We start from the raw sequence: 57,671 nt of genomic DNA on the forward strand, positions 1-57,671 counted from the left end.
ACATCCATTCTACGAGTCTCGCCAGTTTGAAAATGGAAGCTTACAGATCAATGGGATTACTTATCCACAGGTGCCTTTGCTGTATGATTGCTATCGGGATCAGGTACTGACTTTTCATCCGATCTATAGGCAGAAGCTACTGATCAACCCAGAAAAGGTGGATCAGTTTGAGCTGTCAAACGGAGAGCGGTTTCGTTTCTTTGAAGGAAATCGAAACTATGCCCATCATCTAAATGGACTGTACAAAGTGCTGAATACCGGTGAGGTTTTGGTTTTGGTCAAAGAGTATAAATCCACCAAGGATAAGAATGATGTCAGCAAGTATACTGATGTCTTTCTGGATAAAAGCGATTATTTTCTCTGGACGGCTGGTCATTTCTACCCCATCCAAAAGGCCCGGCAACTAGGAGATGTGCCAGATATGAATTATAAGGTGCTAAAAAAAGAATTGAAAAAAAGAGGGCTGAGATTTAAGTCTCAGCCAGAAACATATTTAACTCAGGCGGTAGAGATCTCCGCTCGGCAGACAAAATGATAAACCCAACGAATAAAGTCTGTTTACTAGTCTTGCTTTGGATCATGGGCGGGACGGTAGCTTTTGCGCAGACATCTACGGAGCCACGTATCAGTGGTTTTTTTCCGGGAGTATCTTTCCAGCGTTTTGTAGATAGAGTGGAAGAAGATACTCCGTATCAGTTTTATTTCAGATCAGAAGAAATTGCCGGTTTGACTGTCAATCTCCAAGCAGATCAGAGTCAATTATCAGATTTGCTGGATGCAATTTTCCAAAATACAGACATGAAATATTCCTTCGGTCCGGAGTATGCTGTATTTGTTTCCCGAGGACAAAAGCTCCAAACCCAACTTACGGATGGATTTTTTAGAAATATCAGCAGTGGAGCAGAAGAACTCGGGGAAGGAGTAGATGAAGCCTTTGTCCGAAACAATCGCTTTGTCATAGGTGAGCTTTCTCCGGGAAAAAACACGGCCACACTTCGTGGAAGCATCAGCAGTCTGGAGAGCGGAGAGCTTATTTCAGGAGCTATCGTTTTCGAGAAAATAGATTTTACCCGATCAGTGACTGATGTGGAAGGAAACTACGCGATCACCCTCCCTGTCGGAAAGCACACCCTGTATGTCCAAAATCTCGGTGGCTATGTGGAGCAGAGACTGATCGATCTGAGAGGAGATGGTCGTCTGGACATGGCTGTAGGCGAAAGCATCTATTCTCTCAGTGAAGTAGTGGTCAATTCCGGGGCAATTAGTCATATTACTCGGCCAGAGATGGGAGTTCAGAGTCTGTCTGTGAGCGAGATGAAAAAGCTTCCAGCAGTACTTGGTGAGGTAGATGTTCTGAAGGGGATTTTGATTTTGCCGGGTGTGAATACCGTAGGGGAAGCCAGTGTCGGATTCAATGTACGTGGAGGAGCTGCGGATCAGAACTTGGTATTGTATGAAAATTCGACTCTGTTTAATCCATCGCATTTGTTTGGTTTCTTTTCATCTATCAATGCCGATGCAGTCGAAGGAGTAGAGCTTCACAAAGCAGGGATTCCAGCCCGATATGGAGGGAGGCTTTCTTCTGTGTTGGAGATTCAGCCCAAATTTGGGAATTCAGAGAAAATCGGTGGCAGTGGAGGGATAGGCCCTTTAACGAGCAGGCTCAGTTTAGAGGGGCCTTTGGGGAAAAACACCACCTTTCTAATAGCTGGCCGGACTACCTATTCCAATTGGGTACTGGATTGGCTGGAAGATAGAGCAGATTTCAACGCCAGTCGAGCCAATTTCTATGACCTCAATCTCAACCTGAAGCAGCGCTTTGGTGAAAATGATGTCTTTGAGCTGACAGGATATTTCAGCAAGGACCAGTTCCAGTTTGACCCGGATACGGTTTACGGTTATCAAAATCAGAATTTTGCTGCCAAATGGACCCATTATTTCAACGAGCAGCTGGAAGCAAGTTTTTCAGGCGGTGTAGATGCTTATGACTTTGATATCACTGGAGAGGATAATCCGCTGAATTCGTATGAGTTTGGTTTTGGGATGAATCAGACCTTTGCCAAGGTAGATTTCTTGCAGGATTTCGATGAGCGTCATCGCTTTCAGTATGGTATTCATCTTAATTACATCGAGCTCAGACCAGGTAAAATTAGGCCTTATGGAGAAGAGTCCATTGTGGTTCCGGATGAGGTGGAGCAGGAGCAGGCTTTGGAGACCTCGCTCTATTTCTCAGATGAATTTGAGATCAATGATCTCTGGATGGTCAGTGGAGGCTTGAGGTATAATCTCTACAATTATCTAGGTCCTCAGACGACATTTACCTATCCGGATGGTTCATCACATGGAGAGTCAGATGTCACAGGGGAGACCACACATCCTTCGGGCGAGTTTATCAAGACCTATCACGGGCCTGAATTCAGGATCTCGGCCAGGTATACTTTGAATAATCAATCATCCCTCAAAGCAGGTGTGAATTCGATGCGTCAAAACATTCACCTTTTGAGCAATACGTCTGTGATATCACCGACAGATACCTGGAAGCTGAGTGACGAATTTATCCGGCCTCAGACGGGAATCCAATATGCGGTGGGTTATTTCAGAAACATGGCCATGAACACACTCGAGTTTTCTGCAGAGATGTATTATAAAAGCATGAAAAATCTGCTCGATTACCGTTCAGGTGCTTCCATTATTCTTAATGATGATGTGGAGCAAGACGTGCTCAACACAGATGGGAAAGCGTATGGGGTAGAATTGTTTTTGAAGAAAAGTACCGGACGTCTCAACGGCTCGGTTTCGTATACTTACTCTAGGTCCTTGCTCAGTACCAGCAATGAGGAGCAAAAAGAGAAAATCAACGATGGTGCGGAATATTCCAGTAACTATGATCAGCCACATCATGCTGTCTTGATACTCAACTACGAGGTAAGCAAGCGTTTCAATGCGACATTTTCCGGGAATTATAGTACAGGAAGACCAATCACATTGCCTGTTTCCAAATTTGTCTACGGAGGAAGCGAGCGAGTGTATTTTACGGACAGAAATGCGCAGCGAGTTCCGGATTATCTCAGATTGGATTTTTCAGTGAATCTGGAAGGAAATCATAAGGTCAACAAGTTGGCACATTCCTCCTGGTCCTTTGGCGTATATAATATTTTGGGACGCAGCAACCCTTATTCGGTTTATTTTGTGCCAGAGGGAGGCAAACTGCAAGGTTATAAATTGTCGATTTTCGCTGATCCTATTCCCTTCATTACCTACAATTTCAGATTCTGATGCGGGCTGCCAATACATATGGCTCCTATGTACTACTGGCTCTGATGGGGTTGGGAGTATTGGGTTGTCGTGAGATCTTTGATCCAGAAGTGGGAGAAGAGGCCTCTGGGATATTGGTAGTAGAGGGGTATTTGGACTCGGAAGGATTGGCCAGCGAGTTGACACTGAGCTGGACGAGTGAACTGAAAGAAAGTGGAGATGAGCTTTCTCCTGCTTTAGGTGCTACAGTTTATTTGCTTTCAGAGCAAGGGACTACCTACTCTCTGGAAGAGCGAGGAGAGGGAGTTTACCTTTTTCAAGAGGATATTTCGGAGCAGATGACTTATGAGTTGCATATAGAGTTGCCGGGCAAAGGGACCTATAAGAGCGACCCCATTCAACCCATTTTGACTCCAGAGATACTTGATGCCGGCTATGTCAGAGATGAATCAGGGATAGAGGTTTTTGTGAATACGCAAGGCAATGACAATGCAGATGATTTTCTCTGGACTTATGAGGAAACGTGGGTTTTTCTCCCGCGGATTATCACCAATTTCATTTACAAAGAAGATGTTGGAGTGGTGGAGCGCAAAGAAGAAGAGCGTATCAGTCGGTGCTATAAATCGGAAAGAAACTCCGGAGTACTCTTAGAGACGAGTTCTAGGTTTGAAGATCAGGTTGTTTTCAGACAGACCATCAAAGAATTTGAAGAAGGAGATCCCCGAATGCAAGAGCGCTATAGCGTATTGATATCTCAAAAAGCCATTCCGTCGGATGCAGTCGAATTTTGGGAGACTCTCAAAAAAAATACGGAAGACATTGGGACGATATTCAGCCCTCTCCCTTCGCTGATCGGAGGAAACATACACGCAGTAGAGGCCAGTTCTACTCAAAAAGCCATCGGATATGTCAGTATCGGTGTGGTGCAGCAAGAGCGAGTTTTTATCGATCGAGCGGATATTTTGCCATGGTCGATCAGTATGGATGAGTTTAATACCTGCTTCATTGGTACAGACACTATCCCAGAGTCCCAATATGCCACAGTCTTCGCTTCGGGCTCGACTCTACCGGCAAGGGTGGTGATGGGACCTATGGGGCCTATCGGATACTATACCGCTCCCCGATGGTGCGCGGACTGTACTTTATATGCAAATCGTGAAAAACCAGATTTCTGGATTGAATAATATGAAAGTAAAATTCTCAATCATTTTGATTTTATGCAGTATCTGCTCTTTTGCGACAGCTACTGCGCAATCAGACCAAGAGCTTATCGCATTTGATATTCCAAAGAGTCTGTTTTTTACGGATGAAAAGATCTGGATCAATGCCAGTTCTCTGGTAGCAGGCGGCGCTTCTGAGTCGCAGGTGATCTATGCTGAGCTCCTAGATTCGAAAAACCGCTCGTGGGCCCTGTCCAAAATGCCCTTGGAAAATGGACATACGCTTAATTTTCTCCAGCTCACAGAGAAAATCCCTTCAGGCAATTATCTGCTGCGGGTTTTCACTAGGATTTCTGCCAATCAACAGTTGGGTGATGGGGTACAGCAGCAGTTGATTACCGTATTGAACCCGAGCTTGCCTCCGCGATCGACCTCAGAAGGTAAGCCTGTTTTTGCTTTGCCAAGCCAGTCAAATTCTATCTTGGAAAATAACTATACGACTGAGGAAGAAGTGTCGGTCAATCTCAATGTGAGTGGAGAAACCAAGCTTAGTATAGCTGCATGGAATCCCTATTTGGAAGGTGTGAAAACGCAGTTTACATCTCAAGAAATCTATGACTCAAAAAAGGATGTCGTCTTGCTGCCTGAGCTCTTTGGCCATATAGTACATGCCAAAGTGGCGGAAGTGGATACGACAAGGACCTACTTTCTATCGGCTCATGGAGAAAAATCAGCTTTGTTCACAGATAGACCGGATGTGCAGGGCAATCTTTATTTTGATTTAGGAGGATTTAGGCATTGGGATCACCTATTGATTCAGGTGGAAGATGGAAGCACCATTCCGGACTTGGAAATGGTCAGTCCAGCACCCAAGACGACCTTCAAATCTTCGTTTCAAATTCCCGAACTTCAGATACATCCGGAGGATGCCGCTTTTTTGCGAGAGCTGAAGATCGCTTCTGCTTTGGAGCCATATTACAATCAGGAATATCGAAATGACTCAGTGCCTGTAGTGACTGGATTCGTAGCTGACCAGGTCTATCTGATGGATGACTATACTCGATTTGAGACAGTGGAGACTGTCGTCAAGGAATATGTGCCGGGTGTGGCTATTCGACGAAAGGAAAAAGAGAAAGAATTTCGGGTGCTGAATCAGCCACAGAATTTCATGTTTGAAGAAAATCCCCTTATGATGGTGGATGCTCTACCAGTTTTCGATTCTGATTTGTTGGCTGGCTTTAATCCCAAATATTTCAAAAAATTGGAAGTGCTGAACAGAGAGTTTTATCTCAATGATCGCAACTATGCCGGGGTGATCAGCTTTTCCTCCTATGAGAATAATTTTGGTCTATTTCCGGTCCCAGATCAGGTCTTGTATTTGGACTATTCAGGAGTCAATCCCTTTATTACTTTCCAACACGGTTTTGCAAAAGCAGCTGTTCAAAACGAGCGCATTCCTGACTTTAGGTCTGTATTGTTTTGGGATAAAGTGCCAAGTAGATCCAGTTTCACCTTTTCCACTTCCAAAATGAAGGGGCTCTATGAGGTGAGAATCCTGACTACAGATGATTCAGGGCAGAAAAAGCTAACCAAAGAATATTTCAGAGTAGATTAATTCTTTTTGCTCCGAAGTTCATTTTGAAGGAATTCTCCCAGCTTCTTTTGATAATGGGCCGACTCCTCAGGGTAGTTTGGGACCAGCGATTGCTTCTCAGGAAAAGATTCCATGTGCAGCGTCTGAGTAGGGAATGCAAAGCGTACTCCCAGTTTATTGGCTAGTTGGACGGTTTGGATCAGGATCTCATGACGTGCTTTCAATTCTTCAGGCCAAGTAGGTACGCTGAAGAAAATATAAAACATGATATCCTGACTGTATGCGGAGAGATTGTTGAAATAGACATGATAATAATCTTTGCGCGTATGCGGGTGATGCAGTACGATCTCGCGCAGACCAACCACAAACTCCTCGATCAATTGAGGCGGCGTATCGTAAGTTACCGTCAAAGTCGTGTAGAATCTCCGGTAGTTTCGCAAGCCATGATTGTCCAAAGTAGCATCGGCAATTTTTCCATTTGGCACATACATCACAGAATTGCGGAAAGTTCGAATCCGAGTTGATCGAAACCCCACTTCCTCCACCGTACCGTCTATATCTCCAGAGGTGATCCAATCTCCTACCTGAAATGGCTTGTCGATGAAAATCATCACCGAGCCGAAGAAGTTCTTAATGGTGTCCTGAGCAGCCAAAGCGATGGCAACACCACCAATGGAAAGACCTGTCAGGAACGGGATAATATCCAAGTTGAGCCCATCTCTCAAAATGAAAAGTGTCCCAATGATCACTACAAAAGCTTTCAGCGTTTTTCGTAATAGGGGCACTAGTTGGTCATCCAAAGTGGATTCGGTTTTGGTGGCCAGTCGGGCAAAGTAGATCGCAACCACATTGACCAACTTGTAAAAAATCACCGTGATCAAGAATGGTTTCAGGGTATTGAGGATGATGATAATCCAGGCCCATACTTCGGCAGGAAGCTGCAAGACTGGCATAAATAAAGCCAAGGTCAACACAATGAAATAGATACTGGTCACTCGGGCAACAGGCAGAAGGTAGTTTTCACCGATCTTTTGGTAGCCAAATCTTCTGAAAAAGTAAACCAATCCTTTGTCCACCAAAAAGGTGAAAAAGAAGTGGGCCAAAAAGACCATCAGTACCAAAAAGAAGATTCCGACCAATTGCCAGAAATGAAGTCCGAAATAGACGTCATTTCCTATTTTCGGAAGGAGGTTGAGGAGCTTTGCGGTACCAAAAGGGTAGGTTTCACGATGAAGCTCATCGATCTGGCTTACAGTAAAGGAGGAAAACTTCCACTGCTTTCCTTTCTTTTCCAGAAACACACCCGGTAGCTTTTGTTTGTCAAAGAAGTACAAGGGTTCCGCCGCACCTGAGGTAGAGTCTTGGTAGTTGGGCAAGTTGGGTACCGAGCTGGTACGGATGATGATGCCTTTTCCTTCAAATACCTGCTTGAGTTTGACGCTTAATTTCTCACCATTTGCATCCGTAGCATCTGATAGATCCAGTGCTTGTGCGGATCTCTCTGGTCGGTAGTCGGCTTCCTCCAGATTGTAGAAAAAAGTAAGTGTTGTATGATAGGGGGAACTTAAATTGACTCCCTTGCTGATGACCTCTGACTCCGGGCTGTCTGTAATCAACTGAGCCCAAGAAGTTGAGGTAAAAACAATCGTGAAAAGTGCGGAATAGAAGAATTTTTGAAGCATGGATTCTTTTGGAATGGATGCAATTTACTCATTTCCCAGACCAGGGACAATCTCTCCCTCAATCACTCAATTGATAGGTGGTCAGGTGCTGGCCAGCGATGGTCCGGATCAAATATTTGTTTTGGTTGGGGTAGTAGGAAATTTCGATTTCCCCTTTGCTTTCTGGAGGCAATTGTGTGAGGAGATTGCCCTGAAGATCATAGAGGTAGGCAAATTCCTGTACCCGGTCTGTGATGACGACAATTTGTCTATTGGACCCAAAGTCAAAGTACTGATAACTCAGGTCGCCATCTGAAACCCTTGCTGAAAACAATTCTTTTTCATCCCGATCCATGACTTTCACTTGATTGAAATGTCTAGAAATAATCAGGTAATCAAGGTCTTTTTGGTCTGGGATGACTAGGAACTCATTGTCCCGGTCTTCTTTGATCAATTGATTTCGGTAGCTGATCTCTCCTGCGAAATTCAAATGAATCACCTCTCCTTCTGAACTGATCCCAGAGAGTTGAAATGTTCTGGATTTGGAACTACGATTGAATACAAACCCGCTTCGCAATGCATCGGCCACCTGGATAGGTGAGCCGCTTTGAACTTCACCTCGACGGTTGAATAAGAATATCTTTCCATTTTCTCCGATGGCCACCATATAGTCTCCACGGCCTGGCACGCGATAGTGGGCTGGAGCTGCGATGGTTTTTTGTCCGATTTTCAGCGGATTCCATCCTTCTAGTCTTTCTCCTGTTTTGTCCAATAGGTATAGCTCACCGTCTGCTGTACTGACAAAGTATCGATATTCTTTATTATTGTCATAGTCTACCAGATTGAGATGAGTCATCGTCTTACCGGCGAAGCTAAAAGGATAGTTTGGAAGTGGATTGCCCAATCTATCTATGCCGTAGATTCTGTCAGCAGTAGCGACCAAAAGCTGAAGCTTGCCATTTTTATAATAATCTACCTGCAAAGCCTCAGAGATCACCGGACCGGATAATTGCTGTTGGTAGACTGTTTCGCCAGCAGAATTGACCAGATAAAGGATGTGATTGCTGTCCTGAATGACCAAGTCTTCGGTGTTATCTTGGTAGTTGGTGATAGCCTTAGGACCGTAAATCAGAGGATTGGGAAATGCCACTTGACTTTCTGCATTCAAGCTGACGGTAGATTCAGGCTTGATCTCTTCTATTTCTGCAGCTTTGAAAGGAAAAACCAGGCTGGCTTTCGTTTCTTCTCCAATTTGATTGATCCGAAAAGAGACGTAAGGGAAGGCTTGAAATACAGCCGCATATTTTTGGAGAAAAGTAGTCCAGGACGGATTGCTGTTTTGTGTCCAGGTCTTCCAGATCTCAGGGATCAGATAGACTCTACTAAATCCTGCAGATGGTGTCAATGCTATTTTGGCGCTGGGGGCTCGGTTTTCATTTGCCCAATTGTTTCCATTGGTATAATCATCCAATACCAGCTTCATGGCTTGCTGGGAATTGGTAAATAACAGCAATTCATCCAGTGCGGTCACGTAGGTCTGAGGAAAGCCGAAAAACTTGCCTTCGAATATATGACCGGGGAATTCTTCGTCTCCAATGAAAAGGATTTCTTGATCTCGATAATAGTCTGAAGTCTGGTTCCCCTGAGACGCGAGGAAGTTTTTCAGCATAGCAAAGGACCGATCAGCAGCTGTATTTCTGGCAATCAAAGCCAAGTTTTGATCAGACCCGCCGTAAGCGTCGAGCTCGATCAGGTACAATTCACCGGTGAAATTATCCAGAAAGCCCCTGTCAGTCAGGTTTCTTTGGATTTCCGCCTGCAAAGTGGACTTCAATGGGAACGCTCGGTTTTTGAGCTTTTGAGTTTCGTAGATACTCGGCAAGTTGAATTGTGTGACGGCCAGGGTGGAGGTGGAGATGGTTTTTTCTACCTCTAGAAGATTGGCAGAAAGCGCAGGGGTAAAATCTACATCGTCTGCCAGATGTAGATTGCCTTCGAAACGAATTTGGTTTTCATCCAAAAACATCTGAAGCCCTACTAATGCATCCAGAGACTGGAGGCTCTCTACCGCCAGCGATTCGCGGTTTTGATGGGTGCCTTTTAGGAGGCTTCCAAGTCCTTTTCCGCTAAGCCACAGAATACCTCGTCCCGACTCTAAAGTAGGATCGGTTGGGATCAAATCTGCAAATGATTGAAGCTCTGGGTTGAGATAGTTTCGGATAGCTTCCTCTATCAAAAAAGAAGATTGAGAGGCTACGATGACCGATCCGAGAGAGGTGAAGCTCCAGGTCCTGGTATTGGCCGCATCCATGATTTCTGTGATGGGCATAGATGAATAAAGTCGGCTAGAAATTCTGCTCCCTTCAGGTAGTTTTTGACTGATTTCTTCTTTGAGATCTTCGCCGGTGCTTTGGCTAGCTTCCAGTGTAAATAAAAGATCGAATGTCTCAGCTCCCGTGGGGTGGTAGCTAATAGTGAGTGTGTTTCCGTTGAAAAGTTTGGTGACTTGACCTGAATTGCCTGTCAGACTATCCAGAGCGATCAGGTGATCAGAAATCCGCTGGAAAGCGGGAAAGTTTTTGAGAATACCCCAAGAGGAGTGCTCGACGATTTCGTTCCAGATGAGTGCGGATTCGTCAGATTCCAGCACAAATACTGCATCTTGGCCGATGAGCTCTAGGTTGTGTACTTTGGAGGTAGAAAAGTAAGTGATATAGGTCCAGTAGCCTGCAGCAGCTAGCAAAAAAACAGAAATTAGGACCAGTAGACTTTTCCAGATTTTCACTTCAGGGGTTTTGATCTCTTGTGGTTGGTACAAAAATCAGACCCGGAATACAGTCTAAATGAAGAAGTATCCCGGGTCAGAATTTAGAAAGAATTACTTGGAAAGATTGTCCAAGACGTTCATTACTTCTTTGACATGACCTCTGGAAGTTTCAAGCAATGCTTTTTCATCTTCATTGAGATCCAGTTCGATCACTTTTTCGATACCGTTTTTGCCCAAGATCACAGGCACACCTAGGTAGCAGTCATCGATTCCATATTCGCCATCTAGCTTGATGCAGACAGGGAATACTCTTCTTTGGTTTTTCAAGATCGCTTCTACCATTTGTGCAGCAGCTGATCCTGGTGCGTACCATGCGGAGGTACCCATCAATTTCACCAATTCACCGCCGCCAAACTTGGTGCGCTCAATAATTGCATTCAGTTTGTCTTCGTCGATCAATTCAGTCACAGGGATACCCGCTACAGTGGTATAGCGAGGAAGAGGAACCATAGTGTCACCATGTCCACCCATCAAGATTGCCTGGATTTCTTTGGCAGATACGTTAAGTTCTTCTGCCAAAAATGCTCTATATCGAGCCGTATCCAAGATGCCAGCCATCCCCATTACTTTGGTGCGAGGAAGCTTGGAAGTCAGATGCGCTTGATAAGTCATTACGTCCAAAGGATTGGAAACTACAATGATGATGGCGTTTGGAGAATACTTGATGACGTTTTCTGTCACAGATTTGACGATACCGGCGTTGGTTTCGATCAAGTCGTCACGTGTCATACCTGGTTTTCTTGGAAGACCAGAAGTGATCACGACCACGTCAGAATTGGCAGTTTTGCTATAGTCATTGGTGCTACCTACAGTACGTGGGTCATACTGGTTGATAGGGGCTTTTTGCCAGATGTCAAGGGCTTTGCCTTCAGCTACACCTTCTTTGATGTCTACCAAAACAATTTCTTCTGCGATTTCGCGGTAAGCCAAGACGTCGGCACAGGTGGCACCTACGTTTCCAGCTCCTACTACGGTTACTTTGCTCATGATTTTATGATTTTTTTATTGAGATAGCCTTTAAAAAGCGGCGCTAAGTTATTAAACAATGAGAGGAATAGAAACCTTCCAGTCAATACTTTGTTGTTTGGTCTTTAAATAATGTGAAAAGGGCTTGGGAGGTGAAATCCAGTCTATTCAAACATCTGTCTCAGGCTGAAAAATCCAAATGACTCTCGGTAGGATTTGAAGAGTCTCTGGTTGTTTTCATTGTAGTATTCGGCGAGTGAAGTCATCATTTTTGCCTTGATTTTGGGGTTGGATTCAAAAATCTCCTGAATGGCAAAATGAGGGATCACCGTGAGGTCTGCTTCTTCGGATGTAACGATGGCAGTGTAGGTTCGCTTAGTGTTTTGCAAAAGTGAATTCTCTCCAAATGCTTCTCCTTGATTGATGATCAAGATGGTTTCAAAATTGTCCCTGACATCGATTGTCAATTTGACTTGACCTTTTCTTACCAGATACAATGCCTGACTGGGGTCTTTGCTGAAAAAGATCACTTCATCCCGATTGTATTTTCTCTGATGCATGGCAGGGATAAAGCGTGCCATCTCCTTGTTTCTCAGCCTTTCGAAAAACTTGATCACTCTCAAAAAGCTGAAGGTGCTTTGTTCTTCTTCCGTGTATGTTTTAGAAAATGGGTTGAGCATGCTTATTTCTTTTTGAGATAAAGTGTTTTGCGGGTGGAGGCGTCACATTTGGCCCAGTCAGCAATCCTATAGCCGATCACCCAAGCGATTTTGCCTTCTGAAATCAATACTTTGACGCGTTCCTTTTCGGCAAGAGATACTTTCAAATCTATCAAAAAGTCCGAAATCTTTTTGCTGTTTTTCATCCCTAGCGGGATAAATTTATCTCCCTGCTCCCATGACCGGATCTCCAGTGGGAAACTGATTTTTTCCAGATCCAGCATCGCATTTTCTTTGGATTTGTCCAGAGGGGTATCTCCTGCTACTTTGAGTAGTTCATAGCGAGTATTTCCCAGCAGGCATTCGATATCATCTTTTTGGAGTGTGATCGATGTGAATTTTTCAGCCTGCGGAGCTAAGATAAGTGTCTCTCGGTCTACAGTCAGTCGGTAGAGACTGTTTTCAAAAAACTTCCCTGATTCTGGATGTTGGATTGTTTGGAGGATTTCTTCTGCTTGATCCGAATTAAAACCATAAGGTTTTAGCCAGAAATACAAAAGAGAGGTGGCTCCTGATGTATGCTTGACAGCTGAAATGGGCAGAAACTGAAAGTCATCTTCCGTCCTGACTTGATTGGACAGCCAGTATTGCATGAGGGAGGAAAATGCTTTCGAAGCATCTTTGATGCGGGAAAAGCTATGTAGCAGGTTTTTGCGGGAGTCTGGAGCGGTTTGCAACAGCGCAGGCAATGACTCTAGCCTAAGCTTGTTCCTTTTATAATCTGTTTTGCTATTGGATGAATCTTCTCTCCAGATGATGTTGTGTTCTGAGGCAAAGTCTGCGATTTGAGTTCTTGAAAATGGAAGCAGTGGCCGGATCAAATGGCCGCGCCTTTCAGCCATACCGATCATACCGTCCAGTCCCGTTCCTCGTAATAGATTTAAAAAAACAGTTTCTATCTGGTCATCTTCCTGATGGGCTAGGATGATCCCTTTGAGGTTTCTGGAGCTTCTCACCTGCTCAAACCAATCGTAGCGGATTTCTCGCGCTGCCATTTGGATGGATATTTTTTGGTTTTCGGCTACCTCGTAAGCATCTGCTGCATGGATATGGCAGACCAAGTCATGGGAGGCGCACCAGTTTTTGACAAAAACTTCGTCTCCATCGCTTTCCTCTGCTCTCAGATGAAAATTAACATGGGCGACTTCAAAAGGAATGTGGCTTTCGATAAGTAGGCATCCCAAAACCATGCTGTCTATCCCTCCGCTACAGGCAAAAAGATAGGTGGATTTCGGATCGAGAAGAGACTTTTGGCGTATATGCTCTTGAAAAGCTGTGATCATTGACCAAAAATAGCTTTTTATACTAATTTTGCCCACTTGAAATCGCCGATGAAATTATCATATCCCTTTTCTATTTTGCTTTTCTTCTGGCTAGCAAGCGTAGAAATTGTCAATGCTCAAGATCAGAAGATCTTAAACTTTAATCAAGCAGACTCTCTTGTTGGGCAAAATGACTTTACCCGTTTTTTGGGAAATGTGGTGATGACCCATCAAAACACGCTGATCCATTGTGATTCTGCACATTTTTTCAAATCACAAAACATGGCGAAATTCTATGGGAGGGTTAAAATTGAGGATTTGGAAGATCCTGTCACGACTACCAGCGCTTACGCGGAGTACGATGGGGCCACCAAGCTTGCCAAGCTTCGGAATAATGTGGTCTTCAAAAATGAAGAAACTACGCTGTATACGGATTTTCTCAATTATGACCGGGCGGCCAATGTAGCTACTTACTTCAATGATGGAAAAGTAGTGGACTCGACCAATGTGCTGACCAGTGAGAGGGGGAGATATGATGTCAATCTGGAAAAAATCACTTTTCAAGAGGATGTAGTTTTGGTCAACCCGGACTACACTCTCAAGACAGGTCATCTCATTTATCTTACCATTCCTAAAACGGCCGAAACGATTGGCTTGACCAATCTGGTATCTAAGGACGGGAACACCCTAGATGCGCAGAAAGGGAGTTTTTATGATACCCAGAACAAAAAATTTCGATTTTATGATGGAGTCGTAGAGACAGAGACTAGTAGGGTCAAAGCCGAAGAGCTCCTCTACGATGAACTGGAAGCCTACTATGAGGGGAACGAAAATGTGCGGGTGTTCAACAAAGAGCGGGAAGTTGAGATTTTTGGTGATTCTGGTGAGTTTTGGGAAAACAGGGGCTATAGCCGGGTTCACGGAAATGCACTGGTGCGAAGATATTTTGAGCAAGACACGCTCTATTTGGCGGCGGATACCTTGATTTCTCAAGATCATGAGTCGGACACCGCACGCTATCTGACAGCCTTTCGGTCGATTCAATTGGTCAAAACATCGCTTTCGGGGATTGCAGATTCTTTGGTTTACAATTACAATGATTCCACGATTGAGCTGTTTCAAGACCCTGTCATCTGGAATGAAAAGAGTCAGATTTCGGCAGACTCCATGGTGTTTTTTATAGAAAATGAAGAGCTAAGGAGAGCGACGATGACAAAAAATGCGTTTGCTGTCATGACGGATACTTTGTTTAATTACAATCAAATGAAAGGTCGGAGATTGATGGCTTTCTTTGATGCAGGGCAAATCAGTAGGCTGGATATAGATGGTAATGGAGAGTCGCTTTACTATGCGCTAGAAGGTGACTCGCTCAATCAGGGGATCAATAGGACTCTGTCAGCGACGATCAGTATGAGATTTAAAGAGGGGGCGATCCAGCGAGTTAATTATGGAGTGAAGCCTGATGGGAAATTTATCCCAGTCCAGTTGGTCAATGATGAAACCTCCAAACTTGAAGGGTTTCAATGGAGGCTAGAGGAGAAACCTGATATGGAGGACATTGATGCTTGGAGAAAAGTAGTGGAAATAGACCTCAATGAAAAAAATCTGTTCAATGAGCCGGATGCGGAGATTCGAATGCCTACTGATGAGGAGATTCGAAAGTCCCTAGAAAAGAAAGGTTTGTCCACTGAAAAAAGTGGTTTGTCACCATTGAAGCGCATCAATAACCTCCCAAACGATCAAATGCCTGAAAAATTTTAAAAGGCTTAACAAGTATTAAGAGGATTTTTTCAGTAAACCGTTACCCAAGACGTATTTTTGTGCGTATATTAATTGCAGTTAAACAACTGAGTGGCGTATCGATTAAAACTTTACATGAAGACTTTTCTCAAATTTTTTACCTGGCTATTGCTTGCGTTTCCTTTATTTTCGGAAGCGCAACAAGTCCATGTATTGAGTGAAGGCTTGGATTTCGTCGGAGATATCGGTAGCAGTCACAGAAAAACGGTCATTCTCCAGAATGAATCCGAACAGACTAAAACATACTTTCTCAAGAATATTGCAGGCAATGTCGGGTCTTCCCAGCGCATGAAAATTTGTGTAGGGGAGCAGTGCTATGATGCCAAGAGAGATTTGGCCAAAGTCAAGTTGACATTGAAGCCAGGCGAAATTCTGACAGATATGTATTTGGACTTTGATATGGGGATCGCTGAGTCTCGTGGAAGCTTTGAGTTGGTGTTTGTCAATCAGGACAACTTGCGAGAAGCATTCGTCGTCGAGGCTGAATACAATGTCCGCAACCCGGATAAAAGAGCAGATGATTTTGATTATGAATCTATTTCTCTGTCTGATGTCTATCCCAATCCAAGTCATAGAATAGCTCAATTTGACTATCAGGTCAAAGACCAACAAGCAAAAGCAAAAATCTCCATCAATAGCTTCATCGGGAATCCCGTAGCTGAATATGAACTTGATCCGGAGAGAAATTCCTTGGTGATCAACGTGAGTGATTTCAACCCAGGCGTATATTTCTACACGCTTTTTGTCGACAATAAAAATATTGTGACCAAAAAACTCGTTGTGAAGAAGTAAAACGATCATCTCATTCTATCCATTTGAATACCAATTAATATCCCGTATATTTGCGGTCTTGAAAATGAACATGCGCATACAACCCCTATTTATTCTACTTCTTGTGCTGGTTTTCGGTGCTTGTGGACCTTTCAATAAGTTGGAAAAAAGCACCAACTGGGAAGAACTCTATGAGGGTGCCAATAAATACTACCAAGAAGGAGAGTATAATAAAGCCATCATTCTTTACGATAAAGTCCTTCCGGTGATCCGGGGAAGTGAAAAAGCGGAATTGGCGGATTATAACTACGCAAATTGTCATTTCAAGACAAAGCGATATATCGAGGCTGCCGGCTATTTCAGTAATTTCTATAGAACTTACAGCCGAAGTCCTTTGGCTGAGGAAGCATTGTTTATGAATGCGTATTCTCTCTATTTGGATGCGCCTGATTTCAATCTAGATCAGCAAAGTAGTCAAGAAGCGGTAGCAGCGATCCAAAATTTTGTAACAAGATTTCCTGGATCTGCCAGCTTTGAGAGAGCGATGGAAATGCTCGAGGATTTAGAAAGTAGATTTGAAGAAAAGGCCTACCATGAGGCTGCGATGTACTACAGATTGAAGGACGGACTCTATCCGGGGGATTTCTATCGTGCCTGCATTGTCAATTTCCAGAATTTTGCAAAAGACTATCCTGAAAGCAAATACAACGAAGAGCTGGCTTACAAATTAGTAGAAGTAGGCTACGTGTACGCTGAAAACAGTGTTTTCGTCAAGAAAGAAGAACGCTTGAATGACGCTTTGAAGTTTGCTACGAATTTTCAGAGAAGATATCCAGATAGTAAGTTTCTGGCAGAAGTAAAGGAATATGAGGCTGATACCAAGGAGGAACTTGAGTCTCATATGAAAACAAAACAGCAAATAGCAGAACGAACTGCAAAAGCTGAGGCTGAAGCTGCTGCGCAAGTGGCAGAGCAACCCAAAACAGATAATAAATAAACAACATATAGTATGGCTACAAATCCGTCTATTATCACTCGCGACTTGGACAAAGTTGCTGCTCGTACCGAGAACATCTACGAATCTCTACATGTAGTGGGTCAGAGAGCGAAGCAAATCTCCGGCAATTTGAAGGAAGAATTGAACAACAAACTTTCTGAATTTGCCTCTACAGTAGATAATTTGGAAGAAGTATTTGAAAACAAGGAGCAGATTGAAATCTCCAAGTTCTACGAAAGAATGCCAAAACCTTCTACGCTAGCGATGGAAGAGTTTCTAGAAGGAAAAGTATATCACAGATATCCGGAGCAGGAAGAAGAAGGCCAATAACATGAGCCTTCAAGGAAAGCGGATTATACTAGGAGTAAGTGGCAGTATTGCGGCTTACAAGTCCGCACACCTGACCCGATTATTAGTCAAAGAAGGAGCAGAAGTGCAAATTATTATGAGCACTTCTGCTCTTGATTTTATTACCCCTTTGACCCTTTCTACACTTTCCAAAAGACCAGTCTATCATCAATTTCAAAAAGATGAAACTGGTGAATGGAACAATCACGTGGAGTTAGGCCTTTGGGCAGATCTATTTTTAGTGGCACCAATGAGTGCCAATACCTTGGGTAAATTTGCCAATGGAATCTGTGACAATCTGCTGACGGCCACTTACCTCTCGGCCCGATGTCCGGTCATGCTAGCTCCTGCCATGGACTTGGATATGTATCAGCATCCCTCTGTCCGCAAAAACTTAGAAACGGTTCAATCCTTTGGAAACCATTTGCTGGATGCAGAATCCGGTGAATTGGCAAGCGGCCTCAGTGGAAAAGGCCGAATGATGGAGCCAGAGCATATAGTGGAGCAAGTCAAGAGGTTTTTTACGTCAAAGTTAGATTTTCAAGGAAAGAAGGTTCTGATTACACTTGGGCCTACTCAAGAAGCGATCGATCCGGTTCGCTATATCAGTAATCATTCAAGCGGTAAAATGGGCATGGCTCTCGCGGAGCAATTGAAAGAGCAGGGTGCAGAAGTGTATGTAGTAGCAGGTCCTATCCATATTTCTGTTGATAAAAGTAAATTTCACTGGCTGGACGTCATGTCTGCCCAGGAGATGTTTGATGCTAGTGCCGAGATTCACCCCAAGATGGATGTTGTGATTTTTGCGGCGGCAGTAGCAGACTATGGTCCTGCAGAGGTGGCGCCAGAGAAAATCAAAAAGAGTGAGGATACGATGCAGATTCGTTTGAAGAAGAATATCGATATAGCATTGACTCTGGGAAATCAGAAACATCCGAATCAGCTTCATGTCGGGTTTGCTTTGGAGACTGAAAATGAATCAGCTCACGCAAAGGCTAAACTCGCGAAGAAAAACTTTGATATGATCGTGCTCAATTCCATGAAGGAAAAGGGAGCCGGATTTCGTGGGGACACCAATAAGGTCCATATTTTCACCAAAAATGGAAAGCAAGTGGAATCTAGCCTGATGCAAAAATCAGAAATCGCTTCCATGATTCTGGATGAAATCAAAAAAATGTCCAGCTGGACAGAAGCCTGATAATTTCTTTTATTTTTAGGGGAATGAAAAAACTCTGCCTTACACTTTTTTTGCTTTTGCCAACCCTGTTAGCTTTTTCTCAGGAACTCAATTTCACTGTGATTATCAATAGTGATCGGGCTAGAATCCAGAATACGGATATTTTTGAGCAGATGAAAACAGCCTTTGAACAGTTTCTGAATGGTAGATCATGGACTTCGGATGAGTTTAGACCGGAGGAGAGAATCAAGGGGAATCTGCTTATCACGATCAATGATGTTCCGCAAGTGGGCGTCTATTCTGCTACAGTACAAGTACAGACGGTGCGGCCTGTCTATGGAACCGGTTATGAGAGTTTGGTTTTTAATTTTGCAGATCGTAACTGGAATTTCGAATTCATAGAATCTCAGCCTTTAGAGTTCAATCGCTTTACGTTCCTTAACAACATCAGTTCACTGCTGGCTTTTTATGCCAATATCACACTGGGGCTGGACTACGATACATTTGAGGACAATGGAGGGCAGCAGTTTTTTGCGGTAGCCAATGACATCGTCAACAATGCACAGCAATCCGGAAGAGCCGGATGGGTACAAAATGCCGGCGACAGAAGATCACGGTATTGGCTGATCAATGATATCTATACCTCATCTGTTTACTCCTCTATTCGAGAGGCCTATTATCTCTATCATCGCCAGGGATTGGATCTGCTTCAGGTAGAGCCGGATAAGGCATACGAGAATATTTTGGAATCTATCCGTTTGGTAGCTGAAGCCAATAAGACACAGCCAAATGGGATTTTTACGATTTCGTTTATGGATGCGAAAAGTGATGAAATCTCCCAAATCCTGAAGAATGCTCCGCTAGAAATCCGAACGGAAGCAGTGGAGTTGCTGTTGGAAGTAGATCCAAATAATGCCAGAAAGTACAACGAGCTGCTGAAAAGCTAAAACGGATTTTTTAGCTTTGTGAGAATCTAAATTCCCATGCTTAAAACTCTCAGTATTTCCAATTATGCCCTGATCGATGAGTTGCAGATGCAGCCAAGTCCAGCCCTGAGTATGATCACAGGTGAGACTGGAGCCGGCAAATCCATCATGTTGGGAGCTGTTGGTCTTTTGTTGGGAAATCGGGCAGATACCAAAGTACTGTTGACCGAGGAGAAAAAATGCATCATCGAAGGTGTGTTCGAGATAGGAGCCTATGGATTGCGTGATTTTTTTGAGACTCAAGAACTCGACTACGAAACACCCTGCATCATCCGAAGGGAAATCAGTCCCAGTGGCAAATCCAGATCTTTTGTCAATGATACGCCCGTTAGACTGGACGTATTAAAAGAATTGGGCACCAGACTGATGGATGTGCATTCGCAGCACGATACGCTTCAGCTGGCGGATGGAAAATATCAATTGGGTTTGATAGATGCTTTTGCACAAAGCCAAGAAGAAATCAAAACTTACAAAGCAGCATATTCGAGATTCAAACAAGCCAAAAAATCTTTTGAAATCCTCCAAAAGGATGCGCTTGATCTACAGAAAGAGGCGGATTTTAATCAGTTTCAGTTAGATGAATTAAGTTCCTTGACACTCCAGTCGGGAGAGCAGGAGGAAATGGAGTCCAGCCAGGAAGTGTTGGAAAATGCGGAGGAGATCAAGCAAAAAATTAATGAATTGCTGAATCTGTTTGAAGATGAGCAGTTCGGGTTGATTCAGGGCTTGTCTCAGGTACAGCAAGGCTTGCAGAATTTAGGGAGACTTGCGCATAAGTTTGAAGGATTGAAGGATCGGTTTCAGGAGACCTTTATAGAACTGAAAGATATAGCAGATACGCTTGGAGATGAAGAAGGAAAGGTCGAGATCGACTTTGAAAAACTGGATGAAATCAGAGATCGACTAAGCAAGATCTATCAATTGCAGAAAAAGCATGGCGTCAATTCTGTCGAGGAATTGATGAAAATCGAGTCTGAACTGGCTGAGAAGGTTTTTCAAGTACAAAACTTGGATGAAAATCTGAAGGAAGCCGCCGAAAAGCTGAAAACAGCTGAGCAACAGATGTTGGCTGCTGGAGAGCTATTGAGTGACAAGAGAAAGTCGTGTTTTGCGGTTTTTGAAAAGTCACTTCAGGAGCTTTTGTCAGGGTTGGGGATGGAAAACGCCAAAATTCACGTAGAGCATCAACAAGTTGCTCCAAGCAGCCTTGGCTTGGATGAAATCGAAATTCTTTTTTCTGCCAATAAAGGATCCTCTCCTCAAGCTTTGAAAAAAGTGGCTTCGGGAGGCGAGTTTTCCAGATTGCTTTTTGGAATCAAATACCTCATGGCCGACAAAATGGCCCTTCCGACTTTGATTTTTGATGAGATCGACACTGGGATCTCGGGAGAAGTTGCGTTGCAAATGGTGCGGATGATGCAGGAGATTTCCAAGGATCATCAGGTCATTTGCATTACTCATTTGCCTCAGGTGGCAGCCAAAGGTGATACACATTACTTTGTCTTCAAGGATAATCAAACTGACAGGACGATCAGTAAAATAAAACTTTTGAATGAGGACGAAAGGATCTCTGAGTTGGCAAAAATGATCGCTGGCTCCAATCCGTCCGCCTCTGCTGTAGAGAGCGCCAAAGAGCTCCTGCTTCAATAGGTCGCCAATTCGGGGAAAATCCCTATTTTTACGGCATATTTTTGACTTCAATCAAAAGCTATATGCCAGAAAATTTGCTAAAAGGTAAAGTAGGGATCATCACCGGGGCATTGGATGAAAATTCAATTGCTTGGAAAACAGCCCTTAAGGCCAAAGAACAAGGGGCAAAATTTGTCCTTACCAATGCTCCAATCGCCATGAGAATGGGAGCAATCAAAGAACTTGCTGAAGAATGTAATACCATCGTCATCCCTGCGGATGCCACTGTGGTAGAAGATATCGAAAAATTGTACACCGAAGCCAAGGAGTTTTTGGGAGCGGATTTCGATTTCTTGCTGCACTCCATCGGAATGTCTCCAAATATCAGAAAAGGCAAATCCTACGGAGAGCTGAACTACGACTGGATGAGCAAATCATTTGATGTGTCTGCAATCTCATTTCACAAGATGATGCATGTGGCTGAGAAAATGGACATCATGAAAGAATGGGGCTCTATCGTGGGGCTTTCATACATTGCCGCTCAGCGAGTGTTTCCTTTCTATACGGATATGGCTGATGCCAAAGCGCTTTTGGAAAGCATCGCTAGAGGGTATGGATACAGATTTGGAAAATTGAAAAAAGTACGTGTAAACACCATCTCCCAGTCTCCGACTAAAACTACTGCTGGATCCGGTATAGGTGGATTTGACTCTTTCTTCAATTTCGCTGAGTCTCTTTCTCCCCTAGGGAATGCCTCGGCAGATTCATGTGCAGATTACATCGTCACAATGTTCTCCGATTTGACTAGAATGGTCACCATGCAAAATCTTTTCCATGACGGGGGGTATTCATTTACCGGTATTTCTGAGGATATAATGGACAAGTTCCAGGATTTATAAGAAAATAGACCTTCATCTAAAGGCTCTGAGAAATCAGGGCCTTTTTTGTTTTCCCTCATCCAAAATGAGTTTTTTGGTTTCTCTTTTTACCCTATCTTATTCCATTAAACACCAACCACCATACCCTATGTTAAAAAAAATACTCTTTACGCTGGCGTTCGCAGTTTCTGCGGTATACGCTTTTGCTCAGATAGAGCCGGCGCCAGACAGAAATGAAGGCGAAGGGCCGTATTCTAAATTGATCATTCGTGGAGTGATTCTGATCGACGGGACGGGAGCACCCCCAACCGGTCCTGTGGATATTGTAGTAGAGAAAGATAAGATCACAAGAATCCAACAAGTAGGATATCCAGGCTTACCGATTAATGATGCTCGCAGACCCAAAGCTGATGAGAATACACAGGAATTGGATCTGGAGGGACATTATCTACTGCCGGGGTTTGTAGATGCACATGCGCACATTGGCGGACGAGGTCAGGGGACACCGGCTGAATATGTATACAAGCTATGGATGGCGCATGGGGTCACTACCATTCGGGACCCTTCTGCTGGAAATGGGCTTGATTGGGTGCTGAGTGAAAAGGAAAGGTCTGCTGCCAATGAGATTGTAGCTCCGAGAATATTGGCCTATACAGGTTTTGGACAAGGTGCCAAAGAACCAATCGTAACCGCAGAGCAAGCGAAGGCCTGGGTGAATGAAAACAAGAATAAGGGAGCTGACGGGATCAAATTTTTCGGGGCCAATCCAGAAGTGATGGAGGCTGCTATTTCTGAAAATAAAAAGGTCGGGTTGAGGTCGGCGATGCATCACCAGCAAATGGACGTGGCCAGATGGAACGTGCTTCATTCAGCTCGTGTGGGTTTGACATCCATGGAGCACTGGTATGGCCTGCCAGAAGCATTATTTGAGGATCGAACGGTTCAGGATTTCCGCTTGGACTATAATTATCAAAACGAGCAACATAGGTTTGCTGAAGCGGGAAAGCTTTGGAAGCAGGCGGCGGCTCCGTATTCAGAGCATTGGAATAATGTCATGAATGAATTGTTGGAACTTGACTTTACGCTGGATCCCACTTTTAACATCTATGAGGCAAATCGGGATTTGATGCGAGCTCGCACAGCAGAGTGGCATGATGTCTATACCTTGCCATCTCTTTGGAGATTTTATTCCCCGAGCCGGCAGTCTCATGGTTCTTATTGGTTTGATTGGACTACCGAGGAAGAGTTGCAGTGGAAAGAGAACTATAGGCTTTGGATGACTTTTGTCAATGAATATAAAAACAGAGGCGGTCGGGTGACAGCTGGATCTGATTCTGGTTTTATTTATCAGTTGTACGGCTTCGCTTACATCCGTGAGCTAGAACTTCTCCGTGAGGCAGGTTTTCATCCTTTGGAAGTGATTCGATCTGCGACGATGTATGGAGCGGAGGCTTTGGGAATGGAGAATTCAATCGGAACTGTGGAAGTAGGAAAGTTGGCTGATTTCGTGATTTTGGAAGAAAATCCCCTACAAAACCTGAAGGTTCTTTACGGGACTGGAGCGATTAGAATTGATGAAAATAACAAGCCGATCCGAGTCGGAGGAGTGAAATACACGGTGAAAGACGGAATCGTCTATGATGCTAAAAAGTTGCTGGAGGACGTAAAGCAAATCGTAGACGCTGCCAAAGCGGAAGAAAATACTACGATCACTCAGCCAGGATTGGACTGGTAGGAGCTATCAACTATTAAAGAGAAAGAGGCCTTGGCCTCTTTTTTTATTTTCTAGAGTCTTAAAATCGATTTTTCTGATTTATTTTTTCAAAAGTGAAACCTTTTTTTATATTTACATGTATATACATTAAATACATTTGAAATTAAAATGGGAAAGATAGAAGAAGCGATACAGCAAAGGGAATTTAAGGATCCATTCAATAAGTTAGTGGTCAACCTTTTGTACACCCATAGCTACCTTGTGGCAGCACAAGCGACTCTGTTTAAACCCAATGATATTTCTCCCGAGCAATACAATGTATTGCGCATATTGAGAGGGCAAAAAGGTGCTCCTATTACCGTTTCGTCCATTCAAGAGCGAATGCTTAATAAAATGTCCAATGCTTCTAGACTAGTGGAGAAGCTAAAAAATAAAGGACTGGTAGAGCGCAGTGAATGCTCCAAAGATCGTCGTCAGGTGGATATACTGATTACGGAAAAAGGAATGGAGCTGCTCTGTTTAGTAGAGAAAAGCGTGGAGGATTTTAATCAGAAAATAGTTCACCTCACTGAAGATGAGGCTATTCAGCTGAATGATCTATTGGACAAATTGAGAGGATAAAAAAAATTTGGACCTATATGTGTCTAGACATCTAATGTAAATACAAAATAAAATCAACTTAAAACAACAACATCATGACAAGTACAAAATGGATTATCGACCCAACACACTCTGAAGTTTCTTTCAAAGTAAAACACTTGGTGATTTCTACCGTGACAGGTTATTTCAGAGAGTTTGAAGGAGCCGCAGAATCATCATCTGATGATTTTGATGGGGCAAAAGTGTCTTTCTCTGCAGCAATTGATAGCATTGATACCAATCAAAAAGATAGAGATAACCACTTGAAATCTGCTGATTTCTTCGATGCTGCCAATCATCCAAAGCTTTCTTTCGAAGGAGCCATCAGCAATGACGGCGGAGATTACAAATTGATCGGTAACTTGACTATCCGTGAGACTACCAAAGAGGTCACTTTAGATGTGGACTTTGGTGGAGTCGCAGGTGATCCTTACGGTCAGACCAAAGCTGGATTTGAAATCGAAGGTAAAATCAACCGGAAGGACTTCGGTCTGGCATGGTCAGCAGTGACTGAGGCAGGAAGTGTCGTAGTCAGCGATCAAGTGAGACTTTTGCTCAGCGTGCAGCTAGTCAAACAAGCTTAAATACAAATCAACAAGTATTAAAAGCTCTCATTCGAGAGCTTTTTTTTCAAATCCAATATCATGAAAAAGCTCGTCACAGGAATTCATCATATCACTGCTATCGCAGGCAACCCCCAAGCGAATATAGATTTCTATACAGGTATCCTTGGTTTGAGATTGGTCAAAAAGACGATCAATTTCGATGCGCCTGATGTCTATCACTTCTATTTCGGGGATGAGTTGGGGCAGCCGGGTACGGTTTTTACCACATTTCCATTTACAGGAGCCAGAAAAGGCCGAAAGGGAGTCGGTGAGTTGACCTATACAGCTTTTTCTATTGGCAAAGATTCATTGGGTTTTTGGAGAGAGAGGTTGCGAAAGTTTGGGGTTGTGATTTCAGATACCCTGACCAGATTTGGTTCGGAGCTGATTCGTTTTGAGGATCATGACGGAATGGGAATCGAGCTGGTAGCTACAGATGAGGATCAAAGACCTGGTTGGACCTACGGACAGATACCTTTGGAACATAGCATTCGCGGATTCTATGGGGCTACCTTGAATCTTCGAGCCAAAGAACTGACCGAAAAGCTGCTTGTCAATCATATGAACTATAGCTTTATAGCTCAGGAAGGAAACAGGTTTCGCTATGGTACTGAGGGAAAGCCTGGAGATATTGTGGATATATTGGTTGACAGTGCCGTACCTCATGGTGTGCAAAGTGCGGGAACAGTGCATCATATTGCTTTCCGAACGGAGAATGAAGCGAGTCAATTGGAAATTCAGCAAATCTTACTTCAGCATGGCTATCATGTGACAGAAGTGAAAGACAGAAATTATTTCAAGTCGATCTATTTCCGCGAACCGGGAGGTGTGTTATTTGAAATCGCTACAGATGAGCCAGGTTTCGCAATTGACGAAGATGAAGCCCGTCTTGGTGAATTGATTAAGTTGCCAGACTGGGCGGAGCCTTCTCGTGAGAAAATAGAAAGCAGCCTAACTCCCGTCACACTTAATCCAATGAACTATGTCTAATATCCATCAAGCAGGCATCCCAATCGAAGAAGCAAGTAAAGCAGCAATACTTCTTCACGGAAGAGGTGCCAGTGCTTCTAGTATTCTGTCGTTGCGGCAATACCTCAATTTGGAAGGCTTTGCACTTCTAGCTCCTCAGGCAGAAGGGAATACTTGGTATCCGTATAGTTTTATGGCTCCGGACGAAAGCAATGAAAAATCACTGAAAACTTCCCTTTCCATCGTAGATGAGGCTTTTCAACTTGCACTGAAGCATGAGATCAAGCCTGAGCAGATATATTTCATTGGGTTTTCGCAAGGTGCGTGTTTGAGTTTGGAATATGCCGCACTGCATGCTCAAAAGCTGGGTGGAGTGATCGCATTTACCGGAGGATTGATTGGAGAAAAGCTCGAGCCAACGAAGTATATGGGCGACTTTGAGTCTACTCCGATTTTTATCGGTAGCAGCAAAAGAGATTTCCATGTTCCGGCTGAAAGAATCCTACAATCAGCCTCCTTGTTGGAAGGGATGGGCGCTCAAATCAAAACTTTGCTCTTTGAAGACGGTGATCATACCATTCGTCAAGATGAGATTGACTGGGTCAACAAGAATATGTTACCTTAAGGAAAATTGGTTTTCTTAGTTCAAAAAGTCTCTCGGCATCTAGCCGGGGGACTTTTTTGCTTTTAATAGGAGTAAGTTACCTGAGATCCTTTATCTGGATCCAGCTCGACTTTGGCAAAGACGCCTATCTCCTGTTGGAGTTCTTCCACATGGCTGATGATACCTACGATCCGGTTTTCATGTCTCAGCGATTTCAGCGTTTCAAATACTACCCGGAGGGCATTTCTATCCAAGGCGCCGAAGCCTTCATCCAAAAAGAAGAAACTTTGATCAGCCTGATTCAGTGCTTTTATTTTTTCTGCCAAAGCCAAAGCAAGACAAAGAGAAGCCTGAAAAGTCTGGCCGCCAGAAAGGGTTTTGAGTAGACGTCTTTTGCCTCCATTGAGGTAGTCGATGACCCAAAAGGTATTGTCATCATCGATCTCCAAGCTGAGGCTATTTTTGCTCAGCTTCATGAAGCGCAAATTGGCTGTATTGCAGAGTTCCTTGAGGTAGATGGAACTGACATATTTGACAAATCCCGAGCCTTTGAATAGTCGCTCCAGCTCTCGTAGATAGCTTTCTCGTTTTTCTATTTTCTCTTTGGTGGCATGGAGGAGAATCTTTTCTGCAAGTTTTTCTTGGTAGGTTTTGATTTGCTCCTGTAGGAGAGCGGCTCTATTGCGGCTTTCTTCTGCGGCAGATTTCAGTAGGTGATATTTGGCCTGCATCTGCACAAAGTGCTCTTCTTGGAACTCAGTGACTTCTTTTTCTTGCTCCAGTTCGCTGATTCTGCTCTCTGCCAGCGCTAATCTTTGATCAAACTGTTGGATGTCTCTGGCGATCTTTTCTGCATCCAGTGAGTGCTCAAACAAGCGAATCAATCTCGGCTCATCCTGAAACCCATGCTCGATTTTGAGGTTTTCAAATTCAGTTTGGCGTAAATGTAGATTCGATTCAGTCTGTTCCAGCTGCGATCTGAAATGCTTCAAATCCGTCTGATTTGTGGTTTGTTTGGTTTTTACTTCTTGTAGATGGGCTACTTTTCCTTCCCAATCTCTCTGCGCATTTTCGATATCCCTTTCCACCTTGGCGATGCCAGACTCGATTTCTTGGATTTCTTTCGAGAAAAAGGATTTGCAAAATGTAGGGTCGTAGAGGTCCTTCTCCTTGGATTGGATTTGAGAGGAAAGATTTTCTTTTTTTAAATTGGCTTGCTGAAAAGCAACCTGTTCCTTCTCCAATTTTTCACGGTTGATTTGCCAGTTTTTTCGAAGCTCCTGCTGCGTTTTGAGAATGGATTCCCGCTGCTGAAGACTGCTTTCCAGCTCTCTGATTTTCTCAGTGAGTCTGATGCTATTCTCTATCCCCAAGCGGCTGATTTCTTCCTGAACCATTGAGAGTTTCTTCTCTAGCTGTGCTATTTCGTTGCCTTTTGTTTGGGTGTTTTTCTGGTGGTTTTCCAGGTGCAAATGCTGCTCTTTGAGTAGTTGGATCAGTTGCGAAATCTCTTCCAAGGCATGTTTCTCCTCAGTCAATTGCCGATCTATTTGTTGTGCTTCTTTTTCTTGGTTTTCAGCATTTAGAGGATTGGGGTGCTCTGCTGATCCACAGAGAGGACATGGTTTGCCGTCCTCCAAAAGATGGGAGTGAGCGTAAAGCCCCATGTTCCGCAGGGTGTTTTCGCGCATGTTTTCGACTTCAGAGACTTTGCTCCTTTGATTCAGCTGCCATTCATTTTCATCTACAAACTCGCCTGGGATTTTGCTTCGAAGCTGTGTAATTGTTTGGGTAAAGCTATTCCCCTCTTTATCTAATTGTGCCAAAGCTTTTTTCTGAAGGCTGATTTGTTCGTCTAGCTCGGTCCATTGTCGCTGTAGAGATTTGAGATCAGATAATTGTGCGGCATCTAGGCTAGGTAGCGATTCCAGTTCTTGATCCAGCTGATGAGCTTTTTTGTCCAGCTGGTTTTGGTTTGTTGTCAGGGAGTCAATTGATGGTTTTAGTGTTTCCAGATGGGCTTGGCTGAGGGCCAGGTTTTCTTGGAGTTTTTTCAGTTCTATGACTCTTTTGAGATCTCGAATTTTGGCTTCCCGGAGAGGACGATTTTGGTTTTTTTGCTTTAGATCTTGTTCTTCGATTTCGAGTTGTTTGATTTCTTTTTCAAACTCAGCCTCGAAGCGCAGGCTATCCGTGATGCTGATCTGATACTTTTCCCGGTCTTTCTTCAGGTCCTGCAGCTGGTTCCAGATAGGTCGTAGGTGGTTTTTGGCTGTGATAAATTCCTGATGCAAGATGCGCTGCTTGTCGATCTGAGGTTTTTGGTCAAGGAGCTCCTTGCGCATTTTTCTAAACTCAGTCCAGTTAGCATGTTTTTCCTGAAATTTTTCCAGTTGCCGCACTTGTTCGTCGAGGGCTTTGACCTCTGACTCGACTCGGGAGGATTCAGTAGTTAGTTTATTTAGGAGTTCAGTTTTTTCAGCCAATAGCTCTGGAGTAAACTCTTCCAAGCCTTGAAGCTTGGTGTCCAGACGGATTTTTTCATCCTTTACCTCCCTCAGGAGAGCGCCAGTCTTGCCGGATAGATCAAAACGTTCTAGCCCAAAGAGTTCTTTCATCATGTCGGCTCTGGGGCCGGGCGTCAGATCGATAAATTCCCGGAATTTTCCCTGAGGAATAATCACGGTCTGCTTGAAATGCTCCTTTTTCATCCCAATGATATCCTCGGCACGCAGCTCTAAAGGAACCCAGTCCGAGCCTGATTTTTCATAGAAGGTATGGCTCGCTGGATCTACTTTTTCCGGATCTTTTTTATTTCGTTTGGCTTCATATCGAGCCAAATACGTCTTAGAGTTGTTTTTGCCTGCCTGAAAGGTAAAATTGATCAGCAGCTGATCGCTTTGTAGGTTGAGCATGGAGTTTTTTTCACCCCGGTCCGAAAGCCGCTCGGTGCTACCATAGAGTGCGAGAAGTATCCCTTCCAAGATGGAAGATTTGCCGCTGCCTACTGCTCCGAATATCCCAAACAGGCCTGCTGCGGTCAGGGCATTAAATTGAATGCTTTGTTTTTCGCGATAGGAGTACAATCCCTCGATATCTAGCTGAACAGGTATCATGGCTGGCTTTCTTGGCTGATTACTTCTTTGAAAATTTCCAACAGCTCCTCGTTGGGCTCCTGGCCTCGTTCACTTTGATGATAAAGCCTGAATAGACTCATCATGTCTTTTTCCAAATCTTCCGCTTTCAAGCTCAGTTCTTCTTTCCCTACGGGATTTTTGATGAATGGAATTAAATTGACGATACCGTCGTGGGCTTTCAAAATGGCTTTTCTGGTCGCTGCATCGATGGAATGCTCTGTCACATAGGTGATTTCTACGAAACAATACGGGTTTTGCTCCAGCCACTCCAGTGTGTCGGTCAGGTCATCAAATGTTTTTCGATAGAGTGGGCGACCTTGCTTGAGGCCGATAGGTTTGATTATGGTTTGGGAGCCAAGATTTAGCTCGGCAAGGACTATTTTCTTTTCCTGATCTGCTTCCGAAAATGAATAGGCCAGAGGGGAACTGGAGTAAATCACCGGGCAATGATCATGAGAGATGCTTTGAAATCGGTGCAAATGTCCCAAGGCGGCATATTGTATCTGAGGCGGGATGTTTTGGGTGAAAAGGGCTTGAGTACCTCCGACATGAAGAATGGGACGCTCAGATTCTGGTTCGGCGTCTGCGGGTATCGATGAACCTTCCTTCACAAAAAAGAAATGACCTAGATACAGATTGATGCCAGAGTCATCACAATATGTGTCCGCCAGCTGTTTCCATTTGTCGGCCAGCACTTGACGAAACTCGGCCTCCCTATCCCCTTCACCCAAGTAGGTTTTGAGACTCACCTCATTCGCATAGGGAGCTAGGATAATTCGCACAGGAAAGGGATGCTGCGGAAGCTTTAGCTCCACAAATCCAGGCTCTGATTTGGTGATTTCGAGTCCAGATTCCAGTTTGCCACATGGGATGACCGAATCATAGCGGCTATAAAACAAAATTCCCATCTCACGGGCCAAGGGATCCGGAGCCTCTACAAATTGGCTGCTGTCATGGTTGCCAGAGATCGCGATAATAGGTCTGGTTCCCCCTCTAGATAGGCGGTGGAGCGATTTGTAAAGGAGTTCCACCGCTTCGTGAGAGGGGTTGAAAGAGTCAAAAATATCTCCTGCCAAAAGGGCGAGGTCGACTTCTTCCTGATCGGCGATTTGGATGATTTCATCCAAAACCAGTTTTTGTTCCGGCAATCTGGAAAACTCCTGAAGCCTTTTTCCCAAATGCCAATCGGCGGTATGAAGGATTTTGAGCATGTTTGATAGGTCAACAGTTCATAGACTATGGTCCATGGTGGCGATGAAAAATGATTAATGAAGCGGAATGGTGATCCGTATTTGAAACTAAGATACTCTGCATCCCATCCTTCTACAAATGAAAATGCAAGCTTGACGGCAATTGGCATTTTTGTTGAGTAGAGGAGGCGAATGCGAGGAATGATTTGTATAGCGGTATTTTTGATGCTTTCTACAGTGACTTTGGCTCAAGAGGTGGATTCAGTACGGATTCAGACTGGTTGGGCGAGTTTTTATGGGAAGCGTTTTCATCAGCGAAAAACTGCAAATGGTGAGATTTTTCATATGGATAGCCTGACCGCCGCACATAAATACCTTCCTTTTGACACTTGGGTGAAAGTGACCCGGGTAGATACTGAGGATTCGGTTTGGGTACGGATCAATGACAGGCTTCCTCGAACTTCAAGAAGGATCATCGACCTTTCCCGCAAGGCTGCTACCACGCTACATATGCGGGAAGATGGGATTGCTCAGGTGAAATTGGAGGTGACATCCATTGAAGAGATGAATCAGCTTTACACGCTCTATGAGGGAGATCCTCCGGGGACTTTGCGTGTCAGATGGTATGAGAGACCGATTTTGACAGGTGATAGACCAAGAAGCTGGTGCTGGAGTTTGGGGTGTTGATTAAAGATAGTTAGCAAGAAAGTATGCCCAAGCAAGTCCTGAAGCAAAAGAATTAATTTCATATCAGTCTCCACACAATCCATCTGGCATTTCTTATATTCATGCCAAAAGCCGGAACTATGGAATCTTTGCACAAAACCTCCTTTCAGTTTATCAGTGAGCCATCCGATGTGAATTTTGGTGGCAAAGTACATGGAGGGGTCGTGATGAAGTGGATTGATCAGGCGGCCTATACCTGTGCTCGTACTTGGGCGGAGAGCTACTGCGTGACGGTCTACGTGGGCGGTATCCGCTTCTACAAGCCCATCAATATCGGTGAGGTGATCAAAGTGGATGCGGCAGTCATACATACCGGCAGTTCCAGTATCCATATTATGGTGGAGGTCTATTCGAGAGGCTTTTCTGATCAGAAGTTTGACAAAAAGACCCATTGCATTATCATTTTTGTAGCAGTGGACGAAAACGGAAATCCCCGGAAAGTCAAACCTTGGACTCCTCAAACTGATCAGGAGATCAAACTTGAAGAATATGCCATGAGACTCAAAACGCTCAGAGAAGAGATTCATGAAGAGATGAGGCCTTTTTTCAATGAAGAATAGGAGGGTTTGGTAGTAGCTCCAAATCTAATTTTACATTCACTATTTTTAACAGTATTTATTTCATTCTCCCTTTGAGTTTGGACTAAAACTTAGTTTATTAGGATGCTAACGATTATTTCGATGAACAACTACCGTATTATTTGCCTCACTTTTTTTGCATGGGGCCTTTTTTCATGTGAGCCGGATGCCGAAAAGCAGGAAGAAATACCGGCTGAGTCTTTTAGAAATGAAGTGGCGGCTACAGAAGTCCACATAGCCAAAGCTGAAAATAAAAGTTTTGACTATCTCATCAATGCGACTGGTAAGCTAGAGGCAGCAGGGCAGGTCAAGGCTGTGATCGAGCAGCCGGGCTACTTGATCGAGCTTCCGGTGAGAGAAGGTCAAGCGGTTTCCAAAGGAGATGTCATCGCCAGACTCGACCCTACAGAGGCTCAGATAAGATTGGAAAAAGCTAAAATAGCTCTCCGAAATGCCCAAGCAACTTTTGAAAATGACAAATTGGGTTTCTCCAGAGATTTCGAATCAGGCGATGAGGAGAGAAAGACCTTTCTTGAAGAGCAATTAAAAGCAAAAAATGGTGTTTTTCTGGCTGAAATAGAACTCCGAGAAGCGCAGCTCAACCTAGATCGATGCATTGTCAAAGCACCGATTTCCGGAAAAATTGCCGATTTGAAATTCAAGCAAGGAAGCTTGGTAGCGACCAATGCTGAACTTTGCGAAATCCTCAGTACTGGCAATCTCGAACTCAAAGTAAATGTGCTGGAATCCGATATTTCGCTCATTTCCATCAATCAAAAGGCAGAAATCTATCCCATTTCCAATACCAAGGAAGCTTTGGAGGGACGTGTTTTGGGTATCAATCCCAAAGTGGATGAAAATGGGCTGGTGCAAGTAGCCATCCGGCTCACCTCGGCCAAAGACCTTTTGCCGGGAATGAATGCTCGGGCGATCATCCGCGCCCCACAATCCAACTCACTGGTGGTGCCCAAAGATGCAGTCGTCTATCGATCCGGTAGAGCGGTGGTCTTCACCATCGAAAACAGCGAGTCCAAGTGGAACTATGTGGAAGTAGGGAAAGACAATGGACAAGAAATCGAAATATTGGAAGGAATCGAAGCGGGGAGTACAGTCATCACGACCAACAATCTTCAATTGGCACATCAGGCTCCAGTCCAAATCGTAACAGAATAAGCGATGGTTCGATTTTTACTAGCCCGACCGATTGCAGTTTTCATGACTTTTTTGGCCTTGATGGTCTTTTCTTTCATCGTCTTCCGAACGCTGCCGATATCTCTTTTGCCTCCGATCGATGTGCCCCAGATCGTAGTCAAAGTATCCTATCCCAATGCTTCCCCAGAAGCTATAGAGCAAAATGTCCTTCGCAATATTCGGGAAGGATTGATCACGCTGAACGGGCTGGAAGATATGGATTCCAAAGCCGGTTCGGAGGTAGGTACGATCCGCTTGACATTTGATTACTCGACGCAGATGGAGCTGGCCTACATCGATGTCAATGAAAAAATAGACCGCATTGCCAATTCACTTCCGGAAGGGATAGCCCGTCCAGAGGTAATCCGGATCAATACTTCGGATATCCCAGTGGCCCGTGTGCAGGTCGTTCCCAAAGAAGGAATTGATGAGATAGAAGTCAGTCTTTTGGCAGAAAATGTTCTAAAGAAAAGAATTGAGCAGTTGCCGGGAGTATCGCTGGTAGATATCAATGGCAAAAAGGAAAGAATCATCACGGTAGAGCCAAAGGAAGCTGATATTCGCGCTTTGGGGATGACTCAGGAAAACCTGATCTCTGCAATTCAGGCGGGAAATACAGAGCTTCCCGGAGTCTCAGTTAAAGACGGTCAATTTCGGTACTATTTGAGATTGGCTACCCGAGTGGACAATCCTACTGATATCGAGAGCCTCCCTGTTTCGGCGCCTTCCGGAGCCATCGTACCACTCAGCAAACTGGCTACTGTCAGCTACCAAAGCAAGGAAATGTTGGGCTATCATTTGTTTGGAGCTCAAGAAGCGCTAGTCATAACCGTACACAAACAAGCTGCGGCAAAAATGAATGAGTTGATTCCAGAGCTCAAAGATGCTTTGGAGCTTTTCAAAGAAGACTATCCCCAAGTGGATTTTGAGTTGACACAGGATCAATCCAATCTCCTCAATGCCGCCATATCCAATTTGCAGACTTCTTTGCTTTTCGGGGGGATTTTTGCTTTTGGGGTGTTGTTTCTTTTTATGAAAGACTATCGCTTACCATTGATTATCGGGGTGAGTTTGCCATCTTCTTTGCTGATCAGCTTTCTGGTTTTCTACTTTTTCAATATTTCCATCAATATCATTTCTCTCTCCGGGCTTGCGCTCGGGATCGGGATGCTGATCGATAATGCCATCATTGTGCTGGATAACATTACCCGGAAGCGGGAAGCTGGTCTGAGTCTTTTCGAGTCATGTGTGCAAGGAGTGGATGAAGTGATGTCTGCCTTGATTTCTTCGGTTTTGACGACACTTTCGGTTTTTGTTCCGCTGGTTTTCCTCAGTGGGATTTCGGGAGCTTTGTTTTTTGATCAGGCGGTGGCCGTGGCAGCGATTCTTTCGGTGTCTTTGGCAGTAGCATTTATTTTATTACCGATGCTGTATTTTCTCTTTTTCAGCAAAAGCAAAAAAGTCGAGGATAGAGAGGAAGGGAAGTTTTTTAGTGGTGTATTGAAAATCTATGAAAAAGGCTACGAAACGGTTTTCGGAAACCGCAAAGCGGCACTTTTGTTCTTTGTGATTCTGATTCCTTTGGGTTTGGCGATTTCTTTGATTTTGCCTTCGGAAGGTCTTCCAAAAATCGATAAGCTGGACAGCACGCTGGATATCAATTGGAATGAGCCTATCTCGGCGATAGAAAACAAAGACCGGGTCGTGGCGCTGATGCGGGAAATGAAGGGCGCCTATTTGCAGGCCGAATCGGATATCGGGGTTCGTCAGTTTTTGTTATTTGATGGGGAAAATTCCATTCAACAATCGCTTTTGTATTTTCTTTTTTCCTCCGAAAGCCAAAAAGAAGAGCAAGTTGCCAAGCTGAAAGCCTATCTCGATAGCAACTATCCAAATGCGGATTACCAGATCGGTGATGCTCCGAATGCCTTTGATCAATTGTTCAACTCCTCATTGCCTTACTACGAAGTCAGATGGAAGGACTTGGCTGCCAAAGAACCTGTCTCGGAGGAAAAAATGGGACCTTGGCTCAGCCAGTTTCCTACTTCAGACTGGGAGCGCGGACCAGGTTTGGAGAAAGAATCTTCGGTAATTTTCACCTTGAAAGCTGAAAAGCTGGCGACTTATAGAATCTCTGTGGAACAGATCCAGTCTCAATTACAAAAGCTATTTGGAAGTTATCTGATCACAGATATTCGGAGATTTGGCGAGGTGACTCCCGTTAGGCTTAAAGAACCGCAGGATAGATTTGAAGACTTGCTGCGAAATACAGAAATAGCCGCATCCGATTCGGCCTATTATACACTGGGTGAGTTTGTGGACTTTCATTACGATGCGCATTATAAGAACGTGACGGCCGATAAAACTGGAATTTACCAATCGGTCTATGTGACTACTGATGATCCGCATGCCCTGCAGTCTCAGTTTTTCCAATGGGGTAATGATAAAAACCTTGGGATTTCCATGGTGGGACAGTATTTCAAGGACCAGGAAAACATCCAGCAATTGGTCGGAATTCTCTTGATTTCGGTTTTGCTGTTGTACTTTATTTTGGCGGCTCAGTTTGAGAGTTTTATTCAGCCGCTGATTGTGGTTTTGACCTTGCCGCTGGGGATAGGCGGAGCGTTTTTAGTTATTCTTCTTGCGGGTTCCTCTCTCAATGTGATGTCTGCAATTGGCTTGGTAGTAATGCTGGGAATCATGGTGAATGATGCGATTCTAAAGATCGACACAATCAATCGACTGAGAAAAGAATATGTGGAAAGCCCGGATGTTTCGCCGGTGGATGCTTTGGAATTAGCCTTGCATAGAGCAGGTCAGATTCGCCTGAAGCCTATCTTGATGACTTCCATCACCACGATTTTGGCATTGATTCCGATTATTTTCAGCGCTGGTTTAGGAGCTGATTTGCAGCGTCCTTTAGTGTATTCGGTGATTGGTGGTTTGACAATCGGGACTCTGACTGCCTTGTATTTTGTGCCTTTGGCCTATTGGTTTTTTGTGTCCAAGAAGAAATTAGAAAAAGCTTGATATGACACCATTTCGGGTTTTAGTTGGATTTGTTGTGCTGGCTATCATGGGGATAGCGGTGATCCCTATGCTTTCGGTAGATTTGAATCCGAGAGATCGGGAGCCGGTTTTGACCATTTCGTATGCCGTCCCGCAATCTTCTCCTGAGATCGTCGAAAAATTGGCTACTTCACCACTCGAGGGGGCCTTTTCTCAGCTATCCGAACTCAAAAAAATCAATTCCGTTTCGAACTACAACGCAGGAAATATTACCCTGCAGTTTGATAAAAAGGCAGATATGGAAATGAAGAAATTTGAGGTTTCTTCACTGATCCGCCAGATTCATCCTCAGCTAGATCCCAAGGTGAGTTTTCCGCTGGTGTACCAATCCGCTCAACAGCGAGACGACCGAAAAACCCCAATTTTGACCTATTCGATGAATGGGCCATTTGCGGCTTTTGAGATCAAAAAGATAGCGGAGGATTTCATCAAGCCATCTTTGACACGCTACGAAGAAGTAGAGGAGGTCTCCGTCAATGGCGCTACAGACCTTCAATTGTTTATCACCTTTGATATCCAAAAGCTTCAGGCTTTTGGGCTGAGCCGTGGAGAGCTTTCCAGTAGAATCTCTCAGGCATTTGGCAGAAGTTTTCCAGGTTCTGTCTTGGATAGTCAGGGCAAAACGCTTTTTGTCCAAGTCGATCGATCACTGGAAGACATGAGTCAGCTCGAGAATCTCAAAGTCGCTCAGGTCAATTCTCAGGATGTCTTGCTTAGAGACGTCGCCAAGTTGACACTGGAGGAGGCCGAGGCTCAATCTTACTTCCGGATCAATGGCAATAACTCTGTCACCATTTCTGTCTTCAATAGAGATGGTGTCAACAAAGTCTTGCTGGCCAAAGATCTGAAAGCTGCTGTGGAAAGCTCCAAATCCCTGCTCCCTGCTGGTTTTGAGATCACGTTGGAAAATGACGATACGGAGTTTTTGGAAAAGGAACTGGATAAAATCTATCAGCGATCCGGCCTATCGGTTTTGATTTTGATCGTCTTTATTTTCCTGATCAATCGCAATCTGAAGTATCTCAGCATTCTCTTTCTGGGAATTGTGATCAATCTCAGCCTTTGTGCGATTATTCTCTATTTCCTCAAAGTTGACATCCATCTCTATTCTCTGGCGGGATTGACGATCAGTTTCGGTCTGATAGTGGACAATGCCATCATCATGATCGATCACCTGCATAAGCATAAAAACAGAAGAGTGTTTTTGGCATTGCTGGCGGCTTCTCTGACTACGATTGCTGCCTTGATGATCGTCTTTTTCCTTCCCGAAGAGGATAGAAAAAACCTGACCGAGTTCTCTATCGTGGTCTCCGTGATGTTGGGGATCAGTTTGCTGATTGCTTTGTTTTTTACCCCGGCATTTTATGAGGTCCTTTTTAAAGAGTCAGTCAAAAAAGGTCGAAAACTGAGCATACCCCAACTCAGGAAAAGAGCCATCAATCTTCATCGCTACGAGCGAGGAATCTCTTGGACAGCCCGCTATCGCAAAACCTTTGTGACCTTCTTAGTATTGCTCTTTGGCTTACCGATATTCTATCTTCCCGCGAATTGGGAAGGTCAGGAATGGTATAACAAGACAGTGGGAAATACTTTCTACCAAGAGGAAATCCGTCCCTATGTAGATCAGGCTTTGGGCGGTTCGTTTCGGATGTTTGTGAGGGGAGTTTTCGAAAAAAGCTCTTACCGGGAAGCGACCAAGACGCGGCTTTATGTGAATTGCCGCTTGCCGTTTGGCAATACCTTGGATCAGATGGATTTCATCATGCGGGAGTTTGAGGCCTACCTCAAAGATGTGGAGGGAATCGAGCAATTTGAAACTTATGTCACTTCGGGCCAGCGGGGAAGTATTGTGATTACGTTCGAAGAAGCCTATGAAAAATCCGCTCTTCCTTACCAGCTCAAAGGCAAACTGTCAGTCAAATCCACAGACTGGAGCGGAGCCCAATGGAATGTCTATGGAGTTGGGCAAGGCTTTTATACAGGGTCTGGCGGAGAAGGATTGATGTCCTATCGGGTGACGATGAAGGGCTACAATTTTGATGAATTGGAGCGTCAGGCCAATATTTTGGCAGAGAAACTTCTCAAGCACAAGCGAATTCAAGAGGTCAATACGAATGAACGACTAGGTTGGGGTGATCCAAAAACAGAGGAATTTGTCTTGCGGCTAGATCAGAATCAAATTGCACTGGGAAAAACCAATCAGTATGAAATCATCACGACCATGCTGGATCTGAGCAAGCCGCAGGGGATGAGCGGTCTTTTGACTTTGGAAGATCAAAACTATGGCATGGTGATCCGAGAGGCCAATTCGCAAAATTTCAGTCGATTTGACTTGGAGCAGAAAGGCCTGGTAGGAGGAAATAATAGAATCTATAAGATCTCGGATTTTGGAGAACTCAAGAAGGAGACGACCACCAACTCTCTCCATAAAGAGGATCGGCAATACATCCGCTCTGTGGCTTTTGAATACATGGGGTCTGGCAAGTTTGGGAATGAATACCTCGAAGAAGTACTGGAAGAAATGAAGCTCATCATGCCTATCGGCTATACGGCGGACAAGCAAACCTGGTCATTTAGCTATGACAAAGCGAAAAGGCAGTATTCTTTGATCGCCTTCCTGATCGTGGGTATTTTCATGATCTGTGCTGTTCTCTTCGAAAACCTCAAACAGCCAGTTTACATCATTGCCATCATTCCGATCAGTTTTATCGGTCTGTTTTTGATCTTTTCACTCTTCGATTTCTACTTTGATCAGGGTGGCTATGCGGCCTTCGTGATGCTGGGAGGGTTGGCGGTGAATGCCGGGATTTTCATCATCAACGATCTGAATAATCGTAGTCAGGGAGCTTATAACCGCAATGTGCTGAAATCTGTAGCAGGCAAAGCCATTCCGATATTGTTGACGATTTTGTCCACTTGTTTTGGATTGATTCCCTTCATCATGGAAGGGCAAAACGAGGTTTTTTGGTTTTCCCTAGCTATCGGGACCATTGGCGGACTGGTATTCAGTATGGTTGGAGTGTTTTGGGTACTACCGGTCTTTTTGTGGAGGAAAGAGCTCGTGAAGTTGCCTTCATCAAGTCAGGTCAAAACCAAAGCAAAGAAAAAGCGAAAACTCTTCTTTTGGAGAAAAAAGAAGAGCTCAGAGGCGAATCAAAATCAAGGATAAATCAAATATTTTTTCCGCATCTCTTTGTATTGACTCAAGCCAGGTTCCCAGCTTGCTCTGATTTCTTCTTCCGAAACACCCGAGATGATTTGCTGACGAAAGTCTCCAGTTCCGATCAGTTTTTCGATGGTTCCCATTTGATTGCTCAGGCTGGAATCGAAGAACTTCTCTTTGTGTGGATGAGCTTTGTAAAGCTCCATGATCCATTTGAAATTGATTTGTCCGCTTTTCCGCAATTCATCGGTGTCAAATTCTCTCAAATCTAAACCATAGCAAACTTGGTCCATAAATAGCGGAGTCTCTGCCATTCCTTTGATCCCCGTAGGAGTGTAAGAAAACTCGTAAATCCCCTTGAGCTCCGGACTTCCCAAAACAGTAAAAGGAGAGTAGGTGCCCCTTCCATGATTTAGGTATACGCCTTCAAACATGCAAGTGGAAGGATACAAAAGCACTGCCTGCTGGGTGTTGAGATTGGGAGATGGAGGTACTGGGAGGGTGTATTCCATGTCATGATGATAATTGGCTACCGGAATGATATGCAGTTTGCATTTCACGCCGTCAGTCAGCCAGCCTTCTCCATTAGCCATCTGAGCAAATTCCGCTACAGTCAAGCCATGCGACATCGGAAGAGGAAACATACCGATTCCCGATTTATATTTCATGTCCAGGATAGGTCCGTCGATGAGATAAGCGTTGGGATTAGGGCGGTCGAGGATCATCAGTTCCTTTCCGTTGGCTGCACAAGCTTCCATCAATCTGGCCAGCGCATTGATATTGGTATAAAATCTCACTCCCACATCCTGCAAATCATAAATCAGAATATCCACATCTGCCAAATCTTCTTTGGAAGGCTTGTTTTTCTTGCCATAGAGAGAAATGATCGGAATTCCCGTTTTGGAGTCTGTTTCGTCGCTTACTTTTTCCCCCGCGCTGACATCGCCTCTGAATCCATGCTCTGGCCCAAAAACTTTGACCACTTGGATTCCCATAGTCAGCAAGCTATCGACCAGGTGAGTTTTTCCAATGATGGCGGTTTGATTGGCCATGATCGCGACTCGCTTTCCTTTGAGAATCGGTAGGTAAAGCTCAGTTTGCTCGGCCCCAGTCCGGATAGAAGGGGTTTGTGCCAAAGTCAGTGATGACATGGAGCCAATGAAGCAGAGAATAATAAGGACTCGGAATGGATTCATATTTTGGGCTAAAGGTTTTAAAAGGATGAATGTTAGATGGATTTTTAAAATAGCGAGAAAAGTTTTAGTTCGAGTCAGTATTTATTTTCAATCCGCTAAAAATAGTTTTGATGGCTTGTCCTATATTTTTAAGATTTCACGACCAATACTTAAAACCCTTTTAACATACCTTTTTATGAAAAACAGTTTGACTCTCTTTTTACCAGCATTTGCTTTGACATTTTTTGCTTGTTCTACTTCTTCAGAAAGCGAAACAGGGACCGAAGGGAATCTCTACCAAGAATTTCACTTTGAAGTAGTGGACTCGTTGGTTGTTGATGCATTGGAGGTGTTGGTTGCTTTGGATTATAATCCTGAGAATGATACCTATTTGCTGAAGGAGCAACGAGAGGGCAATGTTTATGTGGTCAATTCGAAAGGTGAAATTCTGGAGTCGAGAGATTTGGGAGGAGAAGGACCCAATCAAGCCGGGACATTTATGGAAGGAACATTTACAGGAATGGATGGGTTTGTTTTTAAGGAATTGTCTCCTACTATGGATTTTCATCAGTACGATTCAGACTTTCAGAAAGTAAAAGTTCACCAGGGAGCAGCTTTGGGACTCAATGCCTTAGTGATCGATTATTATCGACAAACTTTCGAATACTTGACTATGGAAGGTAAACCCTATCTCTTTGGAGAGGAGATCAATGGCTATGAAGGCGGGGAAATCAAGGGGGATAAAATCGGGGCTGAGTTTTATGAACGAGCTACTACTGGTTTCTTGATAGACTTGTCGCAGGATTCTCTCCAGAGATTTACTCTTTTTGCGGATGACTGGAAGGCTAAAAAGGAAGGTGCTTGGATCGGCAATAGCTTGCCTAGCATCTCCTTTGATCACAGCTCTCAGACGGCCTTTGTACTACCTTCCAAAGGGAATCAGTTAAGTTTTTACAAATTGGGCAAAAAGGGATTGGTGTTTGAGAAAAGCATCGAACTGCTACATCCAGACCGGGATGATGCTATCCCCAACCCTGATCAGGACGGATTGACTTATCCAAGTTTAGATAATGTCAGAAATTTGGGGGAATACCAGTTGGTTTCCTTCAATACTGCAGTGCCAGAGGATATTTTGAATGGCATCAAAGCCAAAGCTGGCGAGGAATATTACCGGGATCCGGAGTTTTCTCAGGCGGTGAAAACCTATAGAAAGGAACGATTTATTTTGATTAAAGAAGGGAAGCAAGTTGGAGTGATCAATGGAACTCCCGAGGAAGGCAGAATCAATCTCGGGCTTCCAGATGGAAAAGTTTTGGTCAAGGCTGGTGAGGGAGAAGAAGAGCGGGATTACAACCTGTTTTATGTGATGAAACTGGTTAGAGACTAGCTCGATAGCACTTGTTTTTTGCCTAATAGATGAATAGATTAGGTGAAAATATTTTTATGAAAAAAATCTTTGTTTTACCTTTTTTGAGCCTTTTCGCTTGTAGCACAGCTATTGAAAATCAAGTTTCCAAAACCTATGCAATTGAGGAGATTCCGATTTCATCAGAAAAATTACAGATAGAAAAAGTCATTTTGTTGGAAGGAAGTGGAGAAGAATTCCTAGGAGCTGAATTGAAAACACTCCTTACCCCTGAAGGTATTTTTGTTTCCAACTATGACCGTCCGGCCTTTATTCATCATTTTGATCGGAAAGGAACGTATTTGGGGCCCATTGTGAAAGTGGGCGATGGGCCAGGTCAGGTAAAGCGATTTGAAGAGTTTCGGGTGAGCGGTGATTCCCTGCTGGTCAATGTCGGGATGGGAGATCATGAGGAGTTGGTATATTTTTCCATTTCCGGTCATGAGCAATTGAAAAAGGTTGAGACTGAAGCTTCGGGTTTTTCTTTTTATCCCAATTCTGATGGGACTTTTTGGTTTTATTCGGGATTGAATAGGGCAGTCGGCGACTATCGACTTCAGCGTCTAGATGCCGAGGGGAAAATCAGCCAGAAGTGGATGTACAATGACTTTTCTGAGTCTCTGATTCCATTTATGGAAAAGTCTATTTTCGAAGGAGATGAACGATTGCTGGTTCGAGATCCGCTTTTTCCGATAGTAAATCAGATTGGAACAGATACACTAGAGCTAGCCTATCAATTTGACTTTGGGTCTTATTCCTTGCCCGCAGAAATATGGGAAATTGAGGATCCCATGCAATGGTTTGAGCGGATCAACTCCAATGGTTTTGGAGATCTTAATAAGCTTTTTGAAAATGAAGATTTTTTTGTCGGAGATTTTGTCTTTCAAAGAGATCGAGAGAGAAGCAGGAAATTGCTGGTGATCAATCGGCGGACAGAAGATGCCCGAATCTATGAAGTGGATGAAGAAAAAGAGCCCCATTATTATTCTCCGATAGCTTTGGAAGGGGATCATTTGCTATTTATCGCATATGCTCCGGCACTGATTGAGGTCCTGGAGGAGCTTCCCGCTAGTGATGAAGTCAAAGCTCAATTGAAGGAATTGAAGGAAGAGTCCAACCCTGTGATCATCTATGCGAGCTTGGAGAAATAGCCTGATTCTAGTTCTGCTCATCGCGATTTGTTTCCTGCTCGTGCACGTAAACCGAAAAGAAAGTGCGCAATCTGTACACAAGACGATACATCATTGTACTAGCTGTGATTGGGTTCCCGGAGTCGATGGGAAAAATTTTGAACCAAGCTGGTTTCTTGCAAAATATCAGATTGTCATTTATTCAAAGAGTCTTGAATGGGACTTGGCTACCTTCAATCTTGATTGGGAAGAGGTAAAGCGTAGGTTTCCTCAGGTTCAATTGGTCTTTGTATATGGTGGTAAAAGCAAACAAAAACTAGAGGCTTGGATTGTCGAAAAACAATTTTCAGACCCTGTTATATTTGATCCCAAAGGTGATTTTCAGACGAAAAATATAGAAGGTAACAATACAGGAATCGTGTTTAACCTAAAGGATGGTGAAGTCCAAGGCTTAATGAGTCCTACTTTTGGAGAGGATTATTATTCCTTTTTGGAGGAAATGACTCGATGATTCAGTTTTTCTAATTTATTAAAATGAGATGTAAGAGTTCGGCGAACATGATCAAAAAACCTCCTGTCACTTTTTGTAAATCGGTACTTTCAGGCCGATGTAGAAATCCGCAGATTGACTAGATTTTGATAGCAAATTGGTCATCAAGGAGCCCGATCCTATCGTAAGAGGGCCTGCTCTCAGACCAAGTCCCCAATACACTCCTTTAGCATACTCTCTGAAACTTACCGGGCTATAGACACTGATCCATCTAGTTTCGAATCGAGGCGTGATCGTGAACTGATTGAGAAGCTGGGTAACGGGTATTTCTTGATGCTTTTTGACGGAAAGACTTCCGTGCAGATTGACATAAAACCTCTGTACAACAAGATAGTCTGCAAACAGCTGTAAGGAGGTTGGCAATGCCAATTTGATATCCTGAATCCGCTCCGTGCCTTCGTAATTGTCTTCCAAAACTTCTTCCAAATCCTTTTCCAAAAACTCATCGATTGGGACACTTGCATTGGCATCGTATGAGTAGGTGTTGCCAGATTTATAGTTGATGGAGCCCAGATCCATCAGAGATATGCCTACTTGTAGTTTGTGCCCTTGCAAAGCATAAGGGTCGAGTGTAGACTCGTTCAGTTGGAAAATAAACCCCAGATCGGCTCCAAAACCAGCTTGTAAATCGGAAAAGCCAATGTCTTCCGAATCAAATCCTGATGTGTATCCATAGTGAAACTGGCCACTGGTATTGATCAGGTCGGTGGAGGAGCTGTATTGAGCACCCAGTACCTGACTACTGCCATAGACACCTCCAGCGCCCATTAAATACTTAAGAGTCAAGCCTCCTTTAAGTACATAGTCTCTATCGTCGATTAGAATTCTCCCATAGCTCAGGCCGATTTCACCCCAGACATGGATCAGTCCGTGGAGGTCTTCCATAGAGAGAGAGAAATCATCGATTTCAGAATTTTCATCGTTGAGAACCTGATAGAATTCTCCGCCGATATTGTTGAGATTGAAAAAACCTCTGAATCTGCTACTCAAGGCGATACTATTGTAATCACCAATATTGAGAAGTACCGCAGGCCCTAGAATGTCCATATTTCCCACAAAGTTGTTTTGATCCTGTGCGTCAATGATCACGTCGTCGTCAAATTGCACTCCATCGTCCAACTTGCTCACATCGGAAAGATTGATCGAAGCATAATCATTGGAAACAATTCCGCTGGACGATATTAAGTTGATGTCCAGTTTCAATTTGGAGTCCACTATTCCTGCTGGATTGGTTAGGAGGAAATTCACCCCGGATCGTCCATCGATGGTCGCTCCCGTGAAGCTTTGGGAAAAAGCTACAGCCGAGAAAAGTGTGAAAGCAGCCACTAAAGCTGTTTTTTTAAAAAGAAAATGCATGATGTACGTGTAGTGAGTTAGAAATCGACTAAAGTGTGAAGTTTATTCCTGAATCGGTTTTTGGGTAAAAATTGCTGCTCTAGGCTAGAGGCAAAAGGAACTGGCGTATCCAGACTGCCTACTCTCATGACCGGGGCATCCAAGTGCTGAAAGAGATGTTCTGAGATCCAAGCACATATTTCGGCGCCAATTCCCCCAGTCAAGGTATCTTCTTGCAAGAAAATGACTTTTCCTGTTTTTTCCACGGTTTTTTTCACTGCATCCCTATCCCAAGGCAAGAGCGTGCGTAGATCAAGTATGTCCGCAGAAATTCCTAATTCACCTACGATTTCTTTAGCCCAATGAACTCCCATGCCATAGGTGATGATGGAGGCTTGGCTTCCTTCTTGGACAAGCTTTGCTTTTCCGATTTCCAAGGTGTAGTACTCATCCGGTATTTCTTCGGAAATGGAGCGGTAGAGCCCTTTGTGCTCAAAAAAGAGGTAAGGATTGGGATCTTCAATTGCTGCATTGAGTAATCCTTTCGCATCGTAAGGACTGGATGGATAGATGATTTTCAGGCCCGGCGTGTGGAAAAACCAAGCCTCATTGGATTGGGAATGAAACGGTCCTGCTGCTACTCCGGCTCCTGTAGGCATGCGGATGAGGACGTCTGCATTTTGACCCCAGCGATAGTGGATTTTAGCCAGGTTGTTGACGATCTGATTGAAACCTACCGAGACAAAATCTGCAAACTGCATCTCTACCATGGCTTTGTGGCCTTGGATAGCAAGTCCCAATGCCGCGCCGATAATCGCACTTTCGCAGAGGGGCGTGTTTCTGACTCTTTCTCCTCCAAACTGAGATTTGAAACCCTCTGTCACTTTGAATACGCCGCCATATTCTCCGATATCCTGTCCCATAAGTACGAGCTTGGGAAATCGCTCCATGGATTGCCGCAATCCATCTGAAATCGCATCCACAAAGCGTCTCTCTGATTTGGCCGTGCTCTTGGGAGAAGTTAATTTTTGCTCAAAAGGAAAATAAACATCGGAAAGCTCTTCTTCTAAGGTTGGATTAATTACGGGCTCTGCAAAGGCAATTTCCAAAGCCGAATTGATGGAATCTCTCGCGGCTTGATTGATGGTTTCTTTTGTTTCTAGATCTAAAACGCCTAGCACTTCCAGGTAATTTTCATATGTGTCGATTGGGTCTAATTTCCCCCAGTCTTCCATGAGATTTTTGGGGACATATTTAGTGCCTGAGGCTTCCTCATGTCCACGCATCCGGAAGGTGATCGCCTCAATGAGTACAGGACGTGGGTTTTTTCGAATGTCTTCAGCTACTCTTGAAATGGTTTGATAGACATCTAGGACATTGTTGCCTTCTACCTGAATGGCCTCTATGCCATATCCTGGACCTTTGTCAGTGAAGTTTTTGAAAGCAAACTGCTCCTCACTGGGCGTGGAAAGCCCATAGCCATTGTGCTCGATGACGAAAATCACAGGGAGTTTCCATACAGCCGCCACGTTGAGTCCTTCGTGGAAGTCACCCTCCGAACTGGCGCCGTCCCCGGAGAAAACCAGAGAGACCTTCTTTTCTTCCTGGAGCTTATGTGCCAAAGCAATCCCATCGGCAATTGCAAGCTGCGGTCCCAAGTGGGAAATCATTCCCACGATATGATGCTCCATAGATCCGAAATGGAAGGATCTGTCGCGACCTTTGGTGAAGCCTGACTTTTTTCCCTGAAACTGAGCAAAGAGCCGTTCCAAGGGAATATGTCTTCCCGTGAAAATCCCCAAGTTTCTATGCATGGGAAGTATGAATTCGTCCGGCTGAAGTGCACAAACAGCTCCAATTGAAATCGCTTCCTGTCCCCAGCCGCTAAACCATTTGGAAATCTTGCCCTGTCTGAGTAGGATCAGCATTTTTTCTTCTATCCGTCGAGGCAAAACCAGGCTGCGATACAGGTCTAAAAGCACCTCATCACTGAGGTCTTTTCTGTCAAAATTCAATTGTAAAGTCGATAAAGTGCTAGAGTCCATGTGCTTGGGTTTACTTTTCTAAGGTACACTTTGAGCGGAAGATTTCAAGGGATTGGGAAGGGATATTCTTGCAAGAGTGCCCCGGAATAATCCGGGGCTAAAAATGTAATGCAAGGAGTTAAAAAATTTGCTGTACGGGTTCAAAATTAGGTAAAAGCCCTTCAGTGGGTGCTTTTGAGGCGTTAAGCTTGTTTTAATAAAAAAATAGTCCAGTTGATGATAAGATAATATTGAGGAAGTTTAGGGCATATGTCGTATGGCTATTCGCCTAAGGTTTATGGAGTTTTGAAAGAAAAAGCTATGAAGAAATTGATCCCTCTCGGTTGTTTTGTGCTGATGCTAGGACTGGCTGCCTGTGATAAAAATGAGGACGAAGACCCACAAATGGGAGATTGTCCGGTTGGAAAGATGTGCTTTGAGCTCAATGGCTCGGATATTCAGGTAGATGCTGTCTGGTATGAAATCAATGATCAGAGAACCCGTATTTATTATGAGAATGGTTCTGGCACCGCCTACGAAAATATTGAGTTGGATTTTTATGGGAGCTCCCAAGGAGATTTTTCCTTCGTTCCTTCCAGTGCAGTTTCTGGGGAAGCCACTTTTGAATATTTCAAAGCAGACGGATCGGGTGGAGTCAGAGCGGAAAGCGGGATGCTCACTCTTACAAAAAGTGGAGATACTATTTCAGGTGAGTTTACTTTGTCTGGAAAGGACCCGAATGGAACTACAGTATCGCTCCAAACTGGAGTCATCAATCAAGTGCCCATCAAGTAGCGTTCTTATAGCTTAAACTCAAACACGATGTCATCCATCACATAGCCTTGTCCTATGTTGATGACTTCGCGGCGAATTTCATAAAAGCCATAGCGCTGGTAAAAATTGATTGCAGGCTGATTGTATTGATTGACATTGAGCAGGAGATGGCTTTGTTGATTTTCCAGTGCGGTTTTTTTGATTTGCGCAAAGAGAAGCTTCCCGATTCCCTTTCCTTGAGCCTCAGGCAAGATGTAGATTTTATGGATTTTGATTTTATGAGGCTCGTAGTTCGCCTGGATACCTGTAAAACCCAATGGGATTTCCTCTGATTTGGCTAGGAAAAAGTGATGGCCCTCGTCCATTTGCTTTTCCAAAGTCTCAAGACTGTACATCCAGTTGAGCATGTAGCTAATTTGCTCAGGAGAAAGAACTTCACCAAAGGTGTCTGGCCAAGTTTTGTGGGCGATTTCCCGAACTAGGATCAGGTCTTCTTTTTGAGCAGGGACTATCTCTATCATTTTGTTTTTTGGTCTAAAATAGAGAAACCGACCCAAAGTAAAGTCGGTTCTCAGTATTGATATTAATATGCTATATGAATATGGGCTTTTCCAACCTCCCAAATCCCTAGGAATCTTTACTGATCGATAAAGTTGCGATCATTCAAATCGTTTGATGAATACAGGTTTAATTTACTGTTGAAGTGCTTATTGTGTATTCATCTACAACTTTTAATGTTAACAAACTAATTTCAAGTACGTCAAACATTTTTTTGTCCGATTTCAAAGTTCTCGGGAATTTAAAAACCCAATTGAGTGATTTAGAATCGTCTCGAAATTTCAGATCAGTTTCAAATTTGTATGTCCAATAGCCTCTCGCGTTGGCTTGATTTAATGCAACTTTTACAATTTTATTAGGTGATGGAAAGTGGGACAAATTAGAGTATCCTTTTCTTGGCCAATTTGTTCTCAGGAGTTGACCATATTCATCAAGTCGCATTTGTAAGAAATACCTTTTAATTCCAATAGTTGTGTCGCTTAAAACATAGTTTAAATCGTAGTATGGTACCAGCCAATGATAGCTAGAAGACTTTCTATTGGTTTCAGAAAAGTAACCTTTCAGATCTACTTGTTGGCCATGTGAAAAAGAGATATTCTTTACGTTGTCACCAAACATAACTGTTAAGTATTCCTCTAAAGCAGTTTGAATTTCATTTGGAAGATCACCTTCAGATTCAATTATTTTGGAATATTTTCCATAATAAGAAAAACCGTTGAAAGGTTGATCTACGAGAATTTGTTGCCCCTTTAAATCAGTAAACCAAATTGTCGCTAATATCAGGACTAAGATGTTTTTCAAATCCCTAGAGTCTTTAACTTATTATATATAATAAACTCTAAACATTTTCAGGGTCAGGATGAACATAAGGAGCTCGGTAAGGCCGTGTGAGTTTGGCAGTCGCTTCTGGATCTCCGATGATGGTTCTGGTTTTTGGATCGTACTTCAAAGCTCTGCCTCCCAGATCCATGGAGATATTTGCCAAAATACAAGAGGCTGTAGAAATATGCCCTTCCTCAATATCGGCTATCGGCAAGGTGCCTTTGTCGATAGCTTCCAGCCAGTTTTTCATATGAAGACGAGTGGCAGGAGCTGCATTTAGTTCGATTCTATCTTCATTGACATCTTCCGGATATTCTTCTCTTTCGTAGACCACATCGTAGTGCACGGGTTCATCACCATCTCCGTAAGGATAAAAATCCGCTTGCATCGTACTTCCTGCGAGCATTCCTTTTTCACCATAGATTTTGAAGGCCCATGGATATTCGGGATCGGTAGGATTGCCCCATGTTCTATGTTGCCAGACTACGTTGAGCTCAGGGTATTCGAAAATTGCAGTTTGCGTATCTGAGATGTTGGACTTGCCTTCTTTCTGTACATAGATCCCGCCAGTAGATGTGATTTGAGTTGGCCAGCCAAGTTTTAGCATCCAGCGGACAGTATCCAGCATGTGTACACACATATCGCCAGTGATACCATTGCCGTACTCGATGAATGTTCTCCACCAGCGAATATGCGGCAGTCCATCATAAGGTCTCAAAGGCGCGGGTCCTGTCCAAAGGTCGTAATTGAAAAAGTCAGGGACAGCCTCTTGTGGAGGGTTGCCATTAGCGCGCATGTGGTAATAGCAGCATACTTCGGCATGAGAGATTTTGCCCAGTTTGCCAGTGTCAATGATTTCTTTTTTGGCTTGGATAAGGTGTGGTGTCGATTTTCGCTGCGTACCTACCTGTACTTTTTTCTTATATTTTCTGGCTGCTGCCACCATGGCTTCGCCTTCGATGACATCTACAGAGATGGGTTTTTGCACGTAGACATGAGCTCCTGCTTTGAGTGCATCGATAGCCATCAGGGCATGCCAGTGATCAGGAGAGCCAATGAGTACAACTTCGGGTTTTTCTTTTTCCAAAAGCTCTTTGTAGTCCTCGTAGAGGGCAGGTACTTTGCCTGACTTTTGTCGTTCGGAGACTAGCTTGCCGGCAGCTTCAAGAATATTCCGGTCCGGATCACAGAGACCGACTACTTCCACATCAGCAACTTGGATCAGTCGAAAAAGATCGGATTTTCCATACCAGCCGGTGCCGATGAGTGCGACTCGGATAGGGCCTTCCTGGTCCTTGAAATCCATGCCGAGAAGTCCAAAACTGGCCAAAGTCATGAGTGCGGAGGATCCTTTGAGAAAATCCCGTCGGTTGAATTGATTCATAGGTTTTTGGGTTTGAGATGATTGAGAAAAACAAGATACAAAAAGAGCTCAATTCCCCAAACGGCCTTGGGATGGGTGGAAGGAAAGAATTAGGCATAAAAAAACTCAGACTTAATAGCCTGAGTTCTTGGTGATGAAGTTTAGAGTTTTACGCCGAATCTTTGACCCAATTCTGATAAATCTTTGACTACGGGATCGAGCAAAGGAATCCCATTTGTTTTTCTATACTCCTCCAGCTCCCGCTCTGGGTCTCCAGGGATCAATACTTTTTCATTTCCCGGAGTGGTCTCAGCAGATCTGAATCGCTTGATCCAGTTGTCCATATGGGACTTGAATTCGTTGGCGGGACGGAAGGCATCTACTCTCATTGCTCCAAAGAAATGGCCGATTCCTTCTCCCACAGGATTGGGGTCTGGCTCCAGAAACGCTACAAAAGGTGGAACCCATGGGCCATAGTTGGCACCTGAAAGTACAGCAGAAAAGATGTCGACAATAGAGCCCAAGGCATAGCCTTTGTGTGAGCCATGCTCTCTGTCTCCTCCCAATGGTAAAAGTGCGCCACCATCTTTGACTCCATTGGAGGATGTGGTGCTATTACCATCCTTGTCCTGAACCCATCCTTGCGGAGCATCTTCACCTTTTCTTTGCAAAATTTCCAATTTTCCATTGGCTGCTGTCGTAGTCGCCATGTCTGCCACAAAGGGAGGTTCTTGATCGGCAGGGATAGCTACTGAGATAGGGTTGGTTCCCAAAAGTCTTTCCTTCGAAAAAGTAGGGCTGACTAGTGGGCTTGCGTTTGTCAAAGAGATGCCGATCATATCATGCTCTAGGGCCATCATCGCGTGGTAGCCTGCAATCCCATAATGATTCGAGTTTTTGACAGAAACCCATCCAGTTCCAGCTTTGCTTGCTTTTTCGATAGCCACATTCATGGCATAAGGAGCTACGACGAGTCCGAGACCTTTGTCCCCATCCACGACAGCGGTCGAAGGGGTTTCATGGACTACTTTGATGTTTGGGTTGGTGTTGATCCTTCCTTTTTCCCAAAGTCTGACATAGCCTGAAAGACGCGCTACACCATGGCTGTCCACGCCGCGCATATCTGCTGAAAGCAGCACGTCGGCGCCGATTTGCGCATGTACTTCGGGACAACCGATTTTGAGTAGCATGTCATGAGTAAACTTATAAAGTTGTTCGTAAGAAAAGGTGCTCATAGAAGTAAAAGTCTTTGTGGGTGTCACAAAGATACAAGGTATCGGAAAGAAATGGGAGAGTTAAGGGGCCGGGACCTCTTTCAGAAGTGAAGAAATCGCTCCTTCTTTCAAAGCGTAGTGAGAGCAAGTGATAGACTCGACAGGAATATATCTCAGGATAAAATCGATCAAAGTAGACGCAACCACGATCATGTCTACCCGCATCGGGATCATTCCTGGGATTTTCAGACGCTCTTCTCGATCCATGGTCAGAAGCATTTGATGGATACGGTGAAACTCTTCGGAAGGAAGCTCGAATGCATGCTGCCCGGTGAGCTTGCACTGGAGCATGGACTCGTAGTAAATATCAGTCAGGGTGTCAAAGGTGCCTGAGGCCCCGACCAAGCTGGTAGGACGATATTCCTGAATAACTTCTAAAAGCGGCTGAAGTTTCTCTTCCAAATAAGAGTAGAGTCGGATGACTTCTTCGGGGAGAATGGGATCATGATGATGAAATAGCTCCAATAATCTCTGCCCGCCGATTTCAAAGCTCTCTTTCCAAAATGCTTCTTGAGAGGTGCCGATGATAAACTCTACAGAGCCACCACCTATGTCCATCATGAGTTCTGTTTGACCATTGAGTGAACCGGATAGCTTGATTCCTTCATAGATCAGCTGGGCTTCTTGCTTACCCGAGATGACATTGATATCGATGTCCAAGGATTTTTTTACTTCTTGGACAAATTCACTCCCGTTTTTCGCATTGCGGACTGCGCTAGTGGCAAAGGCAAAAATATGCTGGATTTTCTCTCCGTCGATGAGATTGCGAAAGTGGCGAAGAGTATGGTGGGCACGTTTAAGTGCGTCAGGTGCGATTTGATCTTGATTGATGCCGCCCTGTCCCAGCTTCACAGGGATTTTTTCCTTGTAAATTGTCTTAAAATCTCCGTTGCTGATCTCTACCAATACCAGATGAAATGTATTGGTTCCCATGTCAATCACCGCCGCCTTTCGGGTACTCATATGCTCCAAAATTTAGGTTGGGCGAATATAGAAAGTTATTCCATAATGCAAGGTTTATCTTTTGTTTAATTCCCTGTTATTTTTTTGAGTTGCAAGCAGATGTTTCAAAGTCTTGATCGAAAATTTTCAGCCTAACCAAAGCCTGTTATATTTGGCTAAGCCTAAATGAATTTTTATGGAAAATCAGAATAAACCCATCTATACCGCTTCTTCCAATGAGGAAAAAACAGCCCTGCTCCACAAGAAAAATGCTGAGGCGCTGCTAGGAGGAGGAGAGAAAAGAATAGAAGCTCAACATAAAAAAGGGAAATTGACCGCCCGGGAGCGGATCGATCTTTTGATGGACGAAGGATCATTTCAGGAGATAGATAAGTTTGTCATGCATCGAGCCAAGGATTTTGGCTTGGATAAGGAGCATTATTTGGGTGACGGAGTTGTGACAGGTTATGGAGAGGTAAATGGTCGATTAGTCTATGTGTTTTCTCAGGATTTTACGGTTTTTGGAGGGTCGCTATCTGAGACCCATGCGGAAAAGATCTGCAAAATCATGGATATGGCCTTGAAAAATGGTGCGCCAGTCATCGGATTGAACGACTCTGGTGGCGCTAGGATTCAGGAGGGAGTGAACTCTCTAGGAGGCTATGCAGATATCTTTTATCGAAATACCCTAGCGTCCGGCGTGGTGCCACAGCTATCAGCGATCATGGGTCCATGTGCTGGAGGAGCGGTTTATTCTCCTGCGATCACGGACTTCATTCTAATGGTGGAAAATACCTCCTATATGTTTGTGACTGGTCCAAACGTCGTCAAAACGGTGACACAAGAAAATGTTACTGCAGAGGAATTGGGAGGAGCATCTGCCCATAGCACCAAATCAGGAGTGACTCATTTTTCCTGCAAAAATGAAGTGGAGTGTATTCGACATATCAAAAGTTTGCTGTCCTATATGCCCCAAAACTGCGAAGAAACAGCTCCGATTTACCCGTATGAATTATTGGAGGACGAAACTCGAGAGATCCTTGATGCTTTGATCCCAGAAAACGCGAACCATCCATACGATATCCGAGAAGTGGTTGCAGGAATCGTAGATTCAGATTCCTTTTTGGAAGTGCATGAAAACTATGCAGATAATATAGTCGTTGGTTTTGCTCGGATAGCTGGTAGAAGTATTGGAATCGTCGGAAATCAACCGCAATCCATGGCAGGAGTATTAGATAATCATGCCTCTATCAAAGCCGCTCGATTTGTTCGTTTTTGCGATAGCTTCAATGTCCCTTTGTTGGTGCTGGTAGATGTTCCGGGCTTTTTGCCGGGAACAGATCAGGAATGGAACGGCATCATCACCAATGGAGCGAAATTATTGTATGCCTTCTCAGAGGCCACCGTGCCTAGAATCACCGTGATCACCCGAAAAGCATACGGTGGAGCCTATGATGTGATGAACTCCAAGCATATCGGAGCGGATATGAATTTCGCCTGGCCGACGGCTGAGATTGCAGTGATGGGAGCCAAAGGAGCCTCAGAAATCATTTTCAAAAAAGAGATAGCCGAAGCTGAAAATCCGGAGGAGAAACTTCAGGAGAAAGTCGATGATTACACCGCCAAATTTGCAAACCCTTATCGGGCAGCCCATCGCGGATTTATCGATGAGGTGATTGTCCCATCTGAAACCAGAACCAAACTCATCAAAGCTTTCAAAATGCTTGAAAACAAGGTGGATAAGCTGCCTAGGAAGAAGCATGGGAATATACCTCTTTAATTTGTCGACAGACCACGGCCCAAAGCCCACTGCCTTCCGATTCAAGAGTTTAATTGTAACTTTATTTTGTCAAAATATTTCTAAGGTAATCAAAATGGCATTTAAGTTTGAAAAACTGAGAGTGTGGGAACTTGCGATTGAACTGACTTTGGATGTCAATAGGCTAATTAAGAGTTTTCCTTCAGAGGAGAAATTTGTTTTGGCTCAACAAATCCAACGAGCGGCTGATTCTGTCGCATTAAATATCGCTGAAGGTTCTACTGGGCAATGCAATGCCGAATACAAGAGATTTTTGGGGTATTCGATTCGATCTGGAATTGAGGTGGTGAGTTGCCTTTATTTAGGAAGGAAAAGAGGGATAATCAATGAAAGTGATTTTCAAAAAAACTATGAGTCCTACGATTTATTAATTACCAAAATACAAGCATTAAGAAATTCTATTAATTAAACTACCACCAACTGTGGGCTGTCGTCCGTGGACTGTGGTCAATATTATGAGCAAAAATACAAAAGACGAATCGTCTAACTTCCTCTACACCTACCTCAACAACGCCTCCCCGACAGGCTTTGAAGCTTCGGGCCAGCAAATTTGGCTTGACTATATCCGGCCATTTGTAGATTCTCATTTCACAGATAATTATGGAACCGCCGTTGGGGTGATCAATCCTGAGGCCGATTATAAATTTGTGATCGAGGCTCATGCCGATGAGATCAGCTGGTTTGTCAATTATATCAAAGATGACGGCTATATCTACGTTCGGAGAAACGGTGGCTCGGATCATATGATCGCGCCATCTATGCGCGTCAATATTCACACGGATAAAGATGTTCTACCAGGAGTGTTTGGCTGGCCTGCTATCCATGTGAGAAAAGATGGGAAAGAAGATACTCCTACTTTGGACAATATCTTTATCGATGTAGGAGCTAGATCCAAAGAAGAGGTAGAGGAAATGGGGATCCACGTAGGCTGTGTGATCACTTTCAAAGACGAACTGACCGAATTGAATAATAAATTCTACACCGGCCGTGCCTTGGACAATAGAATTGGTGGCTATATGATAGCTCAGGTAGCCCGTAAAATCAAAGAATCTGGGGTCAAACTTCCATTTGGCTTATATGTGGTCAATGCGGTGCAGGAGGAGATTGGACTGAGGGGGGCTGAAATGATCGCGCATCGGATCAAACCCAATGCAGCCATCATTACAGATGTTTGCCATGATACTACCGCTCCTTTATATAATAAGGTGGTAAGTGGAGATCTTTCTGCTGGCAAAGGACCAGTTTTGCCAGTTGGGGCTTCGGTACACAAGAAGCTACTGGATTTGATTATTGCCACAGCAAAAGAAAAAGATATTCCTTTTCAGAGATCTACAGCATCCCGATCTACTGGAACCGATACCGATGCATTTGCTTACTCCAACGAAGGAGTTCCTTCGGCTTTGATTTCACTTCCTTTGAAATATATGCATACTACCGTAGAGACGGCTAGTAAAGAGGATATAGAGCAAGTGATTCAGTTGATGTATGAGTTTCTGATCGGATTTGATCCTTCTTTTGATTTCAGATATGTCCAATAAATAACACAGAAAAGAGCCTGCCACTAGTCGCGAAACAGATTGGTTGGCTCTTTTCGACATTCCCTAAATGCTTTTTATAGATCAATTAGGCCATTCTGTTTTTTTGGAAAAAGTGCCGCGTCGCATCATCTCTCTCGTTCCCTCTCAGACTGAGTTGTTGGTGGATCTAGGATTGGAAGAAAATATTGTGGGTGTTACGAAGTTTTGTATTCATCCATCTCATATCAAAAAGGAGAAAACAATAGTAGGAGGAACCAAAACTTATCATTTTGACATCATCCAAAAGCTTCAGCCTGATTTGATCATCGGTAATAAAGAAGAGAATGATCGAGAAGGGATAGAGCGGTTACAGGAAAATTACCCGGTTTGGATGAGTGATATCTCTACTATCGATGAATCCATTCAGATGATTGGTATGTTGGGTGATTTGCTCGGAGTGGAGCAAAAGGCCTTTGAAATAGCCGAAAAGGTAAAAAAGGACCTTGGGGAATATTTGCCCAACAAAGGAACAGCAGTCTATCTGATATGGAATGATCCTGTGATGGTAGCGGGGAAAGATACTTTTATAGATGAGATGATGGCTGTGAGTGGGTTTGAAAACCTGATGAAGGATAGTCGCTATCCAGTGTTGACACTTCAAGAACTGAAAGACTTGGCCCCCGAATTCCTGTTGTTAAGCTCGGAACCTTTTCCATTTAAGGAGCGACATTTGTCTTTTTTTCAACAGGAACTACCACATAGTAGAATCATGCTAGTGGACGGCGAATTGTTTTCTTGGTATGGAACCCGACTACTGAAAAGTAGGAAGTATTTCGAAAGTCTCGTTTGAGAGAGGGAAAACGTTGGATTTTCCGCTCATGAAAAATTTTATTTTCTTCCATGACTTTTTTAAAATTTTAAGGTAACTTTCAGTCTTAAACACCATTTACTATGAAAAAATCGAGAATAGCCTGGGTAGCATTGGTTGCTTTGGCTTGGGCCTGTGGTCCAAAACCCGCTGAGGATACAGCCGAGGAGGTCGTAGCAGAAGAAGTTGTGATGGATAATTCTCTGACAGAGGAAGAAAAAGCCGAAGGATGGATGCTTCTATTTGATGGAGAATCCTTGGATGGCTGGAGAGCATTCAATGCTGATACATTGCCTGCCAATTGGATAGTCGAAGATGGAGTGATGAAAGGACTCGGTGCTACGGGTGGAGAAGATTTTGGCGGAGATATTGTTTTTGGAGGAATGGAGTTTGAGGAGTTTGAAATGGAATTTACCTGGAAAATCTCTCCGGGCGGAAATAGCGGGGTTTTTTACCATGTGGTAGAAGGACCGGATTACAAGGCTCCTTATTATACAGGT

At 43.9% G+C, this 57,671-nt stretch carries 46 protein-coding genes (2 of these 46 only partly in view); 31 read left to right on the plus strand and 15 right to left on the minus strand.

The window, feature by feature from the left end; all coding sequences use genetic code 11:
• The 4 genes in view from G460_RS22045 to G460_RS0116960 are tightly spaced (each overlapping or abutting the next) and all read left to right on the plus strand, a layout consistent with a single transcriptional unit that may run on beyond the window.
• A protein-coding gene (locus G460_RS22045) for a hypothetical protein (RefSeq protein WP_157366947.1) crosses the window boundary here: on the plus strand, nt 1-535 show its 3' portion. It extends 173 nt beyond the left edge of the window; 535 of the gene's 708 nt are visible here — the last part of the coding sequence; its start codon lies off the left edge, out of view; the stop codon is at nt 533-535.
• Nucleotides 532-3,276 (plus strand): TonB-dependent receptor, encoded by a 2,745-nt coding sequence (locus tag G460_RS0116950; RefSeq protein WP_026956481.1) that lies wholly within the window; start codon nt 532-534, stop codon nt 3,274-3,276. Before G460_RS22045 ends, G460_RS0116950 begins: the two co-directional genes overlap by 4 nt.
• Entirely contained in the window at nt 3,276-4,439 is a 1,164-nt protein-coding gene (locus tag G460_RS0116955; protein WP_035464567.1) for a DUF4249 domain-containing protein, read from the plus strand. The genes G460_RS0116950 and G460_RS0116955 overlap by 1 nt, the downstream gene beginning before the upstream one ends.
• The gene (locus G460_RS0116960) at nt 4,411-6,030 is read left to right on the plus strand and encodes a hypothetical protein (RefSeq protein WP_157366948.1); all 1,620 of its coding nucleotides are present in this window, start codon (nt 4,411-4,413) and stop codon (nt 6,028-6,030) included. The genes G460_RS0116955 and G460_RS0116960 overlap by 29 nt, the downstream gene beginning before the upstream one ends.
• Here G460_RS0116960 and G460_RS0116965 read toward each other — a convergent pair.
• The 5 genes from G460_RS0116965 to tilS form a co-directional block, all read right to left on the minus strand.
• Nucleotides 6,027-7,691 carry a mechanosensitive ion channel family protein gene (locus G460_RS0116965; protein ID WP_026956484.1) on the minus strand — a complete coding sequence of 555 codons (1,665 nt, stop codon included), beginning with the start codon at nt 7,689-7,691 and terminating at the stop codon, nt 6,027-6,029. The two genes, G460_RS0116960 and G460_RS0116965, sit on opposite strands and share 4 nt — an antisense overlap.
• A 58-nt stretch (nt 7,692-7,749) precedes the next feature.
• Nucleotides 7,750-10,455, minus strand: coding sequence for a hypothetical protein (locus tag G460_RS0116970; RefSeq protein WP_157366949.1), 2,706 nt, complete (start codon nt 10,453-10,455; stop codon nt 7,750-7,752).
• A 93-nt stretch (nt 10,456-10,548) separates the two neighbouring features.
• Nucleotides 10,549-11,484, minus strand: a complete 936-nt coding sequence (gene mdh, locus G460_RS0116975) for a malate dehydrogenase (protein WP_026956486.1) — start codon at nt 11,482-11,484, stop codon at nt 10,549-10,551.
• 143 nt (nt 11,485-11,627) lie between these two features.
• Nucleotides 11,628-12,143, minus strand: a complete 516-nt coding sequence (locus G460_RS0116980; protein ID WP_026956487.1) for a Crp/Fnr family transcriptional regulator — start codon at nt 12,141-12,143, stop codon at nt 11,628-11,630.
• 2 nt (nt 12,144-12,145) lie between these two features.
• Nucleotides 12,146-13,465 carry a tRNA lysidine(34) synthetase TilS gene (tilS, locus tag G460_RS0116985; RefSeq protein WP_026956488.1) on the minus strand — a complete coding sequence of 440 codons (1,320 nt, stop codon included), beginning with the start codon at nt 13,463-13,465 and terminating at the stop codon, nt 12,146-12,148.
• 48 nt (nt 13,466-13,513) lie between these two features.
• On the opposite strand from tilS, the gene G460_RS22050 reads away from it, so the two are divergent.
• The 13 genes from G460_RS22050 (at nt 13,514) to G460_RS0117050 (ending at nt 26,582) form a co-directional block, all read left to right on the plus strand.
• Nucleotides 13,514-15,205: an OstA-like protein gene (locus tag G460_RS22050; RefSeq protein WP_051316088.1), complete on the plus strand. Its 1,692-nt coding sequence runs from the start codon at nt 13,514-13,516 to the stop codon at nt 15,203-15,205.
• Nucleotides 15,206-15,319: 114 nt separating this feature from the next.
• On the plus strand, nt 15,320-16,036 hold the full coding sequence (locus G460_RS0116995; protein ID WP_026956489.1) for a T9SS type A sorting domain-containing protein: 717 nt from the start codon (nt 15,320-15,322) through the stop codon (nt 16,034-16,036).
• Nucleotides 16,037-16,106: 70 nt separating this feature from the next.
• Complete coding sequence (locus G460_RS0117000) at nt 16,107-17,012, plus strand: outer membrane protein assembly factor BamD (RefSeq protein ID WP_035464569.1); 906 nt, start codon at nt 16,107-16,109, stop codon at nt 17,010-17,012.
• A gap of 12 nt (nt 17,013-17,024) precedes the next feature.
• On the plus strand, nt 17,025-17,342 hold the full coding sequence (locus G460_RS0117005) for a DNA-directed RNA polymerase subunit omega (protein WP_026956491.1): 318 nt from the start codon (nt 17,025-17,027) through the stop codon (nt 17,340-17,342).
• 1 nt (nt 17,343) lies between these two features.
• On the plus strand, nt 17,344-18,558 hold the full coding sequence (gene coaBC / locus G460_RS0117010; RefSeq protein ID WP_026956492.1) for a bifunctional phosphopantothenoylcysteine decarboxylase/phosphopantothenate--cysteine ligase CoaBC: 1,215 nt from the start codon (nt 17,344-17,346) through the stop codon (nt 18,556-18,558).
• Between the two features lie 23 nt (nt 18,559-18,581).
• Complete coding sequence (porD, locus tag G460_RS0117015; protein ID WP_026956493.1) at nt 18,582-19,484, plus strand: type IX secretion system protein PorD; 903 nt, start codon at nt 18,582-18,584, stop codon at nt 19,482-19,484.
• A gap of 36 nt (nt 19,485-19,520) precedes the next feature.
• Nucleotides 19,521-21,173: a DNA repair protein RecN gene (gene recN / locus G460_RS0117020; RefSeq protein WP_026956494.1), complete on the plus strand. Its 1,653-nt coding sequence runs from the start codon at nt 19,521-19,523 to the stop codon at nt 21,171-21,173.
• Nucleotides 21,174-21,235: 62 nt separating this feature from the next.
• The gene (locus G460_RS0117025; protein ID WP_026956495.1) at nt 21,236-22,051 is read left to right on the plus strand and encodes an enoyl-ACP reductase FabI; all 816 of its coding nucleotides are present in this window, start codon (nt 21,236-21,238) and stop codon (nt 22,049-22,051) included.
• Nucleotides 22,052-22,178: 127 nt separating this feature from the next.
• Entirely contained in the window at nt 22,179-23,765 is a 1,587-nt protein-coding gene (locus G460_RS0117030) for an amidohydrolase family protein (RefSeq protein ID WP_035464617.1), read from the plus strand.
• Nucleotides 23,766-23,912: 147 nt separating this feature from the next.
• Nucleotides 23,913-24,365, plus strand: coding sequence for a MarR family winged helix-turn-helix transcriptional regulator (locus G460_RS0117035; protein ID WP_026956497.1), 453 nt, complete (start codon nt 23,913-23,915; stop codon nt 24,363-24,365).
• A 74-nt stretch (nt 24,366-24,439) separates the two neighbouring features.
• Nucleotides 24,440-24,967: a YceI family protein gene (locus G460_RS0117040; RefSeq protein ID WP_026956498.1), complete on the plus strand. Its 528-nt coding sequence runs from the start codon at nt 24,440-24,442 to the stop codon at nt 24,965-24,967.
• A 60-nt stretch (nt 24,968-25,027) separates the two neighbouring features.
• Nucleotides 25,028-25,978, plus strand: a complete 951-nt coding sequence (locus G460_RS0117045) for a ring-cleaving dioxygenase (RefSeq protein WP_026956499.1) — start codon at nt 25,028-25,030, stop codon at nt 25,976-25,978.
• Complete coding sequence (locus G460_RS0117050; protein WP_026956500.1) at nt 25,971-26,582, plus strand: alpha/beta hydrolase; 612 nt, start codon at nt 25,971-25,973, stop codon at nt 26,580-26,582. Before G460_RS0117045 ends, G460_RS0117050 begins: the two co-directional genes overlap by 8 nt.
• Before the next feature lie 62 nt (nt 26,583-26,644).
• On the opposite strand, the gene G460_RS0117055 is transcribed toward G460_RS0117050, so the two are convergent.
• Both G460_RS0117055 and G460_RS0117060 read right to left on the minus strand, forming a co-directional pair.
• Nucleotides 26,645-29,677: an SbcC/MukB-like Walker B domain-containing protein gene (locus G460_RS0117055; protein WP_026956501.1), complete on the minus strand. Its 3,033-nt coding sequence runs from the start codon at nt 29,675-29,677 to the stop codon at nt 26,645-26,647.
• The gene (locus G460_RS0117060) at nt 29,674-30,909 is read right to left on the minus strand and encodes a metallophosphoesterase family protein (protein WP_026956502.1); all 1,236 of its coding nucleotides are present in this window, start codon (nt 30,907-30,909) and stop codon (nt 29,674-29,676) included. The genes G460_RS0117055 and G460_RS0117060 overlap by 4 nt, the downstream gene beginning before the upstream one ends.
• A gap of 171 nt (nt 30,910-31,080) precedes the next feature.
• On the opposite strand from G460_RS0117060, the gene G460_RS22055 reads away from it, so the two are divergent.
• From G460_RS22055 to G460_RS0117085, 5 genes are all read left to right on the plus strand, one after another.
• Nucleotides 31,081-31,575, plus strand: coding sequence for a septal ring lytic transglycosylase RlpA family protein (locus G460_RS22055; RefSeq protein WP_051316089.1), 495 nt, complete (start codon nt 31,081-31,083; stop codon nt 31,573-31,575).
• 119 nt (nt 31,576-31,694) lie between these two features.
• Complete coding sequence (locus G460_RS0117070; protein WP_026956503.1) at nt 31,695-32,174, plus strand: acyl-CoA thioesterase; 480 nt, start codon at nt 31,695-31,697, stop codon at nt 32,172-32,174.
• 120 nt (nt 32,175-32,294) lie between these two features.
• Nucleotides 32,295-33,365, plus strand: a complete 1,071-nt coding sequence (locus tag G460_RS0117075; RefSeq protein ID WP_026956504.1) for an efflux RND transporter periplasmic adaptor subunit — start codon at nt 32,295-32,297, stop codon at nt 33,363-33,365.
• Between the two features lie 3 nt (nt 33,366-33,368).
• Nucleotides 33,369-36,413: an efflux RND transporter permease subunit gene (locus tag G460_RS0117080; protein ID WP_026956505.1), complete on the plus strand. Its 3,045-nt coding sequence runs from the start codon at nt 33,369-33,371 to the stop codon at nt 36,411-36,413.
• Between the two features lies 1 nt (nt 36,414).
• Nucleotides 36,415-39,621, plus strand: coding sequence for an efflux RND transporter permease subunit (locus tag G460_RS0117085; protein WP_026956506.1), 3,207 nt, complete (start codon nt 36,415-36,417; stop codon nt 39,619-39,621).
• On the opposite strand, the gene G460_RS0117090 is transcribed toward G460_RS0117085, so the two are convergent.
• A complete protein-coding gene (locus G460_RS0117090; protein ID WP_425393939.1) occupies nt 39,612-40,766 on the minus strand; it encodes an exo-beta-N-acetylmuramidase NamZ family protein in 1,155 nt (384 codons plus the stop codon). The two genes, G460_RS0117085 and G460_RS0117090, sit on opposite strands and share 10 nt — an antisense overlap.
• A gap of 220 nt (nt 40,767-40,986) precedes the next feature.
• Here G460_RS0117090 and G460_RS0117095 point away from each other — a divergent pair, with 220 nt between their 5' ends.
• Genes G460_RS0117095 through G460_RS0117105 form a run of 3 tightly spaced genes read left to right on the plus strand, consistent with a single transcriptional unit; the run spans nt 40,987 to nt 43,836 of the window.
• Nucleotides 40,987-42,177 (plus strand): hypothetical protein, encoded by a 1,191-nt coding sequence (locus G460_RS0117095; RefSeq protein ID WP_026956508.1) that lies wholly within the window; start codon nt 40,987-40,989, stop codon nt 42,175-42,177.
• Nucleotides 42,178-42,233: 56 nt separating this feature from the next.
• Nucleotides 42,234-43,346, plus strand: coding sequence for a 6-bladed beta-propeller (locus G460_RS0117100; RefSeq protein WP_169817525.1), 1,113 nt, complete (start codon nt 42,234-42,236; stop codon nt 43,344-43,346).
• Nucleotides 43,327-43,836: a hypothetical protein gene (locus G460_RS0117105; protein ID WP_026956510.1), complete on the plus strand. Its 510-nt coding sequence runs from the start codon at nt 43,327-43,329 to the stop codon at nt 43,834-43,836. The genes G460_RS0117100 and G460_RS0117105 overlap by 20 nt, the downstream gene beginning before the upstream one ends.
• Nucleotides 43,837-43,902: 66 nt before the next feature.
• On the opposite strand, the gene G460_RS0117110 is transcribed toward G460_RS0117105, so the two are convergent.
• Both G460_RS0117110 and G460_RS0117115 read right to left on the minus strand, forming a co-directional pair.
• Complete coding sequence (locus G460_RS0117110) at nt 43,903-45,231, minus strand: DUF5723 family protein (protein WP_035464571.1); 1,329 nt, start codon at nt 45,229-45,231, stop codon at nt 43,903-43,905.
• A gap of 17 nt (nt 45,232-45,248) precedes the next feature.
• Nucleotides 45,249-47,255 carry an alpha-ketoacid dehydrogenase subunit alpha/beta gene (locus tag G460_RS0117115; protein ID WP_026956512.1) on the minus strand — a complete coding sequence of 669 codons (2,007 nt, stop codon included), beginning with the start codon at nt 47,253-47,255 and terminating at the stop codon, nt 45,249-45,251.
• 300 nt (nt 47,256-47,555) lie between these two features.
• On the opposite strand from G460_RS0117115, the gene G460_RS0117120 reads away from it, so the two are divergent.
• On the plus strand, nt 47,556-48,029 hold the full coding sequence (locus tag G460_RS0117120; protein WP_157366951.1) for a DUF6252 domain-containing protein: 474 nt from the start codon (nt 47,556-47,558) through the stop codon (nt 48,027-48,029).
• 5 nt (nt 48,030-48,034) lie between these two features.
• Here the strand turns inward: G460_RS0117120 and G460_RS0117125 are convergent, their stop codons facing one another.
• The 5 genes from G460_RS0117125 to G460_RS0117150 form a co-directional block, all read right to left on the minus strand.
• Complete coding sequence (locus tag G460_RS0117125; protein WP_026956514.1) at nt 48,035-48,529, minus strand: GNAT family N-acetyltransferase; 495 nt, start codon at nt 48,527-48,529, stop codon at nt 48,035-48,037.
• 166 nt (nt 48,530-48,695) lie between these two features.
• Entirely contained in the window at nt 48,696-49,367 is a 672-nt protein-coding gene (locus G460_RS0117130; RefSeq protein ID WP_026956515.1) for a hypothetical protein, read from the minus strand.
• Between the two features lie 37 nt (nt 49,368-49,404).
• A complete protein-coding gene (locus tag G460_RS0117135) occupies nt 49,405-50,772 on the minus strand; it encodes a Gfo/Idh/MocA family protein (RefSeq protein WP_026956516.1) in 1,368 nt (455 codons plus the stop codon).
• 140 nt (nt 50,773-50,912) lie between these two features.
• Complete coding sequence (locus G460_RS0117145) at nt 50,913-51,986, minus strand: Ldh family oxidoreductase (RefSeq protein WP_026956517.1); 1,074 nt, start codon at nt 51,984-51,986, stop codon at nt 50,913-50,915.
• A gap of 60 nt (nt 51,987-52,046) precedes the next feature.
• Entirely contained in the window at nt 52,047-52,988 is a 942-nt protein-coding gene (locus tag G460_RS0117150) for a Ppx/GppA phosphatase family protein (protein ID WP_026956518.1), read from the minus strand.
• Between the two features lie 175 nt (nt 52,989-53,163).
• Here G460_RS0117150 and G460_RS0117155 point away from each other — a divergent pair, with 175 nt between their 5' ends.
• From G460_RS0117155 to G460_RS0117175, 5 genes are all read left to right on the plus strand, one after another.
• Nucleotides 53,164-54,747: an acyl-CoA carboxylase subunit beta gene (locus tag G460_RS0117155; RefSeq protein ID WP_026956519.1), complete on the plus strand. Its 1,584-nt coding sequence runs from the start codon at nt 53,164-53,166 to the stop codon at nt 54,745-54,747.
• A gap of 94 nt (nt 54,748-54,841) precedes the next feature.
• Nucleotides 54,842-55,195 (plus strand): four helix bundle protein, encoded by a 354-nt coding sequence (locus tag G460_RS0117160; protein ID WP_026956520.1) that lies wholly within the window; start codon nt 54,842-54,844, stop codon nt 55,193-55,195.
• 46 nt (nt 55,196-55,241) lie between these two features.
• Nucleotides 55,242-56,324: a M42 family metallopeptidase gene (locus tag G460_RS0117165; RefSeq protein ID WP_026956521.1), complete on the plus strand. Its 1,083-nt coding sequence runs from the start codon at nt 55,242-55,244 to the stop codon at nt 56,322-56,324.
• A gap of 67 nt (nt 56,325-56,391) precedes the next feature.
• Nucleotides 56,392-57,153 (plus strand): ABC transporter substrate-binding protein, encoded by a 762-nt coding sequence (locus tag G460_RS0117170; RefSeq protein WP_026956522.1) that lies wholly within the window; start codon nt 56,392-56,394, stop codon nt 57,151-57,153.
• A gap of 101 nt (nt 57,154-57,254) precedes the next feature.
• A protein-coding gene (locus G460_RS0117175) for a 3-keto-disaccharide hydrolase (protein ID WP_026956523.1) crosses the window boundary here: on the plus strand, nt 57,255-57,671 show its 5' portion. Its footprint extends 348 nt past the window's final position; only the first 417 of its 765 coding nucleotides appear in the window; the start codon lies at nt 57,255-57,257; its stop codon lies off the right edge, out of view.

Source organism: Algoriphagus vanfongensis DSM 17529 (assembly GCF_000429465.1).
Classification (GTDB): domain Bacteria; phylum Bacteroidota; class Bacteroidia; order Cytophagales; family Cyclobacteriaceae; genus Algoriphagus; species Algoriphagus vanfongensis.

What these genes read in the sequence shown, in the direction of transcription:
- G460_RS0117135 (WP_026956516.1), bottom strand. Translation starts at nt 50,772, where the DNA reads ATGAATCAATTCAACCGACGGGATTTTCTCAAAGGATCCTCCGCACTC.
- G460_RS0117025 (WP_026956495.1), top strand. Translation starts at nt 21,236, where the DNA reads ATGCCAGAAAATTTGCTAAAAGGTAAAGTAGGGATCATCACCGGGGCA.
- G460_RS0117075 (WP_026956504.1), top strand. Translation starts at nt 32,295, where the DNA reads ATGAACAACTACCGTATTATTTGCCTCACTTTTTTTGCATGGGGCCTT.
- G460_RS0117095 (WP_026956508.1), top strand. Translation starts at nt 40,987, where the DNA reads ATGAAAAACAGTTTGACTCTCTTTTTACCAGCATTTGCTTTGACATTT.
- G460_RS0117160 (WP_026956520.1), top strand. Translation starts at nt 54,842, where the DNA reads ATGGCATTTAAGTTTGAAAAACTGAGAGTGTGGGAACTTGCGATTGAA.
- G460_RS0117165 (WP_026956521.1), top strand. Translation starts at nt 55,242, where the DNA reads ATGAGCAAAAATACAAAAGACGAATCGTCTAACTTCCTCTACACCTAC.
- G460_RS0117040 (WP_026956498.1), top strand. Translation starts at nt 24,440, where the DNA reads ATGACAAGTACAAAATGGATTATCGACCCAACACACTCTGAAGTTTCT.
- G460_RS0117085 (WP_026956506.1), top strand. Translation starts at nt 36,415, where the DNA reads ATGACACCATTTCGGGTTTTAGTTGGATTTGTTGTGCTGGCTATCATG.
- tilS (WP_026956488.1), bottom strand. Translation starts at nt 13,465, where the DNA reads ATGATCACAGCTTTTCAAGAGCATATACGCCAAAAGTCTCTTCTCGAT.
- G460_RS0117170 (WP_026956522.1), top strand. Translation starts at nt 56,392, where the DNA reads ATGCTTTTTATAGATCAATTAGGCCATTCTGTTTTTTTGGAAAAAGTG.
- G460_RS0117110 (WP_035464571.1), bottom strand. Translation starts at nt 45,231, where the DNA reads ATGCATTTTCTTTTTAAAAAAACAGCTTTAGTGGCTGCTTTCACACTT.
- porD (WP_026956493.1), top strand. Translation starts at nt 18,582, where the DNA reads ATGAAAAAACTCTGCCTTACACTTTTTTTGCTTTTGCCAACCCTGTTA.
- G460_RS0117060 (WP_026956502.1), bottom strand. Translation starts at nt 30,909, where the DNA reads ATGCTCAAAATCCTTCATACCGCCGATTGGCATTTGGGAAAAAGGCTT.
- G460_RS0116995 (WP_026956489.1), top strand. Translation starts at nt 15,320, where the DNA reads ATGAAGACTTTTCTCAAATTTTTTACCTGGCTATTGCTTGCGTTTCCT.
- G460_RS0116965 (WP_026956484.1), bottom strand. Translation starts at nt 7,691, where the DNA reads ATGCTTCAAAAATTCTTCTATTCCGCACTTTTCACGATTGTTTTTACC.
- G460_RS0116955 (WP_035464567.1), top strand. Translation starts at nt 3,276, where the DNA reads ATGCGGGCTGCCAATACATATGGCTCCTATGTACTACTGGCTCTGATG.
- G460_RS0117035 (WP_026956497.1), top strand. Translation starts at nt 23,913, where the DNA reads ATGGGAAAGATAGAAGAAGCGATACAGCAAAGGGAATTTAAGGATCCA.
- G460_RS0117100 (WP_169817525.1), top strand. Translation starts at nt 42,234, where the DNA reads ATGAAAAAAATCTTTGTTTTACCTTTTTTGAGCCTTTTCGCTTGTAGC.
- G460_RS0117050 (WP_026956500.1), top strand. Translation starts at nt 25,971, where the DNA reads ATGTCTAATATCCATCAAGCAGGCATCCCAATCGAAGAAGCAAGTAAA.
- G460_RS0117045 (WP_026956499.1), top strand. Translation starts at nt 25,028, where the DNA reads ATGAAAAAGCTCGTCACAGGAATTCATCATATCACTGCTATCGCAGGC.
- G460_RS0117070 (WP_026956503.1), top strand. Translation starts at nt 31,695, where the DNA reads ATGGAATCTTTGCACAAAACCTCCTTTCAGTTTATCAGTGAGCCATCC.
- G460_RS0117055 (WP_026956501.1), bottom strand. Translation starts at nt 29,677, where the DNA reads ATGATACCTGTTCAGCTAGATATCGAGGGATTGTACTCCTATCGCGAA.
- G460_RS0116980 (WP_026956487.1), bottom strand. Translation starts at nt 12,143, where the DNA reads ATGCTCAACCCATTTTCTAAAACATACACGGAAGAAGAACAAAGCACC.
- coaBC (WP_026956492.1), top strand. Translation starts at nt 17,344, where the DNA reads ATGAGCCTTCAAGGAAAGCGGATTATACTAGGAGTAAGTGGCAGTATT.
- G460_RS0117005 (WP_026956491.1), top strand. Translation starts at nt 17,025, where the DNA reads ATGGCTACAAATCCGTCTATTATCACTCGCGACTTGGACAAAGTTGCT.
- recN (WP_026956494.1), top strand. Translation starts at nt 19,521, where the DNA reads ATGCTTAAAACTCTCAGTATTTCCAATTATGCCCTGATCGATGAGTTG.
- mdh (WP_026956486.1), bottom strand. Translation starts at nt 11,484, where the DNA reads ATGAGCAAAGTAACCGTAGTAGGAGCTGGAAACGTAGGTGCCACCTGT.
- G460_RS22050 (WP_051316088.1), top strand. Translation starts at nt 13,514, where the DNA reads ATGAAATTATCATATCCCTTTTCTATTTTGCTTTTCTTCTGGCTAGCA.
- G460_RS0117080 (WP_026956505.1), top strand. Translation starts at nt 33,369, where the DNA reads ATGGTTCGATTTTTACTAGCCCGACCGATTGCAGTTTTCATGACTTTT.
- G460_RS0117000 (WP_035464569.1), top strand. Translation starts at nt 16,107, where the DNA reads ATGCGCATACAACCCCTATTTATTCTACTTCTTGTGCTGGTTTTCGGT.
- G460_RS0117120 (WP_157366951.1), top strand. Translation starts at nt 47,556, where the DNA reads ATGAAGAAATTGATCCCTCTCGGTTGTTTTGTGCTGATGCTAGGACTG.
- G460_RS0117150 (WP_026956518.1), bottom strand. Translation starts at nt 52,988, where the DNA reads ATGAGTACCCGAAAGGCGGCGGTGATTGACATGGGAACCAATACATTT.
- G460_RS0117115 (WP_026956512.1), bottom strand. Translation starts at nt 47,255, where the DNA reads ATGGACTCTAGCACTTTATCGACTTTACAATTGAATTTTGACAGAAAA.
- G460_RS0117125 (WP_026956514.1), bottom strand. Translation starts at nt 48,529, where the DNA reads ATGATAGAGATAGTCCCTGCTCAAAAAGAAGACCTGATCCTAGTTCGG.
- G460_RS22055 (WP_051316089.1), top strand. Translation starts at nt 31,081, where the DNA reads ATGCGAGGAATGATTTGTATAGCGGTATTTTTGATGCTTTCTACAGTG.
- G460_RS0117105 (WP_026956510.1), top strand. Translation starts at nt 43,327, where the DNA reads ATGCGAGCTTGGAGAAATAGCCTGATTCTAGTTCTGCTCATCGCGATT.
- G460_RS0117145 (WP_026956517.1), bottom strand. Translation starts at nt 51,986, where the DNA reads ATGAGCACCTTTTCTTACGAACAACTTTATAAGTTTACTCATGACATG.
- G460_RS0117090 (WP_425393939.1), bottom strand. Translation starts at nt 40,766, where the DNA reads ATGTCATCACTGACTTTGGCACAAACCCCTTCTATCCGGACTGGGGCC.
- G460_RS0117030 (WP_035464617.1), top strand. Translation starts at nt 22,179, where the DNA reads ATGTTAAAAAAAATACTCTTTACGCTGGCGTTCGCAGTTTCTGCGGTA.
- G460_RS0117155 (WP_026956519.1), top strand. Translation starts at nt 53,164, where the DNA reads ATGGAAAATCAGAATAAACCCATCTATACCGCTTCTTCCAATGAGGAA.
- G460_RS0116950 (WP_026956481.1), top strand. Translation starts at nt 532, where the DNA reads ATGATAAACCCAACGAATAAAGTCTGTTTACTAGTCTTGCTTTGGATC.